This window comes from Streptomyces sp. WM6386 (assembly GCF_000972385.1).
GTDB lineage: Bacteria > Actinomycetota > Actinomycetes > Streptomycetales > Streptomycetaceae > Streptomyces.
Map to the genome: position 1 here is coordinate 68,789 of NZ_JXTE01000023.1, position 57,671 is coordinate 126,459.

General features: G+C 70.7%; 45 protein-coding genes and 1 pseudogene (2 of these 46 running past the window's edge). 17 read left to right on the plus strand and 29 right to left on the minus strand.

Annotated features, from left to right (window positions below; genetic code table 11):
* Nucleotides 1–471: the 5' end (the start) of a hypothetical protein gene (locus tag TN53_RS16690; protein WP_046259289.1), read on the minus strand. It extends 999 nt beyond the left edge of the window; only the first 471 of its 1,470 coding nucleotides appear in the window; it begins with the start codon at nucleotides 469–471; its stop codon lies off the left edge, out of view.
* A gap of 258 nt (nucleotides 472–729) precedes the next feature.
* Here TN53_RS16690 and TN53_RS16695 point away from each other — a divergent pair, with 258 nt between their 5' ends.
* A complete protein-coding gene (locus tag TN53_RS16695; protein ID WP_046259290.1) occupies nucleotides 730–999 on the plus strand; it encodes a GlsB/YeaQ/YmgE family stress response membrane protein in 270 nt (89 codons plus the stop codon).
* A 196-nt stretch (nucleotides 1,000–1,195) separates the two neighbouring features.
* Nucleotides 1,196–2,068 carry a GNAT family N-acetyltransferase gene (locus TN53_RS16700; RefSeq protein ID WP_046259291.1) on the plus strand — a complete coding sequence of 291 codons (873 nt, stop codon included), beginning with the start codon at nucleotides 1,196–1,198 and terminating at the stop codon, nucleotides 2,066–2,068.
* Here TN53_RS16700 and TN53_RS16705 read toward each other — a convergent pair.
* Together TN53_RS16705 and TN53_RS16710 are read right to left on the minus strand one after the other, a co-directional pair.
* Nucleotides 2,057–2,965: an NAD(P)-dependent oxidoreductase gene (locus tag TN53_RS16705; RefSeq protein WP_324609615.1), complete on the minus strand. Its 909-nt coding sequence runs from the start codon at nucleotides 2,963–2,965 to the stop codon at nucleotides 2,057–2,059. The genes TN53_RS16700 and TN53_RS16705 overlap by 12 nt on opposite strands.
* 64 nt (nucleotides 2,966–3,029) lie before the next feature.
* Nucleotides 3,030–3,806: a GNAT family N-acetyltransferase gene (locus TN53_RS16710; protein ID WP_046259293.1), complete on the minus strand. Its 777-nt coding sequence runs from the start codon at nucleotides 3,804–3,806 to the stop codon at nucleotides 3,030–3,032.
* A gap of 145 nt (nucleotides 3,807–3,951) precedes the next feature.
* Between TN53_RS16710 and TN53_RS16715 the strand changes: the two genes are divergently transcribed.
* Nucleotides 3,952–4,431: a nucleoside deaminase gene (locus TN53_RS16715; RefSeq protein WP_046259294.1), complete on the plus strand. Its 480-nt coding sequence runs from the start codon at nucleotides 3,952–3,954 to the stop codon at nucleotides 4,429–4,431.
* Nucleotides 4,432–4,618: 187 nt separating this feature from the next.
* Here TN53_RS16715 and TN53_RS49320 read toward each other — a convergent pair whose 3' ends face one another.
* A complete protein-coding gene (locus TN53_RS49320) occupies nucleotides 4,619–5,269 on the minus strand; it encodes a chaplin family protein (protein ID WP_046259295.1) in 651 nt (216 codons plus the stop codon).
* Between the two features lie 273 nt (nucleotides 5,270–5,542).
* Between TN53_RS49320 and TN53_RS16725 the strand changes: the two genes are divergently transcribed.
* The gene (locus TN53_RS16725) at nucleotides 5,543–7,099 is read left to right on the plus strand and encodes an alpha/beta hydrolase (protein WP_046259296.1); all 1,557 of its coding nucleotides are present in this window, start codon (nucleotides 5,543–5,545) and stop codon (nucleotides 7,097–7,099) included.
* 141 nt (nucleotides 7,100–7,240) lie between these two features.
* Here TN53_RS16725 and TN53_RS16730 read toward each other — a convergent pair whose 3' ends face one another.
* A complete protein-coding gene (locus tag TN53_RS16730; RefSeq protein ID WP_046259297.1) occupies nucleotides 7,241–7,666 on the minus strand; it encodes a MarR family winged helix-turn-helix transcriptional regulator in 426 nt (141 codons plus the stop codon).
* A gap of 80 nt (nucleotides 7,667–7,746) precedes the next feature.
* Here TN53_RS16730 and TN53_RS16735 point away from each other — a divergent pair, with 80 nt between their 5' ends.
* Entirely contained in the window at nucleotides 7,747–8,160 is a 414-nt protein-coding gene (locus tag TN53_RS16735) for a PaaI family thioesterase (protein ID WP_046259298.1), read from the plus strand.
* Nucleotide 8,161: 1 nt separating this feature from the next.
* On the opposite strand, the pseudogene TN53_RS16740 reads toward TN53_RS16735, so the two are convergent.
* Nucleotides 8,162–8,359: pseudogene (locus TN53_RS16740) on the minus strand (arginine deiminase family protein); the annotation flags it as partial.
* A gap of 134 nt (nucleotides 8,360–8,493) precedes the next feature.
* Between TN53_RS16740 and TN53_RS16745 the strand changes: the two are divergent.
* Nucleotides 8,494–9,591 carry a chemotaxis protein gene (locus TN53_RS16745; RefSeq protein ID WP_046259300.1) on the plus strand — a complete coding sequence of 366 codons (1,098 nt, stop codon included), beginning with the start codon at nucleotides 8,494–8,496 and terminating at the stop codon, nucleotides 9,589–9,591.
* Nucleotides 9,592–9,604: 13 nt separating this feature from the next.
* Here TN53_RS16745 and TN53_RS16750 read toward each other — a convergent pair whose 3' ends face one another.
* Complete coding sequence (locus tag TN53_RS16750) at nucleotides 9,605–10,018, minus strand: SsgA family sporulation/cell division regulator (protein ID WP_046259301.1); 414 nt, start codon at nucleotides 10,016–10,018, stop codon at nucleotides 9,605–9,607.
* A gap of 480 nt (nucleotides 10,019–10,498) precedes the next feature.
* Here TN53_RS16750 and TN53_RS16755 point away from each other — a divergent pair, with 480 nt between their 5' ends.
* Nucleotides 10,499–11,923 (plus strand): PP2C family protein-serine/threonine phosphatase, encoded by a 1,425-nt coding sequence (locus TN53_RS16755; RefSeq protein ID WP_046259302.1) that lies wholly within the window; start codon nucleotides 10,499–10,501, stop codon nucleotides 11,921–11,923.
* Nucleotides 11,924–11,968: 45 nt separating this feature from the next.
* On the opposite strand, the gene TN53_RS16760 is transcribed toward TN53_RS16755, so the two are convergent.
* Nucleotides 11,969–13,459 carry a hypothetical protein gene (locus tag TN53_RS16760; protein ID WP_046259303.1) on the minus strand — a complete coding sequence of 497 codons (1,491 nt, stop codon included), beginning with the start codon at nucleotides 13,457–13,459 and terminating at the stop codon, nucleotides 11,969–11,971.
* Between the two features lie 252 nt (nucleotides 13,460–13,711).
* Between TN53_RS16760 and TN53_RS16765 the strand changes: the two genes are divergently transcribed.
* Together TN53_RS16765 and TN53_RS16770 are read left to right on the plus strand one after the other, a co-directional pair.
* A complete protein-coding gene (locus TN53_RS16765; RefSeq protein ID WP_046259304.1) occupies nucleotides 13,712–14,851 on the plus strand; it encodes an aminoglycoside phosphotransferase family protein in 1,140 nt (379 codons plus the stop codon).
* A gap of 274 nt (nucleotides 14,852–15,125) precedes the next feature.
* Entirely contained in the window at nucleotides 15,126–17,081 is a 1,956-nt protein-coding gene (locus tag TN53_RS16770; RefSeq protein WP_046259305.1) for an N-acetylmuramoyl-L-alanine amidase, read from the plus strand.
* A gap of 91 nt (nucleotides 17,082–17,172) precedes the next feature.
* On the opposite strand, the gene TN53_RS16775 is transcribed toward TN53_RS16770, so the two are convergent.
* The 10 genes from TN53_RS16775 to TN53_RS16820 all read right to left on the minus strand — a co-directional run bounded on the left by TN53_RS16775 (nucleotide 17,173) and on the right by TN53_RS16820 (nucleotide 29,412).
* Nucleotides 17,173–19,416 (minus strand): glycosyl hydrolase family 95 catalytic domain-containing protein, encoded by a 2,244-nt coding sequence (locus tag TN53_RS16775; RefSeq protein WP_420719104.1) that lies wholly within the window; start codon nucleotides 19,414–19,416, stop codon nucleotides 17,173–17,175.
* Nucleotides 19,417–19,612: 196 nt separating this feature from the next.
* Nucleotides 19,613–20,110: a hypothetical protein gene (locus TN53_RS16780; RefSeq protein ID WP_046259307.1), complete on the minus strand. Its 498-nt coding sequence runs from the start codon at nucleotides 20,108–20,110 to the stop codon at nucleotides 19,613–19,615.
* Between the two features lie 152 nt (nucleotides 20,111–20,262).
* Complete coding sequence (locus TN53_RS16785; RefSeq protein WP_046259308.1) at nucleotides 20,263–23,145, minus strand: helix-turn-helix transcriptional regulator; 2,883 nt, start codon at nucleotides 23,143–23,145, stop codon at nucleotides 20,263–20,265.
* A 173-nt stretch (nucleotides 23,146–23,318) separates the two neighbouring features.
* Nucleotides 23,319–23,918 (minus strand): CGNR zinc finger domain-containing protein, encoded by a 600-nt coding sequence (locus TN53_RS16790; RefSeq protein ID WP_046259309.1) that lies wholly within the window; start codon nucleotides 23,916–23,918, stop codon nucleotides 23,319–23,321.
* A gap of 30 nt (nucleotides 23,919–23,948) precedes the next feature.
* Nucleotides 23,949–24,851, minus strand: coding sequence for a universal stress protein (locus TN53_RS16795; RefSeq protein WP_046259310.1), 903 nt, complete (start codon nucleotides 24,849–24,851; stop codon nucleotides 23,949–23,951).
* A gap of 128 nt (nucleotides 24,852–24,979) precedes the next feature.
* Nucleotides 24,980–25,222, minus strand: coding sequence for a DUF397 domain-containing protein (locus TN53_RS16800; protein ID WP_046259371.1), 243 nt, complete (start codon nucleotides 25,220–25,222; stop codon nucleotides 24,980–24,982).
* 106 nt (nucleotides 25,223–25,328) lie between these two features.
* Complete coding sequence (locus TN53_RS16805; RefSeq protein WP_046259311.1) at nucleotides 25,329–26,495, minus strand: thiolase domain-containing protein; 1,167 nt, start codon at nucleotides 26,493–26,495, stop codon at nucleotides 25,329–25,331.
* Nucleotides 26,492–27,535, minus strand: coding sequence for a thiolase domain-containing protein (locus tag TN53_RS16810; RefSeq protein WP_046259312.1), 1,044 nt, complete (start codon nucleotides 27,533–27,535; stop codon nucleotides 26,492–26,494). Before TN53_RS16810 ends, TN53_RS16805 begins: the two co-directional genes overlap by 4 nt.
* A complete protein-coding gene (locus TN53_RS16815; RefSeq protein ID WP_046259313.1) occupies nucleotides 27,532–28,473 on the minus strand; it encodes a Zn-ribbon domain-containing OB-fold protein in 942 nt (313 codons plus the stop codon). The genes TN53_RS16810 and TN53_RS16815 overlap by 4 nt, the downstream gene beginning before the upstream one ends.
* A 138-nt stretch (nucleotides 28,474–28,611) precedes the next feature.
* Nucleotides 28,612–29,412: a crotonase/enoyl-CoA hydratase family protein gene (locus TN53_RS16820; RefSeq protein WP_046259314.1), complete on the minus strand. Its 801-nt coding sequence runs from the start codon at nucleotides 29,410–29,412 to the stop codon at nucleotides 28,612–28,614.
* Between the two features lie 165 nt (nucleotides 29,413–29,577).
* On the opposite strand from TN53_RS16820, the gene TN53_RS16825 reads away from it, so the two are divergent.
* Both TN53_RS16825 and TN53_RS16830 read left to right on the plus strand, forming a co-directional pair.
* Nucleotides 29,578–31,188: an acyl-CoA synthetase gene (locus TN53_RS16825; protein WP_046259315.1), complete on the plus strand. Its 1,611-nt coding sequence runs from the start codon at nucleotides 29,578–29,580 to the stop codon at nucleotides 31,186–31,188.
* Between the two features lie 135 nt (nucleotides 31,189–31,323).
* On the plus strand, nucleotides 31,324–33,078 hold the full coding sequence (locus TN53_RS16830) for a sulfatase (protein WP_046259316.1): 1,755 nt from the start codon (nucleotides 31,324–31,326) through the stop codon (nucleotides 33,076–33,078).
* Here the strand turns inward: TN53_RS16830 and TN53_RS16835 are convergent.
* Nucleotides 33,056–33,925 carry an alpha/beta fold hydrolase gene (locus TN53_RS16835; RefSeq protein ID WP_046259317.1) on the minus strand — a complete coding sequence of 290 codons (870 nt, stop codon included), beginning with the start codon at nucleotides 33,923–33,925 and terminating at the stop codon, nucleotides 33,056–33,058. The two genes, TN53_RS16830 and TN53_RS16835, sit on opposite strands and share 23 nt — an antisense overlap.
* A 196-nt stretch (nucleotides 33,926–34,121) precedes the next feature.
* Between TN53_RS16835 and paaK the strand changes: the two genes are divergently transcribed.
* On the plus strand, nucleotides 34,122–35,417 hold the full coding sequence (gene paaK / locus TN53_RS16840; protein ID WP_046259318.1) for a phenylacetate--CoA ligase PaaK: 1,296 nt from the start codon (nucleotides 34,122–34,124) through the stop codon (nucleotides 35,415–35,417).
* Nucleotides 35,418–35,562: 145 nt separating this feature from the next.
* Here paaK and TN53_RS16845 read toward each other — a convergent pair whose 3' ends face one another.
* Nucleotides 35,563–37,056 (minus strand): acyl-CoA synthetase, encoded by a 1,494-nt coding sequence (locus TN53_RS16845; protein WP_046259319.1) that lies wholly within the window; start codon nucleotides 37,054–37,056, stop codon nucleotides 35,563–35,565.
* 107 nt (nucleotides 37,057–37,163) lie between these two features.
* Here TN53_RS16845 and TN53_RS16850 point away from each other — a divergent pair, with 107 nt between their 5' ends.
* On the plus strand, nucleotides 37,164–39,557 hold the full coding sequence (locus tag TN53_RS16850; protein ID WP_046259320.1) for a penicillin acylase family protein: 2,394 nt from the start codon (nucleotides 37,164–37,166) through the stop codon (nucleotides 39,555–39,557).
* 3 nt (nucleotides 39,558–39,560) lie between these two features.
* On the opposite strand, the gene TN53_RS16855 is transcribed toward TN53_RS16850, so the two are convergent.
* From TN53_RS16855 to TN53_RS16875, 5 genes are all read right to left on the minus strand, one after another.
* On the minus strand, nucleotides 39,561–40,511 hold the full coding sequence (locus tag TN53_RS16855) for a hypothetical protein (protein WP_046259321.1): 951 nt from the start codon (nucleotides 40,509–40,511) through the stop codon (nucleotides 39,561–39,563).
* 23 nt (nucleotides 40,512–40,534) lie between these two features.
* Nucleotides 40,535–40,891 carry a hypothetical protein gene (locus TN53_RS16860; protein WP_046259322.1) on the minus strand — a complete coding sequence of 119 codons (357 nt, stop codon included), beginning with the start codon at nucleotides 40,889–40,891 and terminating at the stop codon, nucleotides 40,535–40,537.
* Nucleotides 40,888–42,627, minus strand: a complete 1,740-nt coding sequence (locus TN53_RS16865; RefSeq protein WP_046259372.1) for a hypothetical protein — start codon at nucleotides 42,625–42,627, stop codon at nucleotides 40,888–40,890. Before TN53_RS16865 ends, TN53_RS16860 begins: the two co-directional genes overlap by 4 nt.
* Nucleotides 42,628–42,792: 165 nt before the next feature.
* On the minus strand, nucleotides 42,793–44,346 hold the full coding sequence (locus TN53_RS16870; RefSeq protein WP_046259323.1) for an acyl-CoA synthetase: 1,554 nt from the start codon (nucleotides 44,344–44,346) through the stop codon (nucleotides 42,793–42,795).
* Nucleotides 44,343–45,452 (minus strand): NAD(P)H-dependent flavin oxidoreductase, encoded by a 1,110-nt coding sequence (locus TN53_RS16875; RefSeq protein ID WP_046259324.1) that lies wholly within the window; start codon nucleotides 45,450–45,452, stop codon nucleotides 44,343–44,345. Before TN53_RS16875 ends, TN53_RS16870 begins: the two co-directional genes overlap by 4 nt.
* An 85-nt stretch (nucleotides 45,453–45,537) precedes the next feature.
* Between TN53_RS16875 and TN53_RS16880 the strand changes: the two genes are divergently transcribed.
* A complete protein-coding gene (locus TN53_RS16880) occupies nucleotides 45,538–47,301 on the plus strand; it encodes a serine hydrolase domain-containing protein (protein ID WP_046259325.1) in 1,764 nt (587 codons plus the stop codon).
* Nucleotides 47,302–47,332: 31 nt separating this feature from the next.
* On the opposite strand, the gene TN53_RS16885 is transcribed toward TN53_RS16880, so the two are convergent.
* A complete protein-coding gene (locus tag TN53_RS16885; RefSeq protein ID WP_046259326.1) occupies nucleotides 47,333–48,670 on the minus strand; it encodes a PLP-dependent aminotransferase family protein in 1,338 nt (445 codons plus the stop codon).
* 94 nt (nucleotides 48,671–48,764) lie between these two features.
* On the opposite strand from TN53_RS16885, the gene TN53_RS16890 reads away from it, so the two are divergent.
* The 3 genes from TN53_RS16890 (at nucleotide 48,765) to TN53_RS16900 (ending at nucleotide 53,728) form a co-directional block, all read left to right on the plus strand.
* Nucleotides 48,765–49,382, plus strand: coding sequence for a DJ-1/PfpI family protein (locus TN53_RS16890; protein ID WP_046259327.1), 618 nt, complete (start codon nucleotides 48,765–48,767; stop codon nucleotides 49,380–49,382).
* Nucleotides 49,383–49,478: 96 nt separating this feature from the next.
* Nucleotides 49,479–49,862 (plus strand): toll/interleukin-1 receptor domain-containing protein, encoded by a 384-nt coding sequence (locus TN53_RS16895; protein ID WP_046259328.1) that lies wholly within the window; start codon nucleotides 49,479–49,481, stop codon nucleotides 49,860–49,862.
* Between the two features lie 17 nt (nucleotides 49,863–49,879).
* On the plus strand, nucleotides 49,880–53,728 hold the full coding sequence (locus TN53_RS16900) for a HEAT repeat domain-containing protein (protein ID WP_046259329.1): 3,849 nt from the start codon (nucleotides 49,880–49,882) through the stop codon (nucleotides 53,726–53,728).
* Here TN53_RS16900 and TN53_RS16905 read toward each other — a convergent pair.
* The 3 genes from TN53_RS16905 to TN53_RS16915 all read right to left on the minus strand — a co-directional run.
* Nucleotides 53,712–55,292 (minus strand): phytoene desaturase family protein, encoded by a 1,581-nt coding sequence (locus TN53_RS16905; RefSeq protein ID WP_046259330.1) that lies wholly within the window; start codon nucleotides 55,290–55,292, stop codon nucleotides 53,712–53,714. The genes TN53_RS16900 and TN53_RS16905 overlap by 17 nt on opposite strands.
* Before the next feature lie 62 nt (nucleotides 55,293–55,354).
* Nucleotides 55,355–57,592: a serine/threonine-protein kinase gene (locus tag TN53_RS16910; protein ID WP_046259331.1), complete on the minus strand. Its 2,238-nt coding sequence runs from the start codon at nucleotides 57,590–57,592 to the stop codon at nucleotides 55,355–55,357.
* 57 nt (nucleotides 57,593–57,649) lie between these two features.
* Nucleotides 57,650–57,671 carry the final stretch of an oxygenase MpaB family protein gene (locus tag TN53_RS16915; protein WP_199924589.1) on the minus strand. The gene runs 821 nt beyond the window's last position, so 22 of the gene's 843 nt are visible here — the last part of the coding sequence; its start codon lies off the right edge, out of view; the stop codon is at nucleotides 57,650–57,652.

Genomic DNA, 57,671 nt, shown 5'->3' on the forward strand with positions numbered 1-57,671 from the left:
GTCGGAGATCATGAACAGGCCGCCGCCGTTCTTCACGAAGTTCATGATCGCCGTCTTCTCGGCGGTCGTGAACAGCGTGTTGGGCTCCGGCAGGACCAGTGTGTCGAAGTTCGCGAGATCCTGAGCGCCGGATCCGCCGTAAGTGAGACTGCTGCCCGACGGGAGCGTCTTCAGGCTGTAGTCGCCGGTCTTCTGCAGGGCGACGCCCCAGGAGGAGATGGCGCCGGTCCAGTCGGTCTCCGCGGAGGGCGAGGAGTCCTGGCCCAACGGGTCGGGCTGGCTGGTGGAGATGATCCAGTCGGCGTTGCCGGCCGTCTCGGCGTGGGCGTTGTCGAAGAGGATGCGGTGCGGGGTGGCCGCCTCGGCGGGCGTGGCGGTGGCCGCGGTGTGGACGGCGGCGCCCGTGACGAGCAGGCCGAGTACGGCGAGTGAGGTGGTGAGTCGGTGGCGGGGTCTGGTGGGTCCGGGCATCCGGCGTACCTCCGTGAAGGGTCGGGGGCTACGCGCGTAGAAAAAGGAGATCGCTCTGCGCGCGCAGAACTTCGGTTGTACGAGTGCCGGGCGACGGTGAGTTGAACGGTACATGGCAAGCCGGGAACTGAACAGGCATCACTTCGACACCGGGCCAGAGCTTGGCGCCGTGTTGGCCAGTGGTGGAAAGCGGACGGACTGTACCCGCCGCCCGGGGGCATCCGAACTACTGCGGGGGTCTTGAGAAGAGGGGCGGAGATGGAGATCTCGGGCATCATCAGCGCGATCGTGATCGGCATCGTCATCGGTGTGCTGGGCCGACTCGTGATCCCGGGCCGGCAGCGCATCGGGATCCTGCTGACCATCCTCGTCGGCATCGTGGCCGCACTGCTCGGCTCGGCGATCGCCGCGGGGTTCGACGTAGGCGACACCAAGGGCATCGACTGGCTCGAGTGGCTCATCCAGATCGGTCTCGCCGCGCTCGGCGTCGCCGCGCTGGACCGGTCGAGGCCGAGGGCGCGCCGCTGACTGTGGGCGAAGGGTTCGACGAGTAGACGGACGCGGCGAACAGGGCGGGCGCGACAGTGCGGTAAGTACGGGTGACGCGACGAGTCCGACCGGTGCGGCGGGTGCGATCTGCGGCATCGAAATCCCGTTGCGGGCGTGGTCCGGCGGTGGTTTGCTTCTGCGGCCCACCGCCCGACCCGACCCTGACGGAGCCCCGTTGACCCTGCGCATCATCCCGCTGGCCGACCCCGCACCCGGCGCTTCCAGCCGCCGTCTGGCCTGGCTGGCCTCGGCGGCCGACGGAGCACCGGCCGGGTCAGCCTTCCTCCGGCTGTTCACGAAGGCCGGGCAGGAGCATCTCGCGGAACTGGAGATCGCCGTGCACGGCGCCGAGCGGCGGCGGGGCGTCGGCACCCTCCTGCTGGAGGCCGCCGTGGCCGCGGCGCGGGCCGAGGGGCGGCGGACCGTCCTCGCGCAGGCCGAACAGGGCTCCCCCACCGACCGGTTCCTGGCGGCCCGGGGCTTCCGCCCGGTGCTCTCCCTGACGTACGCCAGACTCGCGCTGGCCGAAGCGGATGTCACCGCGGTGCGGGAACAGCCCTGCCCCGGCTACGAGTTGACCGAGTGGGACGGCATCGTGCCGGACGAACTCGCCCAGTCCTACGCCGACTCACGGCGGGCCATGGACGACATGCCGATGGAGGGCACCGACTACGGCACGGCCGTCTGGGACGTGGAGCGGGTGGTCGCCGCGGCCGAGGCGGTGGCGGGGCGCGGTGAACTGCTGCACACCGTCGCCGCGGTGGACACGGCGAACGGATCGGTCGTCGGCTTCTCCGAACTCGTCGTGCCGGGCGACGGCCGGGGCGACGGACAGCACTACGGTACGGCGGTGCTGCCGGAGCACCGCGGCCGTGGCCTCGCCCGCTGGATGAAGGCGGCGTCGATCCGCCGGGCCCGTGAACGGCACCCGGAACTCGCCGGGTTGCTCACCGACACCGCGAACAGCAACGCGCCCATGCTCGCCGTCAACGAGGCCCTCGGCTACGTGCCCACCCACAAGGCGCTGGAGTACCAGCTAGACCTGTGAGGCACGCAGCGCGGCCACGCCCTCGCGGCAGGACGGGTACACCGGCGTCCAGCCCAGTTCCCGCTCGGCCTTCGCGATGGATACCCGCAGCGTCGCCGCCACCACCACCTGCGCGTAGGACATCGGCCGCATCAGCCACATCGGTACGGTCATCGGCTTCGGCAGGCCGAACTCCTCGGACACGCACTCGAGGTAGCCCCGGAACCCCATGGGGGTGCGGTCCGCGATGTTGTACGCCTGTCCCGGGCGGCCCTTGTCGACGGCGGCGGCCATGGCGCGGCCCGCGTCGGCGAGTTCGATCCACGGCAGGACCCGGCCGTGGTCGGCGGGGGCGGGCAGTTGCCGCTTGCGCAGCATGGGCACCAGGTTCTCGGTGCCGCCGGGGCCGTAGAAGGCGCCGTAGCGCAGTGCGATGCCCTCCAGCCCCTCGGCCTCGAAGGTCAGCCGTTCCTTGGTGCGCATGCCGTCGAGGTGCCGCTCCAGCTCCGGGTCGTTGCCGCGCGGGCCGAAGGTGTCGTCCTCGGTGAGTTCCCGGTCGCCGTGGTCGCCGTAGCCGTAGCCGAAGACCATCGACTCCGACACGAAGCGGCGGGCCCCCGCGGCCTGGGCGGCCTCGATCAGGTGGGCGGTGCCCTCGATGCGCAGTGCGTCGGTGGCGTACATGTCGCGGTGCCGCATGGGCGGCTTGCTCAGGGCGGTCGCCGCGTGGATCACAGTGTCGAAGCGGTGGCCGTCGACGCCGCGCAACACGGCGTCGCGGTCCAGGAGGTCGGCCCGGATGTCGCTGCCCTGCCTGCGGCCGAGCCCGGTGACCTTGTGGCCCGCCTCGGTGAGGGCTCGGCTGATCTGGCGGCCGAGGGCCCCGCCGGCGCCTGCGAGAAGGATGCTCTGGTTCATCGTCATGCCCTTGCGACGGATCGGGTGGCCGCGGATGTGACATCCCCCCGGAGTGTGGTCCGCGTCACGGTGTGTACAGGTACGGAGTGGTCGTTGTCAGCGGCTCGAAGCCGAGCCGCTCCAGGATGGGGCGGCTGGCCGGCATGGCATCCACCTGAAGATAGCGGTAGCCGCGCTCCACCGCCTCGCGGGCGCGCACGGCGACCAGGGCTCGGTAGATGCCACGGCCGCGCCAGGCCTCGACGGTGCCGCCGCCCCACAGGCCCGCGAACCGGGTGCCGGGCACGAGCTCCATCCGGGCCGCGCTGACCGGGGTGTCCCCGGCCACGGCGACGACGGCGACCACGGTGTCCGGGTCGGCGGTGAGCTGGGCGAGCAGTTGGTGGCGCAGCCGGGTGCTGTCGGTGCCGAAGGCCGCCTCGTGCACGTCCGCCACGAGATCGACGCCCGCCCGGTCGGTGACGGGCAGGATCCGGACACCCTCGGGCGGCTCGGCGTCGAGGGTCAGGTCGGCGACCTCGCCGATCATCAGGGTCTCCTCGGGCTGCGCGGTGAACCGTGCCGTCCTGAGCCGCTGTCCGAGGTCGACCGGCAGGTCGTGCCCGTAGAGCTTCCACTCGAACTCGCGACCGAGCCCGGAGAAGTACGAGATCTGCTCGGCGATCGCCGCGTCCGCGCCGCCGGCGTCCAGGTCGGACCAGACCACACCGTTCCAGCCCCGCTCGGAGGAGACCTGGCGGACCACCTTGCCGACCCGCTCGATCCGGGACTCGGGGCTGTCCGGCTGTGCGCCTTCACGCATGTCCCGGTCGTACAGGGCGAGTACCGCGGCGTGATCCATGGACTCACTCCAACATCAGGGAGCCCGTGCGGCAACACGTTTACGGGCCATCACCAGGAGGTGCGGGCGCCGCGCCTTCCCGCCCGCGCGCGGGCGGACATAGAGTGCCTGATCCAAGATCACACCGCCGGAAGGGTCGTACGTCATGGTCGTGAAGGACGCCGAGCTGCCATATCTGCGCCGCTGTGTGGAGCTGGCCGCCGAGGCCCTGGAGGCGGGGGACGAGCCGTTCGGTTCGGTGCTGGTGGGGGCGGCCGGCGAGGTGCTCGCCGAGGACCACAACCGGGTGGCCTCCGGGGACCGCACCCGCCATCCCGAGTTCGAGCTGGCGCGCTGGTCCGCGGCCCACATGTCGCCCGAGGCGCGGGCGGCGGCGACCGTGTACACCGCCGGCGAGCACTGTCCGATGTGCGCGGCCGCCCACGCCTGGGTGGGCCTCGGCCGCATCGTCTACGTCGCCTCCTCGGAACAACTGGCCCATTGGTTGAGCCAGTTGGGGGTTCCGGCGCCACCGGTACGGACCCTGCCGGTGCACGAGGTGGCACCCGGGGTGACCGTGGAGGGCCCGGTGCCTGCGCTCGCCGAGGAGGTGCACGCGCTCCACCGGCGCTTCCACCAGGGGTGACGCCCGCGATCTCGGTCTTCTCCCGGCGTATGGCACCGGACGGGGATGGTGCCGCTCGCCGCGGCGTCCGAAGGGGGGACCCGGCGTGCTGACGAGAAGGACCCGCGTGCGCTCGGCCGGTGTCGGCGGAGGCCCCACCGGTCATCATCGATCGCCCGGTGGGGCCTTCCATCTCCGCGGGGAGCGGTCAGCGCTCCGACTGCGGGCGGAAGCGGCGGTACAGGGCGACTCCGCCCAGCATCAGCGCGGCGCTGCCCGCCACGGCGGGGAGGGTCTGGTCCGCTCCCGTGCGGGCGAGCGAGCCCACGGGCCGCCCCGGCCCGGGCCCGTCGGCCCTCGGACCCGGGTGCGGCTTCGGAGGGGCGGCTTCCGGCTCGGGTGCCGGCTTCACCGGGGTCTCGGGGGGCCGGCCACCGGAGGTGTTGACGGACTCGTTGCCGGCGGCCGCGTTGCCGACCCCGACCACGCTCACACCGTTCCCGCTGACGTTCACCGGGAGGTGGACCGGAAGCTGGACACCATTGCCGGAGACCACCCCCGGCGAATCCTTTCCGCTGCTCTGCGCGGCGGCGCCCGCGGGCGCCGGGCCGTCCTCGTCGCCCTCGTTCACACAGGTGTTTCCCGCGGCGGGGTTGAGAAGCCCCACCACGTTCACGGTGTTGCCGCAGACGTTCACCGGGACATGCACCGGGAGCTGGAGCGTGTTGCCGGAGACGACCCCGGGCGAGCCGGCCGTCTCACCGTCCGCCGCGGAGTCGGCGTAAGCGGGCATCGCCACAGCCATCGCGCCGGACACGGCGGCGACGGCGATCACACCGTTTCGGGTAACCCGTTTCATAGGTTCCCTGCCTTCCAGAACATGGTTCGCGGGCACTCACCCGCATGGCATAAAACGCAGACGAACCATCCGAGTTATGGCTTATCGGCCTTTCACCCCATCGAGCGTCACGGTTGTCGAACTAGTCGTAAAACCGTCGAATGCCTGTGGAGGGGCGCAGGATAAGGCACTCCGCACCGGCCCGCCCGTGCGGAGGCGGCGCTTCCGGGGGCCGCTTATCGTGATCGAGGGCGCTGTTCTCGCGGTCCGCAGCGTGCGCCCCTGGAGGCATCGATGCTGGCCAAGCTGTCCACGCGGCGCTGCGTGATGACCGGAGCGGTCGGCCTCGCCCTACTGGGCGCGGGTCTGTCGACGGCGACCACCCACCGCGACGGGCCCGACCTCTCACGGTTCTACGACCAGAAGGTCATGTGGTCGAAGTGCGAGGGCATGGAGGCGCCCAAGGATCTCCAGTGCGGCAAGGTCACGGTCCCCCTCGACTACGCCGAGCCCGCGTCCGGAACGCTCCAACTGGCCCTGGCCCGCTATCGGGCGACCGGGAAGTCGAGAGGTTCGGTGCTGCTGAACTTCGGCGGCCCCGGTGGCGCCGGCGTGAGTGAACTCGCCTCGAGCGGCAACGAGTTCATGGGGCTGGCCAAGGGATACGACGTCGTGTCCTTCGATCCGCGCGGCGTCGGCCGGTCCTCGCCGGTCAGCTGCGGAGACGGCACCGACGAGGCGCTCGCGGCGGCCGAGGACGGCGACGACCCGCGGGCGCTGCTGCGGCAGTTGAAGCGCGTCGCCGCCGCCTGCGCCGAGCACTCCGGCCCCGTCCTCCCGCACATCGGCACGGTCAACGCCTCCCGCGACATGGACGTGATGCGCGCGGCCCTCGGCGACAAGAAGCTCAACTACCTGGGCTTCTCCTACGGAACCCGGCTCGGTGCGGTCTACGCCGCTCAATTCCCCAAGAAGGTCGGCCGGTTGGTGCTCGACGGTGTGGACACCCTGACGGAGCCGCTCACCGAGCAGAGCAGGGTGGGCGCGGAGGGCCAGCAGACCGCGCTGGAGGACTTCATCGACTGGTGCACCGAGGACATCGCCTGCCCCTTCGGCCAGGATCCGCGCAAGGCCCGGGAGCAGGTCGTCCGGCTCGTCGACTCGCTCGACCAGGATCCGCTGCCGTCCGACTGGGGCTACGACTTCACCGGCCAGGACCTCGTGGGCGCCATCAGCCAGGCCCTCTACAGCAGGGAACTGTGGCCCCTGCTGGAGCGGGCCCTCGCCCAGCTCGTCGAGGACGGGGACACCCGGGGCATCGAGGCGTTCGCGTCGGGCGGGAGCGCGCTCCCCGTCCGCGCGAGGAACGACGGCGATCTGGCCGACGAGGACGAGGTCCCGCTGGACAACCTGCCGGCGGCGCTGATGGCGATCAACTGCGCGGACGACCCCGACCGGCCCACCGCCGACGAGATCACCCGCGACCTGGGCCGACTGCGCGCCGAGTACGAGGACGCCTCCCCCGTCTTCGGCCGCTACCGTCTCACCGAGGTGCTGACGTGCTACGGCCGGCCCAAGGGCACCGACTTCATCCGCGACGAGGTCCGGGACGTCCACACCCCGAAGATGCTCCTCGTGGGCACCCGCGGCGACCCGGCGACGCCGTACCGCTGGACCGTGGAGACGGCGAAGCGGCTCGGCGGCTCGGCGGTCGTGCTCGACAACAAGGGCGACGGCCACACCGGGTACGGCTCCTCCAAGTGCGTCCAGCGCAAGGTCGACAGCTTCCTCCTGTACGGGACCCTGCCGCCCAGCGGCAGCTCCTGCGGTTCGGAGGAGGACGACCGGTGAAATCCGTCGCCGCCGACCCGTCCCACCGGGGCCGCGCCTTCACTGCGGCCGAGCTCGGGGCGGGTGAGGCGATCCAGGAACCGCCGGAGGCCTGGGAGGGCCGACGTGTGGACGGCCGATCCGGCCTCCTTCGTCCGGGACTCACTCTCCCCAGTGCGCGAGGCGGTTCATGGCGGCCGCGGTCTGCCCGAAGCCGTCGTCGCCGAGCAGGGCGCGCACTTCGGTGTTGAAGCGGTCGATCTCGGGCCGGGCCGCCTTCAGTGCCGCCTCCCCGGCTTCCGTCAACTCCAGCACCACGGCCCGGTGCTGCCTCGGGTGCGCCTGCCGCGAGAGCAGCCCCGCCGTGGTGAGGCGTCCGACGAGTCCGGTGACGGCGGACTCGCGCAGACCGAGGGTGTGTGCGAGCCCCTGCTGGGTGATGCCCGGCTCTTCCTGTACGGCGAACAGCGCGCCGAGCTGTGCGGTGGTGACGCCGGCGACGGCGAGGCAGCGCCGGTCCAGCGTGGTGCGCAGACGGTGTGCCGCCCGCTGCAGCAGGTAGTACAGACGCTGATCCGGCTCGACCATGGGCCGATCTTGACAGACGACACCGAGCCGCGCCACCCTCACTTCACTAGTGAAGTGATATCGAGAGGTAGGGCCTGACCATGGATCTGGACCTCGCACGGAAGGTCCTCGCGGAGCAGCCGTTCAGCAGACTGCTGGGCGCCCGCGTGACGGCGTTCGGGGACGGCGAGGCGACCCTCGAACTGGACATCCGGCAGGAGCTGCTCCAGCAGTACGGCTTCGTCCACGGCGGAGTGGTCTCCTATGCGGCCGACAACACGCTGACGCTCGCCGCGGCCACCGTGGTGGGGCCGGGCCTGATCACCTCCGGCTTCACCATCGACTACCTGCGCCCGGCGACGGGCGAGACCCTGCGCGCGCACGCCCAGGTGGTGCGGGCCGGCCGCACCCGTGTCGTGAGCCGCTGCGACGTGAGCACGGTCGACGCCGACGGAAAGCAGACGCTGTGCGCGGTGGCCCAGGGGAACATCGCGGTGATCGACTCGAAGAGCTAGGTCAGAACTCCACGGGATCCCGCACGATCGGACACGTCATGCAGTGCCCGCCGCCGCGCCCGCGCCCCAACTCGGCGCCGACGATGGTGATGACCTCGATGCCCGCCTTGCGCAGCAGGGTGTTGGTCTGCGTGTTGCGGTCGTAGGTGAACACCACGCCGGGCTCGAGCGCGACCGCGTTGTTGCCGCTGTCCCACTGCGGCACAGGGCCGTCCCTCGGTGATGCGGCGAACGTCATCCGGCGACTCAAGCGACGCTAACAGCGAATTACCCTGAATGCCCGACTTGGTTGCCCCTAATGCCCTATCCGGCAATCAGTCCTATCGTGCTGATATGGAGCACGCACTCAGTCCCACGACCCTCACAGAGCTGCGGCGCCCGCGCCCCTATCCGGCCGTGTCCGTGCTGACGCCGACACATCGCCGGGAGCCCGAGAACACCCAGGACCCGGTCCGGCTGCGCAATGTCGTGGCCGAGGCCAAGAAGCAGTTGGAGGCCGATCCCGCCGTCAGCCGGGAGCGGCGCGCTGACGTCGAACGACAGCTCGACCAGGCCCTCTCCGAGGTCGACCTGGCTCATGCCGAGGACGGTCTGGTGATCTTCGCGGCTCCGGGTGAGCACCAGGTGTGGTCGCTGGCCCGCGCCGTACCCGAACGGGTGGTCCTCTCGGACACCTTCCTGACCCGCAATCTCGTCTCCGCGCAGGCCTCCGAGCGCCCGTTCTGGGTGCTCTCGGTCTCCGCCGACCAGGTCACGCTGTGGAACGGCGGCACGGACCGGGTCACGGAGCACCGTGTCGGCGGCTTCCCGCTGACCAGGAGCCGGGAGAACTTCGACGCCGAGCGCCAGGAGCGGATCGGCGATCTGCCGAGCACCTTCCGCGACGAGGGCACCCGTCACTTCCTGCGGGATGCCGACACCGCGATGGGCAGACTCCTGCGGGAGGACCCGCGGCCGCTCTACATCACGGGTGAGACCGCGGCGCTGTCCGCGCTGGACGGGGTCGGAAGCGCCACCAAGGACGCCGTGCACGTCCCGCACGGCGGCCTCGCGCACGGCACCCCGGACGCGGTGTGGCAGACCGTACGACCTCTGCAGGAGGCCGAGACCCGCAAGAACACCGCCGCCGTGGCCCGCGAGCTGGAGACGGCGCGCGGTCGCCGGGCGTTCGCGTCCGGCGTCGACGAGGTGTGGCAGAGCGCCCGGGACGGCCGCGTACGCCTGCTGGCCGTCGAGGAGAACTACCGGGTGACCGTCCGCGACGAGGGCGGCGACCACCTGGTCCCCGCCATCAGCGGCGATCTCGACGCCCGCGAGGACATCGTGGACGAGATCGTCGAGCAGTGCCTGGAGACCGGCGCCGACGTCCGCTTCGTACCGGACGGCACGCTGGGCGACGCGAGCGGGATCGCGGGAGTTCTGCGGTACTGACACCGCAGCACCCTCAGACACTTCCGAAGAGGGCGCTGAGACCGCGGTCCACCTCCGCGCTCACGTCCTCCTGACCGGCCGCGACCACCGCGTACGTCCGCAGCAGGAAGCGGCGCAGCGCCGAGGTGTCGAACTGCAGCAGGGCCAGCCCGTACGGCGAGTGGAGCTCCACGACCGTACGGGCGCGGCCGCACGGCCACAGGTGCACGTCCCCGCCGCCCGCCGGGGCGCGCAGCCCTGCCTCCAGGAGGGAGCGGGCGAAGGTCCAGCTGACCACCTCACCGTCGAGCGCGACCTCGGGCGGGAAGTCGAGGTGCACCGCGAGCGGGTCCGCGGAGGTGTAGCGGAGCGTCGTGGGGACGGGCAGTTCCTGCTCGTCGGCGGTGATCAGGCGTCCGTGGGCGGGCTGCTCGAGGTCGATGTCCATGGTCGGTCTCCACTGCGGGTCGGAGGTCGGCCGAATGTGCCGATGTCTTTACGACCTCGCAGGTGCCGTTTGCATTACGCCGAAGCCCGAATCAATTGATGTGACCTGCATCACACACCAAAGGTCCGAGTGATTCCCCGCCCTCCGAAGCCACCGTCGACCCCCTGCGTGGCGAGCCCTGGCGCGGCCCGATCCACGACTGCCGCCACCCCATAGAACACGGAGCCGTCGAACACATAGATGAATGCCGACCCGGAGGCCCGGACGATCCGTCAACTCACGTATTCTGACTACGACTTGCCCCATCGGGTGACGTACGCCAATCACACGGGGAAACCCCTCCGTGAAGACTGTGGCATATGCCAGAAGCACCACCGTATCGTGTGTTGCCGAATCCCTTACAGGGCGTCGCGGGCTGTGCCACAGTCGTAACGGTCCCTCCGTCAGCCTTGGTCGTATCTCCCCGCATCGGAGCGCGTCATGCCGTCCCATCTCTCTGCGGACCGCCCAGCCGCCCAGCCGCCAGGTGGCGGCTCGGTCGACGCGCTCATATCGCAGACGCGACGGCTCAAGGGCGACGTGGACGCCGTACGACGGGACGCCCAGGACGACGGATCGGACCCCCAGGGACGCTGGCAGCGCGCGCTGTACGACCTGGCGCTGCACCAACTCAACGACCTCGACGAGCACTTGGCACAGCTGCGGGAGGGCCCACCCGCACCCGCAGCGGTCGAGCCGGCACCCGCCCCGGCCGCGCCGACCACTCCCCGGCGCGACTCCCTGCTCAGCAGGGTCGGCAGCGCGGAGTGGAACCTGCTGACGGACGAGGCCAGTTGGTCCGGCGAGCTCTACCAGATCCTGGGCCGCGACCCGGCCGCTCCCCCGCTCACCCTCGACGAACTGCCGTCCCTGGTGCTCGACGAGGACCGGCCGAAGCTGACGTCGATGGTCACGGACTGCCTCGTCGACGCCAAGCCCATCGACGGGGAGTTCCGCATCCTGCGCCCGGACGGTGCCGTGCGCACCGTGCACATGATGGGCGAGCCCGTACTCGACGCCGACGGCAGTACCGCGTCCATGTGGGCCGTGCTGCGGGACGTCAGCGAACTGCGCCGCAGCCAACGGGTGGTGAGCGAGACCCGTGACTCGCTGCAGCACCACCAGCACCGCGCGCAGACCGAGCACCGGCTCGCGGTCGAGCTGCAGGAGGCTGTGCTGCCGCCGTGGCGCGGCTCCCTGCGGCTCCCGCAACGCAGCCCCGAGACCCTTGATCTGGCGGCGCACTATCTGCCGTCCTCGACGAGCGCGTTGATCGGCGGCGACTGGTACGACGCACTCGAACTCGCCGACGGCGACACGCTGCTCAGCGTCGGCGACCTCACCGGCCACGGCGTCGCCGTGACCTCGGGCATGGCGACCCTGCTGGGTGCCGTGCGCGGCATGGCCATGGCGGGCACCCAGCCGGGACAACTGCTGTCCTGGCTCAACCAGTTACTCGACGCCACCGTGCAACCCGCGCTCGGCAGCGCCATCTGCTGCCGCTACCGGCCCGAGACCCGCACACTCGCCTGGGCGCAGGCCGGGCACCCCGCCCCGCTGCTGTTCCGCGACGGGACGGGGCGCAGGCTGAACGCACCGGACGGCGTGCTGCTCGGCGCGACCTCGGGTGCCTCCTACGAGCAGGCCGAAGAGCCCCTCGAAGCCGGCGACCTGCTCCTGCTGCACACCGACGGGCTGGCGCCCGGGCACGACAGCATGGCGGCCGTGAACCTTCTCCTCGGTCTGGCCCCGCGCTTCGACGAGGCGCGCACCGCACAGGACTGTGTACGGATGGTCGTGGAGGAGTTCGGCGAGACCGCGCGCGAGGACGACGCCTGCGTGCTCATCGCCAAGGTGACTGGCTGAGATTCGACAGCCTGAGAATTCTCGGGGTGTCAGCGCACAAACCTTCTATGCCCGTGCGCTGCCGCCGCCCTTGGCCGGCCTCGGCAGGGCCAGCTTGATCTCCTCCCTCAGCTCGTAGATCTTCGGGTAGCTGGAGTACTCGGCGGTGAGCCGGTACATCTGGCGCAGCCGGTCCCAGGTGCGGTGCGAGGAGTTGGATCCCATCGACACCAGGGCCAGCCGAGCGTAGCGGTCCGCCTGTTCCGGGTCGTCCGCGATGAAGCAGGCCGAGGCCATCGACAGGAAGTCGAAGATCTTCGACCGCTGCCGCCCGTCGACCCGCAGGGCCAGGGCCTTCTCCGCGTAGTGCTGGGCGTGCACGGCCGCGGTGGGCTCGTGCTCCGCCAGCGTGCGGTAGGCCAGGGCCTGCATGCCGTACAGATCCTCCTCCTTGAAGGTCTGCATCCAGCTCGGCGGTGGCACGTCGCCCTGGTCCGAGACGAAGAGGTCCTCCGCCTGTCCGAGGGTGCGGCGCATCGCCTGCCCCTTGCCCATCGACGCCTGTGCCCAGGCCTCGATGGTGTAGAGCATCGCCCTGGTGCGCGGCAGCACCTGTTCTCCGGAGCCGGACTGGGCGAGCTTCATCAGGTCGAGTGCGTCGTCGGGCCGGCCCAGGTGCACCATCTGGCGAGCCGCTCGGGAGAGCGCCTCCCCGGCGCGGGGCCGGTCGCCGCCCTCACGGGCCGCATGGGCGGCGATGACGAAGTACTTCTGGGCCGTGGGCTCCAGGCCGACGTCATGCGACATCCAGCCCGCGAGGACGGCGAGGTTGGCGGCGACGCCCCACAGGCGCCGCTGCAGATGTTCGGGGTGTCGGTAGGCGAGCATCCCGCCCACCTCGTTGAGTTGGCCTACGACCGCCTTGCGCTGCAGCCCGCCGCCGCGAGCCGCGTCCCACGCCCTGAACACCTCGACGGAACGCTCCAGTTCCTCGATCTCCTGCGATCCGATGGGGGCGGCCTCGTAGCGGTCGAACCCAGCGGGGTCGGCGTGCAGGGGATCTTCGAACCTGGGAGCGTCGGCCGTCAGGGCCGGATCGGAGTGCAGCCAGTCGTGCATGGCGCTGCTGAGTGCGGATCCTGCGGTGAGCGCGACGCCCGCGCCCACCAAGCCGCGTCGGTTGAGCATGAGGTCCATTCCCGTGAATTCGGTGAGGACCGCCGCGGTCCGCTCGGGCGCCCACGGCACACCGTCGGGATGTTCCACACTCCCGGCGTCCTGCCGTTTCCCCGTACGCCCGTGCCGGACCAGACCGAGGTCCTCGATGGTCACGACACGGCCGAGACGCTCGGTGAACAGGGCAGCCAACACACGGGGCACCGGATCGCGCGGGATCTCTCCCATGTCGATCCAACGCCGCACCCGTGAGGTGTCGGTCGACAGCTGGGGGTGGCCCATGGCCGCCGCCTGCCGGTTGACCAGCCTCGCGAGTTCACCCTTGGACCAGCCGGCCAGGCCGAACAGGTCCGAAAGTCGGGTGTTGGGTTGTCCGCTCACGTCAAGCCCCCAGGTTCTCGGCTGAGTTGACAGTAGCCCGGTGGGAGTTGCCGAGCGACTATTCGCCAGGGTTCGCCAGGGTGCGCCAGATGGTGTGCCACTGGGCGATGGGTGTCAGGTAGGAACGCGCCACCCCGACCCGGCCGCTGCCATATGACGGGAGCATTCCCCAGGGTGCACCTCGGGCGGTCGGGCCGGGTAGCGCACTGCGCAGACATGCACTGCAGGCACACGAAGGGATCTGTTTCGCCCATGTACGCAGCATCGTCCTCCGTGTCCGCCCCGCCCCGGCCGCTGCACCCCCGCCCGGCGGGCAGCGGCCCCTACCTCGACCCCGCTCGCCCGGCGGCCCCCGTGCTCGGTGCCGGCAGGACGCGGCGCGCTCCGGGGCTCGGCACCCAACCGCTCAGCGGGAGACTCGACTTGTCCGGCCCCCAGGGCGCACAGCTGCGTACGGCGATCGCGTCGGTGCACCGGATCTGTCCGGAGTTCGCTCCGGTCCAGGTGCTGCGCCGCAGCGGCCGCTCCGTCCTCCTGGTGGGGACGACCGGGCGCAGCACGGCCGTCGCGAAGTGTTTACTGGACCACTCCCCCGCATGGGCCGAGCGGATCCGCCACGAAATAGCGGCATACCGCTCGTTCGTCCGGCATCGCCCGCCCGTGCGGGTGCCCCGGTTGATCGCGGCGGACCCGGACAACTGCACCCTGGTGATCGAGCGGATGCCGGGACGGGTGGCGGCTCTGCACCGGCACCCGGCGGAGGCCCCGCCGCGGGCGGACATCCGGGCGGCGCTCGGTGCGATCTGCCGGCTGAACGCCTGGCGGCCGCCGGCGGGCACCTTCGACGCTCCGCTGGACTACGCGGCCCGTATCTCCCGGTACCACGAGCTGGGGCTGCTCACCGACCGGGACATGGGCGACCTGCAGAAGCTGCTGCACGGCATCGCGGCGACCGCGGGCCGGCACGGCATGGGACAGTTCTGCCACGGCGATGCACTGCTCTCGAACATCCTTCTGTCACCGGCCGGTCCAGTGCTGGTGGACTGGGAGCACGCGGGCTGGTATCTGCCGGGGTACGACCTGGCGACGCTGTGGTCGGTGCTCGGGGACGCACCGGTGGCCCGGCGTCAGATCAGCCAGATCGCGCAGTCGGCGGGCCCGGCCTCGCGCGACGCGTTCCTGGTGAACCTGATGCTCGTACTGACCCGTGAGATCCGTACCTATGAAACCGCCGTGCAGCGCTCGATGCACGACACGACCCCGGCGGCACCGGGAGCGGCCCACCCAGGTGCTGCGCCGTCCGGCGAGGAGCAGCGCCTACTGCTGAGGCGGCTGCACGACGACTGCCAGTTGGCCCGACGGGCCGTACGCGCGGCGGTCGGCACTCGCTGACGGGGACGAAGGTCCGCGGTGCGCCTGGGACAGCGGCGCACCGCGGACCTTCGTATGTCCGCCCTCGCACGGTCCCTCGCAAACGGCCCATTGGTGTAAGCCACTGAAGCCCCGCAGGCCCGAAAGGTGCCGCCACGAAACTCCCGGGACCCCCGGTTGACAAGGGAATTCTCCTTGCCCTGGGCATGATTGACGGATCGTCGGCCAGCCGGTACCACTGACGCACGTCCGGCCCCGCACGGCTCATCGCGACCGACCGTCCCAGGAGGCTGCAATGCGAGGATCCGACCCGACCAGCGCCTGCGGGCACAGACATACACGAACCGCTGTCGGCGCGGTCGCCACCGCGGCGCTGCTGCTGCCCCTGCTCGGCGCGGCCCCCTCCGGCGCACAGACCTCGGCGAACAGCCTCCAGCTGGCGTTCGCCTCGGCGGCCGCCAGATACGAGGTCCCGCAGAGCGTCCTCCTCGGCGTCTCCTACCTGCAGTCCCGCTGGGACACGCACGCCGGGGCTCCGAGTGTGACCGGCGGCTACGGCCCGATGCACCTCACCGACGCCCGGACCGCCCTCGCCGAGGCCCCGCACCACAGCGAGGGCACGGAGGACGCGCGCGGCGACAGCGCCCGGGCGCCCCTGCTGCCCGAGACAGAGGTACCGGCGCCGACGGAGTTCCCGGCCCGGCTCACGACATTGCCGAAAGCGGCGGAACTGACCGGACTGAGCGCCGAGGAGCTGCGGACCGATCCCGCGGCGAACATCGCCGGCGGCGCCGCACTCCTGGCGAACACGCAGCAGGACCTGGGCGAACCGCTCAGCGAGGACCCGGCGGACTGGTACGCGGCGGTGGCCCGCTTCGCGGGAGCCGACGACACCGCGACGGCGGCGGCGTACGCCGACGACGTGTACGACGTGATCCGCACCGGCGAGGAACGCGCCACGGACGCCGGCCAACTGGTCGCCCTGGCGCCCCAGCCGGACGTCACCCCCGACACCTCCGGCATGAAGCGCACGGGTCTCCGGACGCTCGGTACCGGGGACACGCAGTGCCCGAAGTCCGTGTCCTGCGAGTGGATCCCGGCGCCGTACGAGGAGTTCGGCGACAACGACTACGGCAACCACGACCTGGGCGACCGGCCGAAGTCACAGAGCATCAAGTACATCGTCATCCACGACACCGAAGGCACCTGGGAAGGCGTCCTCAACCTCGTCCAGGACCCCACCTACGTCTCCTGGCAGTACACACTGCGCTCCACCGACGGCCATGTCGCCCAGCATGTGAAGGCCAAGGACGTCGCCTGGCACGCGGGCAACTGGTACGTCAACGCCAAGTCGATCGGTCTGGAGCACGAGGGCTTCCTGGCCGATCCGGACGCCTGGTACACGGAGGCGATGTACCGCTCCTCGGCGCGGCTGGTGAAGTACCTCGCCAAGAAGTACGGCATCCCGCTGGACCGGCAGCACATCCTCGGCCACGACAATGTGCCGGGCCCGACCACCGCCACCGTCGGCGGCATGCACACCGACCCCGGGCCGTACTGGGACTGGCGGCACTACTTCGAGCTGCTCGGCCACCCCTTCAAGGCCACCGGCGGTCAGGAGGCCGGGATGGTGACGATCCGGCCCGACTACGCGACCAACCAGCCGCAGTACACGGGCTGCGTCACCAAGGGCGAGCCGTGCGCGGCACACGGCTCCAGCGAGGTGCGGCTGTACTCCGGGCCGGGCAGGACCTACCCGCTGATCAAGGACATCGGTCTGGGTACGGTGCCGGGCACCGGGGTGAACGACATCTCCTCGCGGGCCTCCACCGGTCAGCAGTACGCGGTCGCCGGGCGCGACGGCGACTGGACGGCGATCTGGTACCTGGGGCAGAAGGCCTGGTTCGAGAACCCGACGAAGGACCCGACCGCAGTGAGCGCGAAGGGCCTGGTGGTGACTCCCAGGGCCGACGTGGAGAGCGTCCCGGTGTACGGGCGCGCGTACCCCGAGGCCTCCGCGTACCCGACGGGAGTGCCCGCGCAGGCGGTGTCGCCGCTGCCGTACAAACTGCTCAAGGACCAGAAGTACGTGGCCGGTGACGAGGTGCCGGGTGAGTACTACTACGCGGTCACGTTCACCACGGACTCGCACAAGGTCGTGGTCGGCAAGGACCTGTACTACGAGATCCAGTACGGCCACCGGGTGGCGTTCGTGCGGGCGGCGGACGTCGACGTGCAGGTCTCCCGGTAGGGGACGTCCGGCAGTTGGCGGTGCCACTCCTCGGGTGAGAGGCCGTCGCGGACCCGTCGGCAGACGGTGTCGGCGGCGGCCTCCGGTGTGATCAGGCCTCCCAGGTGTAGCGACGCCCTGCGACCGCCTTGAAGGTCAGCTCCCCGCTTCTGAACAGGTCACTGCGTACGGTCAGTTCACGTGTCCGTGACGCCGTCAGCGTGATCCGGGTCCCCTGGCCGCCGGCCCACTCGACGTCGACGGTGGCACCGCCGCGGGCGCGCAGTCCCCGGACCGAGCCGTCGGGCCACATGGCGGGCAGGGCGGGCAGTATCTCGATCACGTCGTGCTGGCTCTGCAGGAGCATCTCCACGATCCCGGACGTGGCACCGAAGTTGCCGTCGATCTGGAACGGCGGGTGGGTGTCCCAGAGGTTGGGCAGGGTGGAGAGCTTGAGTTGTTCGCCGAGCATGAGGTGTGCGTGGTCGCCGTCGCGCAGCCGGGCCCAGAAGTTGACCTTCCACGCCTTGGACCAGCCGGTGCCGCCGTCGCCGCGCGCGGTGAGGGAGACCTTGGCCGCCTCGGCCCACCGGCTGCCGGGCTCGATCTGGCGTCCCGGGTGGAGGGCGAACAGATGGGAGACATGCCGGTGTTCGTCGGTGGGGTCGTCCAGGTCGGCCTTCCACTCCTGGAGTTGACCCCAGGACCCGATGCGCAGGCCGGGGTCGAGTCGCCCGAGCGTCTCTTCCAGACGGCGGCGGAAGTCGGGCGAGTCACCGAGGATCCGGGCCGCTTCGAAGGTGTTGGTGAACAGGTCGTGGACGATCTGCTGCGACATGGCCGCACCGGCCGTGAAGTCCCCGTGCTCCGGCGAGTAGCTGGGCGTGACGACGAGGGTGCCGTCACGCGGGTCGGTGCGCAGGTTGTCCAGCCAGAACTCGGTGGCCTCCTTCAGCACCGGGTACGCGGTGGTGCGGAGATAGGCCGTGGAGCCGCTGAACCGGTAGTGCTCGTACAGCTGTTGGGTGAGCCAGGCCGCCGCCTCGGGGAACCAGAACGCGGTCGCCCAGTCGTGCACACCGGTGAAGCCGTACGGGTTGGTCTCGTTGTGCACGACCCAGCCGCGCGAGCCGAACATCTCCTGTGCGCTGACGCGTCCCGGAGCGCGCAGCGCCTCGACGAAACGGTCGTAGGGCTCCGTCGTCTCGGCGAGGTTCGCGGCTTCGGCGAGCCAGTAGTTCATCTGCAGGTTGATGTTGACGTGGTAGTCGGCGGACCACGGGGGCGAGGTGCTCCGGTTCCAGACGCCCTGGAGGTTGGCGGGCAGGGAGCCGGGGCGTGAGGAGGCGATGAGGAGGTAGCGGCCGTACTGGAAGAAGAGGGCTTCCAGGGCACGTTCGGCCGCGGTCGGGCCGGCGGTGTAGGCGGACAGCAGCCGGTCCGTGGGGACGTCCGCGGGCGGTTCCTGGCCGATGTCGAGGGCGACCCTGCGGAACAGGGCGCGGTGGTCGCGGAGATGGCGGCGCAGGAGCGCCTGGTGGTCCGTGCCCGCCTGCTCGACGGTCCGGGTGACGACGGCGTGCGGGTCCGCGCCTCGGTAGCCGGGGTAGGTGTCGGCGTAGTCGGTGCCCGCGGCCAGGACGAACCAGGCGCTGTCGGCGCCGGTCACGGTGATGGTGCCGTCGGTGTGGGAGCTGAGGGTGCCGTCCTTGCTGTGGACCCGGATCTGCGCCTCGAAGCGCAGCCCGTTGTCGGCGAGCGTGCCCCGCACCGTCAGGGTTCCGTCCGCGGCGGCCGTGGTGGTGAAGTCGGCGCGCGGTGAGGTGTACCGGAGGGTGAAGGTGACGCTCCCGGGCCGGTCCGCGGTCAGCCGCCCCACGATCGCACCGTCGGGCTGGGAGGCGAAGAACTCCCTTCGGTGGCGCACTCCTTGATGGGTGTACGTGACGGACGCGACGGCCTTGTCGAGGTCGAGTTCGCGGCGGTAGTCGTCCGGGATGGTGGCCGGTGCGCCGGGGACGTCGAGGTGGAGGTCGCCGAAGGTCTGGTGGGCTCCGTAGCCGACGCGGCGCTGACCGAGGCGGGCGGCGACCTCGTCGGGGGCGAGGGTGGTCCGGGCGTCGACATCGTCCTGGACGGCGGTGAGGGCGCCGGGGCGGGCGTCGCGCCAGTTGCCGTGGTCGTATCCCTGGGCCGAACCGGGGCCGCCGGTCCACAGGGTCTTCTCGTTGAACTGGAGCCGTTCGGAGGCGAGGGTCCCGAAGATCATGGCGCCGAGTGCGCCGTTGCCGATGGGGAGGGCCTCGCGTTCCCAGTCGGCGGCGGGGGTGGCGTACCAGAGCGCCAAGGGTTGCACCGATACATCGGAGGAATCGGTAGCCGCCTCGCTGACACCGGCCCCTGTCGCGAGCACACCGGCACCGCTTGCCGCAGCCTTTAACGTCGTTCTTCGAGTGATCCCATACGACATGACCTTGACGCTAGAGGTCCGATGACTTGGCGACAAGGGTCATGACAAGGCGGGCGGAATCCCGAACAGGGACGGGTCGGGGTCAGCCCTGCTGGAAGAGCTCCGCCGGCAGCGGCTTCAGGAGGGCGTACAGGTCGTCGGTGATCGGGCGGTCCCACGCGGCGATGGTCACCAGGACATTGTCGCTGCGGTCGAACTGCACGCAGGAGATCCGGCCCTCGGAGAGCTTCAGGCGCCGCACGATCAGAAGGTTGTCGCCCTGCATCACCGGCATGTCCTCGGCGCCGACGACGGTCACCTCCTCCTCGTTCTCCAGCGCGATCAGCAGCTGGGCCACCTCGAAGGGCACCTCGCCCTCGGCGAGGTCCCGAGCCGGGGAGCCCTCGGGGAGGTTGCCGATGATCATCGCGGGGCCGCGGCCGCCGAACAGGTCGTAGCGCAGGAAGACACCCTGGCAGGTGCCGTCGGGGGCGGGCAGCAGACCGGCGCCGAGGTTGCCGGGCCAGTCGCCCGGGTCCATGGCCAGGACATCGAAGTCGGGGCCGGCGGGAGTTGCGCTGCGGCGGCGGAGGAACGACATGCGCCAATGGTACGGGGTGCCGTTCGGCGATGGGCACGTGCGGTCCTGGGGTGCTTCGGCCGATATCCGGGTGCGGGTGGGTGGGGGCTGGTCGCGCCCACGCGGCGGAGCCGCACATCGACACGACCGCGCGCCCCCTGGTGGGTGGGGCGCTACGTTGGCTCGAGAGCCGCTGCCAGTCCACGGTGGTCGGTGCCCATCTTCCTGTAGACCGCCGAGAGCAGGCGGGTGACCGTCGGCTCGTCGATGCCCAGCCCGTCGGCGATCTCACGCTTGGTGAGACCCTCGGCCGCCATGGTGGCTGCCGTACGTTCGCGAGTCGTCAGCGTGTCCGTGTCCGTGCTGTGGAGGCGACGCGGGCGCAGACCCGCCGCCGCCAGTTCGTCGCGGGCCGCCTCCACCAAGCCGTCCGCGCCGCACTGCACCGCCGTGTCCAGGCCCCGGTAGAGGTGCTCCGCCGCTTCCGTGGGGCGCCCCGTGCGCCGCAGCTCCGTCCCCAGTGCCACCAGCGCACATGCCAGCTCGTACGCGGCCGGGGAGCACTCCAGGTGGGCGACCGACTCCTCCAGGTACTTCACCCGGACCGTGCCCGAGGACACCTCGGCGGCCGTGCGCAGGGCCTGGCCGATGGCGGAGGGGGCACCGAACTGGCGGGCGCGGGCCACCGCTTCGAGGGCGGTGGTGACCGCGCGTTCGGGGGCGTCGTGGCTCTCGGCGCGGGCGAGGTGGAGCTGCCAGGGGCACCAGGCGGGGTTGCGGATGCCTCGGGGGTCGAGACGGCGGCCCGCTGCCGCCAGCTCGGCGGCCGCGTCCTTGGTGAGGCCGCGGGCGAGCAGCAGTTCGCCGTAGACGGTCTGGACGTCGGGGAAGACCACGGCGGCCGGGAAGGGTTCGTTGAAGGAGTAGTCCTCGGCGGTCTGCGCGGCCTCCGTGACGCGCCCGCGGGCCAGCAGGACCTCGATGAGGATGCCGACGGCGTACCAGTGGGCGGGTGTGCCGGGACCGACGCGTTCGGCGAGCCTGAGTCCCGCGCGCACGAAGTCCTCGGCTTCGGCGAGGCGGCCGCGGCGGAAGCGGAGGTAGGCGAGGAGCGTGTAGCCGAAGGAGAGGTGGGCGCCGCGCCAGCCCTGCCGTTCGAAGTCGGCGATCCCCGCGGCGAAGAGCTCTTCCGTACGGCCGGGGCGGTCCGCGTACATGAAGGCCATCGCCACCAGCACGGGCACCTCGAAACCACGGTCGGGTTCGGCCCAGCCGAGACCGCCGGCCAGGGCGCGTTCGGCGTGGTGGAGGGCGACATGGGCGGGTTCGCCGCGCAGGGTCGCGTCCCAGGCGCGCAGGCCGATGATGTACCGCTCGGTGAGGTCGCGGCCCTTGAGGCGGTCGGCGAGTCTGGTGAGACGGCGGGAGCGGGAGGGGTGGTCGGGCTCGTCGGCACGGAAGGCGTCCCACATGAACTGCTCGGCGACCATGCGCAGCTTGACGCGGGCGTCCTCGGTGACGCGGATCTCCCGGGCGAGGGTGTCGGAGGCCTCGGCGAGCCGGTCACTGTGGGCGAGGACCTGGGAGAGCCGGTAGACGATGTGGTGCCGCAGCTGCCGGTCGGCGATGGGCTCCTCCAGCGCGGCGCGCAGGTGGTTCACCGTGGTGGCCGGTTCGGTGAGCAGGGAGGCGCTGCCCAGTTCGTACAGCACTGCTGCCCGGTCCTCGAAGGGCGGGGGTTCGCGCAGGGCACGGGCGAGGTAGCTGCGGGCGGCGTCGGGGGCTCCGGAACGGACCGTCTCGCCGGCGGCGGCACGCAGTTGCTGTACGACCCAGGTGTCGCCGTCGGGGTGGGTCTCCAGGAGGTGGCGGGCAGCCACCGAGGGGCCCTGTCCGTCGTTGACGACGCACCATGCGGCCTGGCCGTGCAGGGCGACGCGCACCCCCGAGGGGATGGCCCGGTAGACGGCGGTGGCGATGAGCGGGTGGACGAACTCCAGGGTGTCGGCACCGGTGAGGACACGGGCGCCGCGCAGGGCGTCCGCGGCGTCCGCGGCCTCCTCCTGACCGAGCCCCGCGACGGCGGCGGCCAGCAACGGGTGGATCTCGGTGCCGAGGACGGCGCAGGCCCAGGCGAAGCGGACGGTGGAGGTGCCGAGCCGTTCGAGCCGGGCGATCAGTCCGCTGCCCTTGACCGCGGCGGCGAGGTCGCGCAGCAGATGGGCACCGGCCTCGGTGGGGGTCAGGCCGCGGTCGCGCACCTTGGCCGTGAGCTCGACGGTCTCGAAGGGGTTGCCTGCGGTGACGGCCCAGCACTCGCGGCAGAACGCGTCGTCGGCGTAGGTGCCGAGTGCTTCGCGGACGAGACCGGCGACGGCGACCGCGCTGAGCGGCTCCAGGTCGATGGGCCGGCCACCGGCCCGCCCGGGCAGTCCCCGGAACGACTCGGCGTGATCGGGGAGTTCGTCGGGCCGGTACCCGACGACGAGCAGCAGCGGGAGTTCCTCGGCACGCGGTGCGAACGCGGCCAGCCAGCGCAGCGATTCAGGATCCGCCCAGTGGGCGTCGTCGAGGACGAGGACCATCGGGGCACGCCGCACGGCGAGATGGGTGAGTACCCAGTCCAGTCCGTCCCGCAGGCCCTGCTGATCGGGTGGGGCACCGTCGGTGGGCGCGCACAGCCCGAGGGCCGGGCCGACGATGTCGTACCAACTGCCCAACCGGGCAAGGAGATCAGCCTCCGCCGCACCGGCGAACTGGGGTTGCAGAAGTTGCCGGGCCACGTGGAAGGCGACGCGCTGCTCCTGGTCACCGCCGCGCGCGGAGAGCACCGTGCAGCCCCGTGCGGCGGCGCGCCGACGGACCTCGGCCAGCAGGGTCGTCTTGCCGATCCCGGCCCTTCCGGCGAAGGCGAGCAGAGCGCCGCGAGGCCGACCGGCCGACTCGGACCCGTCCGCGCGCAAACCGGTGAGCTCGCCCAACGCCTCGTCCACGGCGGCGAGTTCACTTTCACGCTCGAAAAGCGTCCTGCTGCTCCTGATGCCGCGCCGGCCCATGGTGCACCCCCCGCCACGGTGGTACACCCGCGCGGGGAGCGAGCGCGCACCGTGACCTACAGGCACCTCAGCGTACGCTTCCGGCGGGCGGTGCGGGCCCGTGTCGGCGGGGCTCTGTTCCCTTCGCCTCGAACGCGGCGACCTTGAACGGTCCGACTCGGCACAGAGCGCGGCTAAGCGCTCCCTTTGTGCCGCTCATGATGCCGAGCCACCCGAGCCCGGTTCCCGCAAGACGGCTTGCACCACTCCTGCCGCGGATGCTCCTTGAGGAAGTACCGCACACAGCGCGGCGCATGGCATGCGCGCAACCGCTCCCGGTCCGGGCCGGCGAGGAAGCCGATCGCGGCCTGGGCGAGAACGGACGTCAGTTCCTCCTCACCGTGCGGCGCACGCCGCTCCACGGCGGGTTCGGCACCGCCGGCCCATCGCAGGACGGGGACGGTGGGGGTGCGAGCGGCAGCCGTGTTGAGCAGTTCGACGGCTTGCGGTACGGGCAGCAGCCGCGCGGCATCGGCTGGGCTCGGCTCGCCGGGTCGTACCGCGCGGGCGAACAGGGACCGGACGGCGGCGCGCAGCTCCCGTACGGCGGTCAGCTCCGCGTCGCCGGCCACGTACCCGGCGGCATTCGGCACGACGTCGGGGTGGGCCCGCACCCATGCGGTGAGCCCGGCGGGTTCGCCCAGGTCGTCGGCCACGCCCCCGTGTCCGTCATGGCGGATGGTGAGGGCGAGGTCGAGCGCGAGGTAGGTGTCCCTGTGGGTCGTGTCCTGCATGGCCCTAATGATAGGCGGCACTCTTACCCATTAGGCAGTCCCGGGTTCCGGCGGCACCACCGCCACCGGGCTCGCCGCATGCAGCAGCACCGCCTGAGTCACGGACCCCATCATGCGGGCAGGTGCCAGCAGCCGACGCCGGTGCCGCCCGACGACGACCAGCTCCGCGTCCTCGGACGCCCCGACGAGGTGGCCGGCCGCGTCACCCGGGGCCACCTGAAGATCGAGCCGTACATCGGTATGCCGCTTGCGGTGCGGGGCGAGGAAGCCCTCGGCCAGCGTGCGGGCCTCTCTCTCGACGGCCTCCTGGTCGATCATCACGGGGACGAGCTCGCCCGGCATCGCCCACGTCTGGAGCGGCCACTGGTAGGCGGTGACGACCTGGAGGCGGGCGCCCCGCAGGGCGGCCTCGGTGAAGCCGAAGGCGAGCGTGGTCTCGTCGGGGCTGTCGGCCTGGAGGCCCACGACCACGCGCGGTCCCGGTTCGGCGGGCGTCTGCGACCCCACCTCACGACCCGGCCGCGGCACCACGACCACCGGGCACTCCGCATCGCGCGCGGCGGCCATGCCGTTGGAGCCGAGCAGCAGGCTCGCGAAGCCACCACGCCCCCGGGAGCCCAGCACCAACAGCTGCGCGGTCGAGCCCAGTTCGGGCAGCAGGGCGGGCGGTGCGCCCTCCAGTACGAGATATTCCGTCGCCGGCCGGTCGGCGATCTCCGCCACCCGGGCGCGCACCTGGTCCAGCACCGAGTCCTGGTCCGACTCCGGCGGCCCGGCGGTCAGGACGTCGGGCCCGGCCCACGCGGCGTACTGCCGTACATGGACCACCCGCAACGGTGCCCGCCGCCTGCGGGCGGCGTCGAGGGCCCAGTCCAGGGCGCGCAGGCTGTCGTCCGAACCGTCGACCGCCGCGATGACCGGCAGGGTGCTCATGGGTTCCTCACCTCCGGAGTACGACCTTCCCCCGGGGGCCAGCGTCACTCGGACGCCGGCCCCGGCAGGCTGCTCAAGGTCGCGTGTCCGGAAAAACAGGTGAAACACCGCCGGATCGGCCCGTCACGTCACGTGAGGTCGAACTCCCCTTCCCGCGCGCCCGACACGAACGCGCCCCACTCGGCAGGTGTGAAGATCAGGGAAGGGCTCTCCGGGCGGCCGCTGTTGCGCATCGCGATGAAACCCTCGACAAAGGCGATCTGGACATCCCCCAGGCCACGGCTGCTGGAGTGCCAGTCGGCGCTGCTGAGGTCCAGCTCGGGCTTGTCCCAGCCCATGAGCGGCTGCTGCTGGATGGTGGTCTCGGCCACGTCCGTGCTCCTCCCGATTGCGTCGTCCGCGGTCAGCCTAGCGATCGACTCCGAGTGCCGACAGGCCACGTGAGGGGGACCTTTCGGTGACCTTCAAGGAGGCAATTCACGCATCTGGGGGTTCGGACCCCACGAGCCACATCGAGAAGAACTGGGATCCGCCGCCGTAGGCGTGCCCGAGCACCCGGCGGGCCCCGTCCACCTGGTGTTCCCCGGCCTGCCCTCGCACCTGCAGGGCTGCCTCGGCGAAGCGGATCATGCCGGAGGCGCCGATGGGGTTGGTGGACAGGACACCGCCCGACATGTTGACGGGCAGATCGCCGTCCAGTTCCGTCACCCCTGCCTCGGTGAGCTTCCAGCCCTCGCCCTCGTCCGCGAAGCCGAGGTTCTCCAGCCACATGGGCTCGTACCAGGAGAACGGGACGTACATCTCCACGGCGTCGATGTCCCGGCGCGGATCGGCGATGCCCGCCTGCCGGTACACGTCGGCCGCGCAGTCCTTCCCGGCCTGCGGCGAGACGGCGTCCTTGCCCGCGAAGAGGGTCGGCTCGCTGCGCATGGCGCCGCCGAGCATCCAGGCGGGCGGGCGCGGCGCGCGGGCCGCCCCCGCCCGGTCGGTGAGCACCATCGCGCAGGCCCCGTCGGAGGAGGGGCAGGTCTCGGAGTAGCGGATCGGGTCCCAGAGCATGGGCGAGGCCTGGACCTTCTCCAGGGTGATGTCGTGCTCGTGGAGATGCGCGTAGGGGTTCTTGAGCGCGTTGCGGCGGTCCTTGTACGCCACCAGCGAGCCGACCGTGTCGGGTGCGCCGCTGCGCCGCATGTACGCGCGTACGTGCGGGGCGAAGAAGCCGCCCGCCCCGGCCAGCAGAGGCTGTTGGAAGGGGATCGGCAGGGAGAGACCCCACATGGCGTTGGACTCGGACTGCTTCTCGAAGGCCAGCGTCAGGACGGTGCCGTGCACGCGGGCCGCGACGAGCCCCGCGGCGACCAGTGCCGTCGAACCGCCCACCGAGCCCGCGGTGTGCACCCGCAGCATCGGCTTGCCCACCGCGCCGAGCGCGTCCGCGAGATACAGCTCCGGCATCATGACGCCCTCGAAGAAGTCGGGCGCCTTGCCGATGACGACGGCGTCGATGTCGGCCCAGCCCAACTCGGCGTCGTCGAGGGCCCGTCGCGCCGCCTCCCGTACGAGCCCGGCGATCGACACGTCCCGCCGGGCCGCGACATGCTTGGTCTGACCGACGCCTATGACGGCCACGGGCTCCTTGCTCATCGCGGATCCCCTTCCAGTACGGCGACCAGGTTCTGTTGCAGACAGGGACCGGAGGTGGCGTGCGCGAGGGCCCGGTCGGACTCGCCGCGATGGATACGGGCGGCGGCCTCACCGATACGGATCAGTCCGGCGGCCATCATCGGGTTGGCGGCGAGTGCCCCGCCGGACGGGTTGACCCGAACGCCGTCGTCCAGTTTCAGCGCCCTGCGCAGCACGATCTCCTGGGAGCTGAACGGGGCGTGCAACTCTACGGTGTCGACGGGCCGTTGGAAGGCGCCCGCCTTCTCGGCGGCGAGGCGGGTGGAGGGCGAGTCGGTCAGGTCGCGGACGCCGAGGGCGTGTGCCTCGATGCGGTGGTCGATGCCGCGGATCCAGGCGGGGCGCGTGCACAGTTCGCGGGCCCGCTCCCCTGCCGCGAGCACCACCGCGGCCGCCCCGTCGCCGATCGGCGGGCAGTCACCGGCGCGCAACGGCCGTACGACGTAGTCCCCTTGCGGGACGGGTCCCGTGAGTTGGGCACGCGGATTGTCGACCGCACGGCTGCGGGCGCCGATCGCGGCGAGCGCCGGTTCGTCGGTGGCGCCCTCGTCGATGAGTGCCTGCGCCTGGAGGGCGGCGAGGGCGACCGAGTCGGGCCACAGGGGCGCGACGTAGTACGGGTCGAGCTGCCGGGTCAGCACATCGCGCAGCGACCCGGGTGAGGACTTGCCGTAGGAGTAGACGAGCGCGGTGTCCGCGTCCCCGGTGAGCAGTTTGGTCCAGGCCTCGTACAGCGCCCACGCGCCGTCCGTCTCGACGTGCGACTCGGAGATCGGCGGCCAGGCTCCGACGCCGTCGAGGGCGAGGGTGAAGGAGAAGGCGCGCCCTGCGAGGTAGTCGCTGGAGCCGGAGCAGGTGAAGCCGATGTCCGCGGTCTTCAGGCCGGTCCGGTCCAGGACGTCGTGCAGGACCGGCATGAGCATCTCCACCTCGGACTGTTCCTCGGTGGTGCGCAGGACGTCGGACTGTGCGAAGGCGACGACGGCGATGTCCCTGGTCACAGCAGCTCCTTGTACGTCTCGTAGTCCGCGTCGGGTTCTCCCGTGGGCCGGTAGTGGTCGGGGTAGCGGCCCCCTTCCGTCCAGACCGGTTCGACGCGCAGGCCCATCCGCACCTGGTCGTACGGGATACCGCCGATGCGTCCGTGCAGCGCGAGCCCGGCTCCGTCGAGGGCGATGTGGCCGTAGACGTAGGGGACTTCGATGTCGAGGTTCTTCGCCTTGATGTTGACGATGCAGAACGTGGTGACCGTGCCGGCCGGCCCCACCTCCACCTGTTCCGAGGTGGCGAGGCCGCAGGTGGGGCACGCGCCTCTCGGCGGCACGTACACCTTGCGGCAGGACGGGCAGCGTTCGCCGACGTTGCGGCGTTCCGAGAGGGCGTTGATGTAGGCGGTCTGGGCGCGGCCGGGCGAGTAGACGTAGTCGAGGCGGGCGGCCGCGACGATGCCGGTGATCGGGTCCTCGAACTCGCCGCTGTGGCCGGTCGGTTCGGCCGGGTCGCCGTCGTACGGCTCGAAGCAGGCGATGTCGGTGATCGCGCCGACGCGGTCCTCGGCCCAGCGGACGCGCACGCGCATGCCGGTGTGGACGGCGTCGGGGCGGGGTGCGTCGAGGGCGTGGAGGAGGGCTGTGTCGGCGCCGTCGAGGCGGACCAGGACCCAGGCGAAGGGCGAGGAGAGGGGCTGGCCGCGGCGGGGTTCGTGGTTCCAGGCCCAGGTGGTGACCGTGCCGGTGGGGGCGACCTCGACGAGGTCGCGGATCTCCTCGGCGGTGACGGGGTCGTACTCGACGGGGGGTACGAGGGTGCGGCCGTCGCCGGTCTTCACACCGAGGACGACGCGGTCGCGCAGGCCGGTGAGGAACGCGCTCTGGACGGGACCGAGGGAGCGGGTGAACGGGAATTCGACGATCAGAGGAGCTTTGAGGACTGCGGGCATCGGGGTTGCCTCCTTCGGAGCAAGGTGGGTGGATCGCGCCCGCAAGGGCGCGAGGCCGTGACATCTGCGGCTCCGCCGCGTGCGCGCGACCAGCCGCTGACGGCCCGCGGTGTCCGAACCGCCGCACCCGGCGGAGCACTACGCTCGCTTGTAGGTGGGCGGTCGTTTCTCCGCGAAGGCGCGGGCTCCCTCCTTGGCGTCGGCGGTGTCGAAGACGGGCCAGCCGCGCTTGAGTTCGGCGGCGAGGCCGTCGGTCTCGGTCATCTCGGCGCTCTCGTACACCGAGGCCTTGACGGCCTCGACCGCCAACGGGGCGCAGGCATTGATCTGTTCGGCGATCTCCAGGGCCTTGGTCAGTGCCGTGCCGTCGGGGACGACGTGTCCGATCAGGCCGATGTCCAGGGCCTCGCGGGCGCTGTACGGGCGGCCCGTGAGCAGCATCTCCAGGGCGTGGGTGCGCGGGATCTGGCGCTGGAGGCGGACCGTGGAGCCGCCGATCGGGAACAGGCCGCGTCTGACCTCGAACAGGCCGAAGGTCGCCGACTCGCCCGCGACCCTGATGTCGGTGCCCTGGAGCATCTCCGTGCCGCCTGCGACGCAGTGGCCCTCCACGGCGGCGATCACCGGCTTGCGGGGGCGATGGTGGCGCAGCATCGCCTTCCAGTGCAGGTCGGGGTCGGCTTTGAGCCGGTCCCGGTACTGCTCTCCCTCCATGCCCTGGCCGGCCAGGGCCTTGAGGTCCATGCCGGCACAGAACGAGCCGCCCTCGCCGGTGAACACGATCGAGCGGACCGAGTCGTCGGCGTCGGCCTCGACCCAGCCGTCGTACAGGCCGACGAGCATCGCCAGCGAGAGCGCGTTCTTGGCCTCCGGCCTGTTGAGTGTGAGCACCAGTGTGGCGCCTTCGCGCCGCACAGTGAGGTGTTCCGTCCCACCCATCGCCCATCTCCCCTCTGAAAGAACGAGAACAGGTTGCAGGAGCGGCCCGGGCTCTTCAAGAGTTTTCTGACAGTCAGTCAGATTTCTTCGCGCGGAGCCTTCACAGTTGGGTCGCCCTTTGCTCTGATGACCGGCAACCGGTGCGGAGCGAGGTCAGGAGGAGCGGTGGAGTACAACCTTGCCGACCTGTTCGAGTCGGTCGTCGACGTGGTCCCGGACCGCGAGGCGCTGGTGTACATCGACGTCCCCGGCACAGGTGCGGAGCGCCGGCTGACCTACGCGGAGCTGGACGCGGCGGCCAACCGCATCGGTCACCATCTGATCGACAGCGGGATACGGCCGGGTGAGCACGTCGGGCTGCACATGTACAACGGCATCGAGTACCTGCAGGTCGCGCTCGGCTGCCTGAAGGCCCGGGCCGTGCCGGTGAACGTCAACTACCGCTACGTCGAGGACGAGTTGGTCCATCTCTACCGGGACGCCGATCTGGTGGGCCTGGTCTTCGACGCGGAGCTCACCGACCGGGTGGCCGCCGCGCTGCCGCTGACGCAGAAGCTGCGCCACCTGGTGCGGGTGGGCGAATCCGTGCCCGGCGTGGACGCCGTGGCCTTCACGGACGCCGAGGCCGCCGGGTCCCCCGAGCGCGGGTTCCCGCAGCGCTCCGGCGACGACCAGTTCATCATCTACACCGGCGGCACCACCGGAATGCCCAAGGGTGTGATGTGGCGTCAGGAGGACCTGTTCTTCTCGGGAATGGGGGGCGGGGCGCCGACCGGCGAGCCGGTGAAGAAGCCCGAGGAGCTCGCCGAGCGGGTCGCGGCCGGCGGTTCGGGGATCACCTTCTTCCCCACGCCCCCGCTGATGCACGGCACCTCCACGCTCACCGCGTTCATCGGCTTCAACTTCGGCCAACGGATCGTGCTGCACCGCAAGTTCTCACCCGAGGACGTGTTGCGGACGATCGAGCGGGAGAAGGTCACCAGCATGTCCCTGGTCGGGGACGCGATGCTGCGCCCGCTGATCGACGCCCTCAAGGGCCCCATGAAGGGCACGGACACCTCGTCGATGTTCAGTGTGTCCTCGTCGGGGGCGATCATGTCGGACACCGTGCGCCGGCAGTTCCTGGAGCTCGTCCCGAACGTGATGCTGCTCAACAACTTCGGTTCCTCGGAGTCCGGCTTCAACGGCACGGCCACCGATGACGCCGGCCCGGAGCGCGGCTTCCGGGTGCGGGTCAACTCCCGTACACAGGTGGTCGATCCGGCCACGCACGAGCCGATCGCGGTGGGCGAGGTGGGCCGCGTCGCGCAGTGCGGCCATGTGCCGCTGGGCTACTACAACGACCCGCGCAAAACCGCGGAGACGTTCTTCGAGAAGGACGGCGAGCGCTGGGTGCTGCTCGGCGACATGGCGACCGTGGACGAGGAGGGCGTCGTCATCGTCCTCGGCCGGGGCTCCCAGTGCATCAACACGGGCGGCGAGAAGGTGTACCCGGAGGAGGTCGAGCAGGCGCTCAAGTCGCATCCGGACGTGTACGACGCGCTGGTGGCCGGGGTGCCGGACACCAGGTGGGGCCACCATGTGGCAGCCGTCGTACAGCTGCGGGAGGGTGCGCCCCGGCCGTCCCTCGACGACATCCGGACGCACTGCCGCAGCCGGCTCGCGGGTTACAAGATCCCGCGTCAGCTGGTGATCGAGGACTCCATCCAGCGGTCCCCCAGCGGGAAGGCCGACTACCGGTGGGCACGGGAGGTGGCGGTGCGGGCGGACGGGTGACGCCCCGGCCCTTTTCCTCGGTTTCGGTCCCGCCGGATTGAACCGAAGGTGACGTGCGGACGTACTGGTGGTGGCAGGCTCGGTCACAGGGCTCTGTTGGCATGCCATCGCAAGACCGTACGGAAGGACCGCCGGGTGTCGCTCTTCACACCTCGCTCTCGTCAGCTGCCGGAAGCCACCGAGGGCGGTGCGGAGGCGGATGATCAGGAGACGGGGCAGGAGACGGTCGAGGAGGTCAGGGGAAAGTCCGGCTGGTTCGGCTGGCGCGGCCGCTTCCCCCGTACCGCACGCGGCGTGAGCATCGGCACGACCGTCCTCGCCGCCGCCCTGGTGCTCGGCGCGCTGCTCATGCCCAACCGTCTCGACCGGATGAACGTCCAGGCGTTCCTGCGCCTGCCCGTGGAGGCGATCCTCCTCGCGGGCCTGCTCCTCGCGCTGCCGAGGCGGGCCCGGCGCATCACGGCCGTCGTCTCGGGCGTGCTCATCGGGCTGTTCACCATCGTCAAGTTCCTCGACATGGGCTTCCGCCAGACCCTGGCCCGCCCCTTCGATCTGGTCTTCGACTGGATCCTGCTGGACGACGCGACCGATTTCGTCAGGGAGTCGTTCGGCCGCTCGGGACAGGTGCTCGCGGTGACCGGGGCCATCGTGCTGGCCGTCGCCGTCCTCGCCCTGTGCACGCTCGCGGTGGTGCGGCTGACGAACCTCCTGGTACGGCACCGTCCCGTGGCGCTGCGCAGCACGCTCGTCCTCGGCATCGTGTGGATCGTCTGCTTCACGCTGGGTGTGCAGTTCGGCGGGGTCCCCTTCGCCACCAAGGGCAACACGCAGTTCGTCGCCAACCGGGTGCAGCAGGTGCGCGACGGCATCTTCGACGCCCAGGAGTTCGAGAAGAAGGCCGCCGTCGACGCCTTCGCCAAGACCCCGCCCGACCAGCTGCTGACCGGGCTGCGCGGCAAGGACGTCCTGTTCACCTTCATCGAGAGCTACGGCCGGGTCGCCATCGACGACCCGGCGATGGCCCCGCAGATCGACGCGGCCCTCCAGCAGGGCGACAGCAGGCTCAAAGCCGCCGGCTTCGCCTCGCGCAGCGGCTGGCTCCGCTCGCCCGTGACGGGCGCCGGCAGCTGGCTCGCCCACTCGACGTTCCTGTCCGGCCTGTGGGTCAAGAACCAGCAGCGCTACCGGAGCCTGACCGGTGGCGACCGCGCGACCCTGACCAGCTATTTCCAGAAGACCGGCGCCTGGCGCACGGTCGGTATCGTGCCGGGGGTGCGCAAGGCCTGGCCCGAGGGCAAGTACTTCGGCCTCGACCACATCTACGACTCCACGCACCTCGGCTACAACGGCCCCTACTTCAGCTGGACGCCGGTGCCCGACCAGTTCAGCCTGGAGGCCTTCGAGCGCCTGGAGCACGGCAAGGAGAACCGCGACCCGATCATGGCGGAGATCATCCTGGCCTCCAGCCACAACCCCTGGTCCCCCATCGCCCGCATGGTCGACTGGGACCAGCTCGGTGACGGCTCGGTCTTCGAGCAGATCAAGAAGGAAGGCACGGACCCCAAGGAGGTCTGGAAAAGCTCCAAGTCCGTGCGCACGGAGTACCGCAAGGCGATCGAGTACTCGCTGCAGAGCCTGACCGAGTGGGTCGAGCGCTACGGCGACGACGACACGGTCCTCGTCTTCCTCGGCGACCACCAGCCCGTCCCGACGGTCACCGGGGGCGACACCAACAAGGACGTGCCGATCACCATCGTGGCCCGCGATCCGAAGGTCCTCGACCGGATCGCCGACTGGGGCTGGACGGACGGGCTCAAGCCCGCCGGGAACGCGCCCGTGTGGGGCATGGACACGTTCCGCGACCGGTTCATGACGGCGTACGGGAAGTGAGGTACCGAACAGGCGCCCCGAGGAACGTGCCGATCCGTCGTACGAACCATTCCGGGTCGTCCAGCCACGGATAGTGCCCGGCACCGGGCTGCACCACGAGCTCGGCGTGCGGGAACACGTCGGCGGCGCGGCGGGCGAGCGCGGGCCGGGGGGCGTTGTCGACCTCCCCCGCGAGCACGAGCACCGGACGATCCAGCCGCCCGAGCGCCTCCCGGGTCGCGGGCGGGTCATAGGCGCCCGCCGATCCGTACGCGGCCCCCGCCGCGTCGTTGAACTCCTCGTCCCCGCGCGCGTCGTGTGCCGCGGCGGTCTCGTCCCAGCGACCGTAGAAGAAGGGCGCGAACACGGGGTCGTAACCGCCGGTCCCGTCGAGCGAGGCCGCGAACGCGGGGAACGCCTCCTCGAACCACGGCTCGTCCTTCCGCAGCACAGCCGCCGCCAACCGGTCCTCGTCCGTCACCGGCATGCCCAGCGCCCATGGAATGGCCGTGACCAGCGCCAGCCGCCGTATCCGTGCCGGATACCGGGCGGCGTACAGCATGGCGAGACTGCCGCCGGCCGAGTGCGCGAGCAGATCCATCTCCGCCGGCCCCAGGTGAACCCGCAGCGCCTCCACGTCGTCCACGAGCCGGTCGCAGCGGTACGTTGCCGGATCAGCGGGGGTCGCGGAAGCCCCCGTGCCCCGCAGATCGAGCAGGACGAGTCGCCGGTGGGTACTGAGCCCGCCCAGGTCCCCGAGGTAGGCAGACGCGCGCATGGGTCCGCCGGGCAGGACGACGAGCGGCGGGCCCTCACCCTTCAGGTGGTAGGCGAGTTCGGTCCCGTCGTACGAAGTGAAGGTCGGCATGGCGCCGATCCTCAACCGTCCTGTGCCCCCGTCGCAACGCAGTTCCTCCCAGGGCCCGGCCGATGCGGAACGACGCGTCGAGAAAGTGCGGGACGACCCCTTGCTTGATCGCCGGTGGCCTGGATTACTGATCCTCAGCACCTCGACCGAATGATCGGTCGCCCGTATTGCTGTGGTTGGTGAAGGAGACGTTCCGGTGGCGGACGCGACGGAGCTGTGGGACGCGGGGGAACGGCTCGACGAGGAGGGACTGAGGGCGCTCCAGCTGGAGCGGCTGCGGAAGTCCCTGCGACACGCCTACGACCATGTGCCGTTCTACCGGGAGTCCTTCGACAAGGCGGGGGTCGGTCCGGACGACTGCCGGTCCCTCGGCGATCTCGCCCGCTTCCCCTTCACCACCAAGGCGGACCTGCGCGAGAACTATCCGTACGGGATGTTCGCCGTGCCGCAGGACCGCATCCGCCGTATCCACGCGTCGAGCGGCACCACCGGACGCCCCACGGTCGTCGGCTACACGGACGGCGACCTCTCCCTGTGGTCCGACATGGTGGCCCGCTCTCTCCGGGCGGCGGGCGGCCGGCCGGGCGACATCGTCCATGTCGCCTACGGCTACGGCCTGTTCACCGGCGGCCTCGGCGCCCACTACGGCGCCGAACGGCTCGGCTGTACGGTCATCCCCGCGTCCGGCGGCATGACGGCCCGTCAAGTCCAGCTGATCCAGGACCTGAAGCCCGGCATCATCATGGTGACCCCGTCGTACATGCTGACGATCCTGGACGAGTTCGAGCGCCAGGGCATCGACCCGCGCGGCACCTCGCTCCGTGTCGGCGTCTTCGGTGCCGAGCCCTGGACGGAGCAGATGCGCCGGGAGATCGAGGAGCGGTTCGCGATCGACGCGGTCGACATATACGGGCTGTCCGAGGTGATCGGTCCGGGTGTGGCGCAGGAGTGCGTGGAGACCAAGGACGGGCTGCACATCTGGGAGGACCACTTCTTCCCGGAGGTCGTCGACCCGTTCACCGGCGAGGTGCTGCCGGACGGCGAGAAGGGCGAGCTGGTCTTCACCTCGCTCACCAAGGAGGCGATGCCCGTCATCCGGTACCGGACCCGGGACCTGACGCGGCTGCTGCCGGGCACGGCACGCGTGTTCCGCCGCATGGAGAAGGTCACCGGCCGCAGCGACGACATGGTGATCCTGCGCGGTGTGAACCTCTTCCCCACCCAGATCGAGGAGATCGTCCTGCGGACGCCCGGTGTGGCGCCGCACTTCCAGCTCCGCCTCACCCGCGAAGGCCGCCTCGACGCCCTCACCGTACGTGCCGAGGCCCGCCCCGGCGCCACCCCCGAGGCGAGGGAAGCGGCCGCGTCGGCGATCACCGCCGCCGTCAAGGACGGCATCGGCGTCTCCGTCACCGTCGAGATCGTCGAACCCGAGTCGCTGGAACGGTCGGTGGGCAAGATCCGACGGATCGTGGACCTGCGCCCCCGCTGAGCGCTCCGCGGGAAGTGCCGCGATGTGCCGTCGGCCGTCCGCGGCCCCGTCGTGGCTGGTCGCGCCCCGCGGCGGAGCCGCAGATCGATACGGCCCCGCGCCCCTTCAAGGCGCTGCCGAACCGTAGAGGACTTCACCCGGCCGCCTAGGCGAACCGGTCCCTGAGCTCCCGCTTGAGGATCTTCCCGCTCGCGTTCCGAGGCAGCTCGTCCACGAACAGCACCCGCTTCGGGGCCTTGAAGTGGGCGAGCTTCTCGCGTGCGTGCGCGATGAGTTCGGCCTCCTCCACCTCCTCGCGGGGGACGACGACTGCCGTCACGGCCTCGATCCAGCGCTCGTCCGGCAGGCCGATCACCGCCACCTCGGCGACGGCGTCGTGGGTGTAGAGCGCGTCCTCGACCTGGCGTGAGGCGACCAGTACGCCCCCGGAGTTGATGACGTCCTTCACGCGGTCGACGATCGTGAAGTAGCCGTGGGCGTCACGGACCGCGAGGTCGCCGGAGTGGAACCAGCCGTCGCGGAAGGCGTCGGCGGTCTCCTCGGGCTTGTCCCAGTAGCCCTCGCACAGCTGGGGTGAGCGGTAGACGATCTCGCCCGGTGTGCCGTCGGGGACCTCCTTGCCGTCCTCGTCGACCACGCGGGCGTCGACGAAGAGGACCGGGCGGCCGCAGGAGTCCATCCGGCCCTTGTGCTCGTCGGGGGCCAGGACCGTGGCCAGCGGGCCGATCTCGCTCTGCCCGAAGCAGTTGTAGAAGGCGAGCTTCGGGAGCCGTTCGCGCAGTCGCTCCAGCACGGGCACCGGCATGATCGACGCGCCGTAGTACGCCTTGCGCAGTCCGTCGAGATTGCGGGTGGTGAAGTCGGGGCGGTTCGACAGGCCGATCCACACCGTCGGCGGCGCGAAGAGGCTGTCCGCGCGGCCCGCCTCGATCAGGTCGAGGATCCGGTCGCCGTCGGGCGCGTCGAGGATGATGTTGGTCGCCCCGGCCGCCAGATACGGCAGCAGGAACACATGCATCTGCGCCGAGTGGTAGAGCGGGAGGGCGTGCACGGGGCGGTCGCCCGCGCTCAGGTCCAGTGCCGTGATGGCGCTCAGATACTCGTGCACCAGGGCGCGGTGCGTCATCATCGCGCCCTTCGGGAGCGCCGTGGTGCCCGAGGTGTAGAGCAGCTGGACCAGGTCCTCGCTGCGCGGTTCGGGCCCGTCGTACACGGGCGCCGACTCCAGCCGGGCCGGCAGCGCGTCGTCCGTGTCACGCAAGGACAAGGTGCGTACGGACTCCGGGAGGCGGTCTGCCAGCTCCGGGTCCGCGAGGACGAGTGAGCTGCCCGACTGGCCGACGATGTACGCCAGGTCCTCGCCGGTCAGGTTCTGGTTCACCGGGACGTGCACCAGGCCCGCGCGGGCGCAGGCGAGGAAGGCGATGAGGTAGGCGTCGGAGTTGCGGCCGTAGGCGCCGACCCGGTCGCCCGGCGTCAGGCCTTCGGCGAGCAGGACGCTCGCCGCGCGCGAGACGGCCTCGTCGAGTTCCCCGTACGTCCATGAGCGATCGCCGTACTCCACCGCGACCCGTGCCGGGGTGCGCCGGGCGCTGCGCCGCAGCAACCCGTCAACCGTGCTGCCGTGTCCAGGCGTCATGACACATGATCCTCGGTCCCTCACACCGGGAGGTCAAGCACGGGTCCAGGACACATACCCGTTGGTACCCTCAACCGCTCCTTCCCTCAATGACGTTGGGAGGCACGATGCGCACCCGCCTCAGACGCATACTCGTCGCGGCAGTCGCCCTGCTCACCGCCACGTCCGCGCTGCCGGCAGCCGCGGCCGAAGGCCAGAACCGTCAGCAGCACCCCTCGCACGGCGGCCTGTCCGCCACGATCCGCTACACCGAGTACGGCATCCCGCACATCCTGGCGAAGAACTACACGGACCTCGGCTTCGGAACCGGCTGGGCCCAGGCCGCCGACCAGGTGTGCACGCTCGCCGACGGCTTCGCGACCGTGCGCGGGGAACGCTCCCGGTACTTCGGGCCCGACGCCGCGCCCGACTTCTCGCTCTCCTCGGCCGCCAGGAACCTCTCCAGCGACCTCTACTTCCAGGGCGTGCGGGAGGCGCGCACGGTCGAGAAACTGCTCGCCGAACCGGCGCCGCGGGGACCCAGCCGACAGGCGAAGGACCTGATGCGGGGCTTCGCGGCCGGCTACAACGCCTGGCTCGAGCAGAACCGCGTCACCGACCCCGCCTGCAAGGGCGCCGCCTGGGTCCGCCCGGTGACGGCCCTCGACGTGGCCGCGCGCGGCTTCGCGCTCGCCGTCCTCGGCGGACAGGGACGCGGCGTGGACGGCATCACCGCCGCCCAGCCGCCCACGACGACCTCCACGGCGGCGCCCGACGCCCAGGACACCGCCCGTGCGGCCCGGGAACTACTGGCCGCCGACACCGCCGACATGGGCTCCAACGCCGTCGCCTTCAGCGGCACGACCACCGCCGACGGCCGCGGGCTGCTGCTCGGCAACCCCCACTACCCCTGGCAGGGCGGCCGTCGCTTCTGGCAGTCGCAGCAGACGATCCCCGGTGAACTCAACGTCTCCGGCGGCTCCTTGCTCGGCTCCGCGACGGTCTCCATCGGCCACAACGCGAAGGTGGCCTGGAGCCACACCGTCGCGACCGGCGTCCCCCTCAACCTCCATCAACTGACGCTGGATCCGGCCGACCCGACGGCCTACCTCGTGGACGGCAGGCCGGAGAAGATGACCGAGCGCACGGTGAGCGTCCGGGTGAAGGACGGCGCCCCGGTGACACGGACGCAGTGGTGGACCCGGTACGGCCCTGTGGTCACCTCGTTCGGCGCCTCGCTGCCCCTGCCCTGGTCCAGCACCACGGCGTACGCCCTCAACGATCCCAACTCCGCCAACCTGCGCGCCTCCGACACCGCCCTCGGCTTCAGCAGGGCCCGCTCCACGGCGGAGGTCCTCGGCTCGCTCAAGCGCACACAGGGCCTGCCGTGGGTGAACACGGTCGCCGCCGACTCGGGCGGCCACACGCTGTTCACCCAGTCCCAGGTTGTCCCCCGCATCACCGACGAGCTGGCCCAGCGCTGCTCCACGCCCCTGGGCAAGGTCACCTATCCCTCCGCCGGGCTGGCGATCCTCGACGGCTCGCGTGGCGACTGCGCGCTCGGCTCCGATCCCGACGCCGTGCAGCCGGGCGTCTTCGGTCCGGCGAGGATGCCGACCCTCACGGACGCCGCGTACGCGGAGAACTCCAACGACAGCGCCTGGCTGGCCAACGCCGACCGGCCGCTGACCGGGTACGAGCGGGTCTTCGGCACCATCGGCACACAGCGGTCGCTGCGGACCCGGGGTGCGATCGAGGACGTGTCGGCGATGGCACAGCGCGGTCGGCTGACCGTGCGGGATCTGCAGGCGCAGCAGTTCGCCAACCGGGTGCCCGCGGGCGGCCTGGCCGCGGCCGACGCGGCGAAGGCGTGCGCGGTGCTGCCGGGAGGTACGGCAACGGGCAGTGACGGCAAGGCCGTTGATGTCAGCGAGGCCTGTGGGGTGCTCGCCGCATGGGACCGTACGGTGAACACCGACAGCCGGGGCGCGCTGCTCTTCGACCGGCTGTGGCGCAAGATCCCGGCGGCCCAGCTCTGGAGGGTGCCGTTCTCGGCCGCCGACCCGGTGCACACACCGCACACCCTCGACACGGCGGCGCCCGCCTTCGCCACGGCCCTCGCGGACGCGGTCACCGAGTTGCGGGCGGCGGGCATCGCACTGAACTCCCCGCTCGGACAGCACCAGTTCGTCGTACGCAACAATCAGCGCATCGCGGTCTCGGGCGGCACCGAGTCGCTGGGCATCTGGAACAAGGTCGAGCCGGTGTGGGACCCGGCCCACGGGGGCTACACAGAGGTGACCACCGGCTCCAGCTACATCCAGGCCGTCGGCTGGGACGGCAGCCACTGCCCGGTGGCCCGCACCCTCCTGTCGTACTCCCAGTCCTCGAACCCGAACTCGTCGCACTACAGCGATCAGACCCGGCTGTACTCCCAGGAGAAGTGGGTGACGTCCCGATTCTGCGAGAGGGACATCCTGACGTCGCCCGGGCTCAGGATCGTCCATGTGCGGGAGCGCTGAGTCTCACGTCGGCTCGTCACAGAAGGTGTCCGGCGGGCAGAACCAGTTGGACGCCGTGCCGAGAAGCTCCAGTTCGTCGGCGCCACCGTCGGCGTCGGGGCCGTAGGAAATCAGCGCGTAGACCTCGTCGTCCTGGGCCACGAAGCGCAGGTCGTAGACGTGCCATGGGCCGAGGTCGGGTTCGTCTCCCAAGGAGTCCGCGAGGTACTCCAGCAGGGCGGCGGACCCGGTCCCGTCCCGGCTCTCGAGCGAGAGCTGGACGAAGCCGTCGGGTTTGGAGTACTCCGGGGACAGGAGCACCTCGAACGACTCGTCGGGCGAGGACTCCTCCACCTGGAACACCTGGAGTCTGCGGTCCCCGTCGGGGCTGCGGTAGTCGACCACGTCCATGCCGTACTGCGAGGGCGAAGCGGTGCGCAGCCACTCTTCGGGCACGGCGATCCGGAAGCCCTCCGGGTCGTCGTACGCCACATAGCCGGCGGGAAGTCCCTCGGCGGTCGGGAACTCCGTGTCGAACGTGGTCGCCGGATCGGGCGTGGACGGCTCGGGGGCGGACGTCGGCGGCGTGGGCTCGGGGCTCGCGGTCGTGCTGGTCGCGATCACCGGGCCGTCGCCGTCGTCGTCCGTCAGGGTCACCGCGAGGCTCACGCCGGTTCCGACGACGGCGACCGCGATCAGCACGGCCGCCCACACGGTCCGGCGGCCGGTCCTCTGAGGGGGCCGGGCGAAGGGGTGTGGCTCCGCCTCGGGCGGCTGCTGTCCCAGGATCACGGTCGGTCCCGGGGGCGGTGTGGGGTCCGGCCAGGGCGGAACCGGTCCCGCGTCCGGCTGGGGCGGGAGCGGTGTCTCGTCCGGTCTGCGCGGCGGGGGTGGGGTCACGGGGGCCGGGCCCGCGGGCCCCTGCTCCCAGCGTTGGGTCTCCTCGTTCCAGTGGCGTTGGCGCCCGTCGGTCATCTTCCCTCTCCCCCGTTCATCACTCACATCCCCAGCAGCCCGGCCACCGCTCCGGCCGACGTGAACAGGGCGAGCACCGCCTGGGCGTCCTCCAGCAGTCCGCGCAGCCGTTGCCGCCTGCCCTCGCCGGCGGCGCCGGTGCGGGTGATCTCGTCCTCGGTCTCGGCCAGTACGTCGTCCAGGCGCCGGATCCGGTCGTCCTGCTGGACACGCAGGAGGTCGGCGCGCAGGCCGCGGACCGCGGCCAGCAGTTCCTCGTCGGCCTCGCCACCCCCCGGCGTCGTGGCCTGATGGCTCTCGGCGCGGGCGTGACTGCCCACGGCGAAGGTGCTGTGCGTGACGTCGCCGATCCTGACGTGCGGCTCGTTCGCCGAGGTCATGGCTGCCGGGTCCCTTCTGGCGGCACGGTGCCGCCGGTCTGAGCGGAGGAGGCGCGCGCATGCTTGCCGACCGCGAAGGTGCTGTGCGCGACGGAGTCGATGTGCACACCGCCCTGACTGATGTTGATGACCTTCTGCACGAACTCGCCGGTCTGGTAGCCGTGTGCGGCCAGTGCCATGCGGACGCCGTGCGTGATGCGGTCCTGGACACTCCTGAGGTACCGGTCGACATCCATCCGCTGGAAGAGCGACCCCGACCGGGCCGCGCCCAACTCGCGCACGGACACGGCGGGTCCGTCGGGAAGCGCGTTGTTGTAGCCGCCGGTGAGCAACTCCCAGCCCCACGCGATCGCCTGACACACGGTGATGAAGGAGCGCACCGCGGAGGCGGGCACCTGGGCCGCGGCCCAGCCCACCTTGCCCAGCACGTTGTTGTTGCGGAACTGGTGGGCCGCGCGGTCGGCGTCCTTGAAGTCCTCGCGGATCGGCATCAGCACATGCGGCGCGATCTCCAGCATGAGCATGCGGCCCTGTGTATGGGTGCGGACGAAGACCGTGACGACCAGTTCCTCCTCCCAGCCGCCGACGCGCACGCGCAGGAAGTGCCGCCGTTTCTCGGCGCCCTCCTCGATCGCGCGTGCCCGGTGCTCCTCGAAGGCCTGCGGGTGGTACGGCGCCTCCTCGCGCTGTTCGAGGCCCTCGACGGGCAGGAACACGCACTCGTCGATCTCCAGCCAGCGCAGCCGGTCGCGCACCGTGTGGCCGGCGTACTCCGAGGGGAGCCGCAGCCCTTCGAGGAGCGGGCGGACGGTCTCCAGGACCGCCCGGTTGCTGAGCGGCTGCGGGGTGCCGGAGTCGTCGGGCCGCATCTCGACGGCGAGCACCCAGGTGTCGTAGGCGGCGCCGGCCCCGCAGAACGGGCGGGCCTCGTGGTACATGATCAGCGGCTGGTGCTGTTCGCGCCGGATGCGGTCCTTCACGTACTGGAACCGCTCGCCCTCGGCCCCTTCGGCGGGGTCGGACACGGCGTCCGGGAACCGTGAGGGGGACAGTTCCCCGCTCAGGGCGCGCGCGAACTGGCTGCGCTGTGCGCCGACGCACAGGGCTACGGCCACGAACAGGAGCAGCCCGAGCCATGCCTGGAGCGGGCTGACGGTGCCGTCGCCGCCGGCCAGCGCCGACGCCAGCGGGAGCAGGGACTTGAGTGTGCCCTTCATGCCCGGCTCGTCGTCGTAGGGGTCGGCCAGGTCGTCGGTACCGGAGAACGCGGCGAGCAAGGTCGCGACGAGGAGGGCCGCGAAGACGAGACGGCCCAGCCAGCGAAAGACCAGCGAGGCGAACCGCCGGGCGAACGCCGGGCGTTCCTCCTTGCCGCGGATACTCACCCCGACCGCGAGCAGCGCGCTGGGCATCAGATATCCGGCCAACTCCCGGTCGGTCAGCGGAAGTCCCACCACCCACAGGCCCACGATCCCCGAGGCCCAGGCCACTTCGACCCGCCGCGCCCGCAGGGCGTGCGCGACGACACGGGCCGCGTCGAAGCCCAGCGAGGGCGCCACGAGGCGCTGTTTGTTGAGATGCAGTTCCTCGATGACCCGGTCGCGGTAGACGGTGTCGAGGTAGGTGCCCGCGCACAGCAGCCTGGTGGCCTCGCTGGCGTGGGGCAGGGTGGAAGGCCCGGGCGGTGCGGGCGCAGGCCTCCATGAAGGTTGATGCGGTACGGCGCTCAAAACGATCCCCCGATGCACCGAAAGCAACCCAGATTCAAGCCATCTGAGAGTCCATCAGCCTAGGGAGGACCACGACACGCGTGGAGACAGAGCGCGTGAATACGCTCCGTAATGCCGCCGATGAGGGGACGGACACCCCTGCTTCCGGCGTAGACGTCCTGCTACCGGGGTTCACACCGGGCGGCTGCGGCCCTCCCAGTACGGGTCCCGCAGCCGTCGCTTGTAGAGCTTGCCGTTGGGGTCGCGAGGCATCTCGGTGATGAAGTCGACGGTCTTGGGGCACTTGTAGCCGGCGAGTTGTCCAGCGCAGTGGGCGAGGACGTCGGCGGCCAGGTCAGGACCGGGTTCGTGGCCCGGGGCCGGTTCCACGACGGCCTTGACCTCCTCGCCCCAGTCGTCGTGCGGGATGCCGAAGGCGGCGGCGTCGGCGACCGCGGGGTGCTGGAGCAGGACGGACTCGATCTCGGCGGGATAGATGTTGACCCCACCCGAGATGATCATGTCGATCTTGCGGTCGCGGAGGAAGAGATAGCCGTCCTCGTCGAGGAGGCCGAGATCACCCACAGTGAAGAAGTCGCCGATGCGGTTCTTCTTCGTCTTGCTCTCGTCCTTGTGGTAAGAGAATCCGCCCGTGTTCATCTTGAGGTACACGGTGCCGAGTTCACCGGGCGGCAGTCGGTTGCCGTCGTCGTCGAAGACGGCCAACTCGCTGATGGGCCACGCCTTTCCGACCGTGCCCGGCTTCTTGAGCCAGTCCTCGGCGGTGGCGAAGGCTCCGCCGCCTTCGCTGGCCGCGTAGTACTCCTCCACGCAGGGGCCCCACCAGTCGAGCATGGCCCGCTTCACATGGTCGGGGCAGGGCGCGGCGCCGTGGATGGCGTGGCGCATGGCCGAGACGTCGTAGCGCGCCTTGATGCCCTCCGGCAGCGCGAGCAGGCGGTGGAACTGGGTCGGGACCATGTGCGTGTGGGTGCACTTCTCCCGGTCCATCAGCCGGAGCATCTCCTCGGGCGTCCACTTGTCCATCAGCACCAGACGGTGGCCGATATGAAGGGAAGCGCTCGCGAACTGGAGGACCGCCGTGTGGTACAGCGGCGAGCAGACGAGGTGCACGTTGTCGTCGTACGGCCTGATGCCGAAGATGCCGAGGAAGCCGCCGAGGTAGGCCTCCTCGGGGAGCTTGCCGGTCAGCGGGCGGCGGATGCCGCGGGGGCGCCCTGTGGTGCCCGAGGTGTAGTTCATGACCCAGCCGAGGGTGCGGTCCTCGGGCGCCGACTCCGGCTGTCCTTCGAGGAGTTCGGCGTACGGGCGGAAGCCGTCGACCTCGCCGATCGCGTACCGGTGGGTGGCGGGGAGGCCGGCCTCGTCGGCGGCCTGGCGGGCGGGACCCGCGAAGCGCTCGTGGGCGAGGAGCACCTTGGCGCCGGAGTCGGCGACGATCCAGGCGATCTCCGGGCCGACGAAGTGGTGGTTGATCGGGACGAGGTAGAACCCGGCCTGGGTGGCGGCGAGATGGGCGGTGAAGAACTCGACGCCGTTGGGCAGGACGACCGCGAAGGCGTCACCGCGCTCCATGCCGGCGGCGCGCAGGCCGTGCACGAGACGGTTGGCGGCGGCGTGCAGCCGGCCGGCGGTCCACTTCTCGCCGTCGGGGGCGACGAGGACGGTGCGGTCGGGGTCGGCGGTGGCCTGGGCCCAGAAGCCCGCGGGGGGTGTGCTCGTCACTGGCCGCTCCTTCCGGCGATGCGGTTGACTCGGTCGACGGCCTGCTCGAAACCGCGCGTGAGGTCGTCGAAGACGGCCTGGACGCTGCGTTCGCTGTTCATCCGGCCGACGATCTGTCCGACGGGGGTGCCGAGCAGGGGCTCGACCTCGTACTTCTGGATGCGCGTGAGGGCATCGGCGACGAGCAGACCCTGGAGGGGCATGGGCAGGGTGCCGGGGCCGTTCGGGTCGTCCCAGGCGTCCGTCCACTCGGTCCGCAGCTGGCGTGCGGGTTTCCCGGTCAGAGCACGCGAGCGGACCGTGTCGCCGGAGCCGGCCTCCAGCAGCTTCCGCGTCACCGCGGGCGAGGACATCTCGGCCTCGGTGCAGGTGAGCCACAGCGAGCCCAGCCACACACCCTGGGCGCCGAGCGCCAGCGCGGCCGCCACCTGCCGTCCGCTGCCGATGCCGCCCGCGGCCAGTACCGGCAGCGGGTCGACGGCGTCCACGGCCTCGGGGGTCAGCACCATCGAGGCGATCTCGCCGGTGTGCCCGCCGGCCTCGTAGCCCTGGGCGACGACGATGTCGATGCCGCCTTCCTTGTGCTTGACGGCGTGCCGGGCGCTGCCCGCGAGCGCGGCGACGAGCACGCCCCGGTCGTGGGCGCGTTCCACGACATCCGCGGGCGGCGAGCCGAGGGCGTTGGCGAGCAGCTTGATCGGGTAGTCGAAGGCGACGTCGAGCTGGGTGCGGGCGACCTGCTCCATCCACCCGGTGATCCGCCAGCCGGACACCTCCCCCTCGGCCAGTTCGGGTACGCCGTACTTGGCGAGGGTGTCCTTGACGTACTGCCGGTGCCCCTCGGGGATCATGGCCTCGACCTCGGCCTCGGTCACCCCCTCGACCTTCTTGGCCGGCATGACGACGTCCAACCCGTAGGGCCTGCCCTCGACATGGGCCTCGATCCAGTCGAGGTCGCGCTTGAGGTCGTCGGGGGCGGTGTAGCGGACCGCGCCGAGCACGCCGAAGCCGCCGGCCCGGCTGATGGCCGCAGCGACGGCGGGGAACGGCGTGAAGCCGAAGATGGCGTACTCGACTCCCAGTTTCTTGCTCAGCTCCGTCTGCATGGGCGCAGGATGCCGCAGTCCTCCGGAGGACGGAAGGGGTTTTCTGATGCTCCGTCAGATTCGATCGCGGGGTTAGAGTTCCACGATGACTGATGAGGTGTCCAACGGACTGACCCGCCGTCACATCATCCGAAGAGCGCTCGCTCTGGGAGGCGCACTCTCCATCGCCCCGTTCCCCGCCGGACCCGCCTCAGCGGCACCCCGCGCCGGGGCGCCCACCCTCCGCCACGGCTCCCCCGAACGCGCCGGGCTCTTGGAGGGTCACCTCCGCCAACTGGTCACCGACGCCGAGACGTTCCTCGCCCCCTCCCCCAAGCACCCCTGGTACGCGGGCGCCGTGCTGCTCGCCGGACGCGGCGGCACCGTGGCCCTGCACCGGCCGATCGGCATGGCGGTGCGCTACTCGGCGTACGACGAGAAGACCGACACCGGCGTCGAGTTCGCACCCGAGGACCAGATCCCCATGGCCGAGGACACCGTCTTCGACCTGGCCTCGGTGTCCAAGCTGTTCACCTCGATCCTGGCGGTGCAGCAGATCGAGCGGGGCGCGCTGGAGCTGGAGGGCACGGTCGCCGGGTATCTCCCGGAGTTCGCCGGCGCGGGCAAGCAGGACATCACGATCCGTCAGCTCCTCACGCACACCTCGGGGTTCCGCGCCTGGATCCCGCTGTACAACGCGCCGACGTACGAGGAGAAGCTCCGACTCATCTGGAACGAGGCACCCCTCAACCCCCCGGGCACCAGGTACCTCTACTCAGACCTGAACCTGATCTCCCTCCAACTGGTCCTGGAGAAGATCACCGGCCGCACCCTGGACACACTCCTCCACGAGGAGATCACCGCCCCGCTCGGCATGCGCCGCACCCGCTACAACCCACCCGCCGCCTGGAGACCGAGGGTCGCGGCGACCGAGGACGCCCGAAAGCCCTGGTCCGGCCTCGACCGAGGGCTGGTATGGGGTGAGGTGCACGACGAGAACGCGTTCAGCCTGGGCGGAGTCGCGGGTCATGCGGGTGTCTTCTCCTGCGCCTGGGACCTGGCCGTGCTCGGCCGGACGCTGCTCAACGGAGGTTCCTACGGCCGGGTCCGCATCCTGCGTCGCGAGTCGGTGGAGTTGATGTTCACCGACTTCAACACCGCGTTCCCGGGGGATGAACACGGGCTCGGCTTCGAGCTCTACCAGCACTGGTACATGGGCGCGATGGCGACTCCGCGCACGGCCGGGCACACGGGCTTCACCGGTACGTCGCTGGTTCTCGACCCCACGACGGACTCGTTCCTGATCGTGCTCGGCAACTCGGTGCACCCGGTGCGGAGTTGGCGGTCCGGCTCCGCACCTCGGGTGGCCGCCGCGAACAACATGGCGCGCGCTGTGCCGGTACGGCCGCGATACGGCCGCAGCGCCTGGTTCTCCGGCATGGCGAGCGCCACGACGGCCACGCTCACGTTGCCGGTGCTCGACACGTCGTCCGGCGGCGCACGGCTGCGGTGCGCGCTGTGGTGGGACACCGAACCCCAGGCGGACGCCCTCGCGCTGGAAGCGACGACGGATGGCGGGGCGACATGGCAGCCGGTCCCCTTCACCACCACACGCCCCGACGAGGCGCATCCCACGGGCACGGTCACCGGCTGGTCGGGCCGTGCGTGGCACCGGCTCACGGCGGATCTACCGGCGCACCCTCAACTGGCCCTGCGCTGGCGGTACACGACCGATCGGCTGTACGTGGGCCGTGGAGCATACGTCGACGGGCTGCGCGTGGGGAGTGCCGGCGGCGCCCTCTTCGACGAGGCGCGGGCGGGCGACGCGGCGCGGATCGCCGCTGTGGGATGGGTGCCGGCCGCCGACTGAAGGAGCTGTTCCCGCGCCGGCCCCGGGAGGTTCAGGCGTAGGCGTCCTCGACAGCGACGCGTCGCACGGTGCGCAGCGTCGACCGGAGACGGTCCGTATCGGTGGAGCCCAGGGCGAGACGGAGCGCCTGTGGTGTGTGCGTGGTGGTGGTGAAGGGCTCCGCCGTGCTCACCGAGATGTGCTGACGCGCGAGGGTGGCGGTCAGTCGATCGGCGCGTGCGTCGTCGGGCAGCGGCAGCCATGTGAAGTAGGACGAGGGGTGACCGATGAGCGGCAGACCCGCCAGCTCCTGCACGGCGAGTGCCTGACGGGCCGTGGCGTCGTCGCGTTTCCGCGCTTCCAACCGGTCCACCGTGCCGTCCTCCAGCCAGCGGCAGGCGAGGGCGGTGGTGAGGGCCGGAGTGTTCCAGGTGGTCGCCCGAATCGCGCGTTCGAGCGACGGCACCCTGGACGGCGGAGCGGCGACGAAGCCGACCCTGAGGCCCGTCGCGACGCTCTTGGAAAGTCCCGAGACATAGACGGTGATGTCCGGCGCGGTGGCAGCCAGCGGCGGTGGCGGGTTCTCGACGAGGAAGGCGTACGAGGCGTCCTCGATGATGAGCACGCCGTACCGACGGGCGACCTCGATCAGACGGGTGCGCCCGGTCGTGGGCATGACCCAGCCCAGAGGGTTGTGCAAGGTGGGCATGGTGTAGACAGCGCGCACGGGGCGGGTCGCGCACAGCCTCTCGAATGCATCGAGATCCGGTCCGTCGGCAGAGGTGGGCAGGGGTTGTAGATCCAGACGAAGGGCATGCGCGAGCACCTTGAACCCCGGGTACGTGAGCGCGTCGGCCGCGACGACCTCGCCGGCATTGAGCGTGGCCATGACGGTGACGGCAAGGCCGTGCTGCGCGCCGTTGACGACGAGGATCTGGTCCGCGTCAGGGGCGATGCCGCGACGCCTCAGGTGCCGCGCGATCGTGGCTCTGTCCTGTGCACGCCCTCGATGTGGCTGGTAGGACAGCAGCGAGTCGAGATCGCCGGAGCCGGCCATCTCGCGCAGGGCCTGCCGTAGGAGGTCGGCCTGGCCGGGCAGCGAGGGATAGTTGAAGTTGAGGTCGACCGCGTCGGTGGCGACGAATTGGAGATCGATCCCCTGACCGGCGGGCACCGCGATGTCACGCACGAACGTGCCGCGGCCCTGTTCTCGGCTGACCAGGCCCATCGCTTCCAACTCGGCGTACACGCGAGTCGCGGTGACCACGGCGATTCCCTCACGGTCGGCGAGCCCACGATGGGTCGGAAGGCGCGTGCCGGCTGCGAGCCGCCCGTTCCGGATGTCGGATGCGAGCGCGTCGACCAGCTTCTTGTACCGAGCGGCTGCCATGCGGTGAATTGTATTCATGACAATTCTTTGACTGTCCTGCCCGCCGGCTCCTACCGTCGAGCCCAAGCCGCCACCGCCTGGAAGGACAGCCGCCGTGCACATCGCCATCCTCACCTTCGAGGGCTACAACGAGCTCGACTCCCTGATCGCGCTCGGTGTGCTCAACCGCGTCAGGACCGATGGCTGGCGCGTCACCCTCGCCACGCCCAGCCCCAAGGTGACATCGATGAACGGGGTCGTCGTCGAGCAGATGTCCACGCTCGAGGAGGCGTGCGCCGCCGACGCCGTCATCGTCGGCAGCGGCATCGCCACCCGCGAGGTCGTCGAGGACCAGACGATCATGAGCGTCCTGCGGGGCCTGGACCCCTCGCGCCAGCTCATCGCGGCCCAGTGCTCCGGCGCGCTCGTGCTGGCCAGGCTAGGCCTGCTCGACGGCATCCCCGCCTGCACCGACCTGACCACGAAGCCCTGGGTCGTCGCCGCCGGCGTCGAGGTGCTCAACCAGCCCTTCTACGCCGAGGACAACATCGCCACCGCCGGCGGCTGCCTGGCCTCGCACTACCTGGCCGCCTGGATCATCGCCCGTCTCCAGGGTGACGCCGCCGCCGAGAGTGCCCTGCACTATGTCGCCCCGGTCGGCGAGAAGGAGGAGTACATCGAGCGCGCCCTGCGCAACATCACCGCGTACCTGCCCGCACGGGCATTCACCTGAGCCGCCGATGGGTAGCATATGTTCGCGTCACACGAGCCTTGTGAAGCAAGGCAGTTCGCGGCATTCCTTGCGCGCGACCGTCGATCCGGGGTGGGCATGGCGAACGTCTTCATCAGTCATCGCAAGGTGGATGTGCCGGATGCCAAGCGGCTCGCCGAGGCCGTCTCCGCTGCCGGGCACGTCGTGTGGTTCGACGAGTGGGAGATCGGAATCGGGGACTCCGTCGTGGAGCGCATCGATACCGGCCTGGAAGGCACGTCTTATCTGGTGCTGTGCTATTCGGCCGCTGGTGTCATGAGCCCGTGGGTCACGCGAGAATGGATGTCCACCCTCCATCGCCAGCTGGAGGGGTGTGATGTGCGCATCCTCCCGGCGAAGTTCAGCGGTTCCGCGCCGGCGATCCTTGCCGACATCCGGTACGCGGATCTCTCCCAGGACTGGGATCAGGGATTCGAGCAACTCTTGAAGGCGATTCGCTGAACACTTCGGGGGGCTCGATGGCGCAGATCCTGATCGCGCATGCCGACGGCGACGAGGCCCTGGCCGCCGAGATCGCACGGCCGTTGGAGGACGCCGGGTACCAAGTGGTGCACCACGGCAGCCTGTTCGTCGGCGACTCGCTCATGCAGAAGGCGTCACAGGCGATCTCGCGGGGCAGCCCGGTCGTCCTGTGCGGGACGGTCAGGGCGATCGGGACCGGCTGGGCCCACTTCCTCGTCAATGCCGCGCGCCGGTACGGGGAGGCCCGGATCTTCGCGCTCCAGATGGAAGAGAACGTCTATCTCGACTCCCTGATCCTGGACGGCCGGATCGCCCGGTACTGGCAGGATCCTGCTGGGGCGATCACGGAGCTTGTGGCGGCGTTGGCGGAGTACTACCCGGTTCGCAGACCAGCGGGTGCGGAGCAGCGGCTGGATCGACTTGAGCAGCGGTACCGGGAGCTTGCGCTGGAGACGTGTGACATCGTCGATCTGGCCAACTTTCCCATCGGGGACCGCGATCTCATCACGCGAAATCTGCAACTGCGTACCCTGTATGTGTCGTTGCGTGTCGCCGTGGACATTCCGTCGGGGACACAGGAGTACGAACTGGAGAAGAAGCTCCAGAGCCTCGAAGCACGGCGCAAGGAGCATGACGCGCAGGACACCCGATCCCGGTTCTCCGTCGGGGAGCGGCTCTCGCAGTCGAATCGGCTGGTGGTGCTGGGCGACCCGGGCGCGGGGAAGAGCACTCTGCTCCGCTGGATCGCCACCGCGTATCTCCTGCGTCTCAAGGAGGATCCGGACTGGAGCCAGCTGCCGGACGTCGACACCCTGCCCGACGCCAACTGGCTGCCGCTCTTCATCCGCTGCCGTGATCTGGACCGGAGGAGGCTGACGGGGTCACTGGAGGACATGATCCGGCACCATCTGTGCGACATGGAGTTCTCCAGCGACGAGGCCGCCGAGCTGACTCCGCTCCTGTTGGGCCGTCTTCGTGAGGGGCGGGTGCTGCTACTGATCGACGGTCTGGACGAGATCTCGGATCCCGCGCTGCGGGCCCGGTTCTGCCGCAAGGTCGAGAAGATACATGTGGCCTATCCCAAGGCTTCGATCATCGTGACCTCCAGGATCGTCGGCTACCGGGAGATGGGGCTGCGGATCACCCGGGGGTTCGAGCACCTCACGGTGCAGGATCTGACCCCCGGCGACAAGGACGACTTCGCCCGCCGCTGGTGCGAGGTGACCGAGCCGGTGGGCCGTCGCGAACTCGCGGCCGAGCACCTGGTCGGCGACATCCACAGCACCGACCGCATCGAGCGTCTGACCGGCAGTCCGATGTTGCTGACCACGATGGCTCTGGTCAAGAAGAAGGTCGGCAAGCTGCCGAGCCGGAGGGCGGATCTCTATCGGGAGGCCGTCGATGTGCTGCTGCACTGGCGCAGTGACGTGGACGAGAGAATGGATCCGCACGAGGCGCTGCCGCAGTTGCAGTACCTCGCGTATTCCATGTGCGCTTCGGGGGACCAGCAGATTCGGCGGGACCGGATTCTCGACATTCTGGAGCGCATGCGCAGGGAGTTCCCCGCCGTGCGTGCGGTCCGACAGCGTTCGGCGGTCGAATTCCTGCGCCGGCTGGAACGCCAGACCGGGATTCTCGTCGAGTCCGGCCATGTCGGCCATGACGGCGAGCTGGTCCCCGTCTACGAATTTCGGCACCTCACGTTCCAGGAGTATCTGGCGGGACTGGCTCTTGTCGCCGGCCGCTACCCGGGGCGTAACAGGCGGACGACCCTCGCGGAGCAGATCGGTGTGCTGGCCGCGGAGACCGCACCTTTTCCCGGCTATCCGAATCAGCACGAAGTCGTGGTCGCGGAGAAGTGGCGGGAGGCCATCCGGCTGAGCGTGATGACATGCAACGACGACGATGTGGACGGCGTCCTCCGGGCCATCGCCACACCGCTGACCGGGGAGGAGTCGGCCCTGACGGCGAGGGCGCGGGCGGCACTCGCCTGTGCCTGCCTGGCCGATGAACCCAATGTCAGCGAGGAGGCCGCGACCCAGATCCTCGCGCAGTTCGTCGCGACACTGACCGCGACGGACGGCAACGGTCCCGCCCTGACTGTGGCCGACACCGTGCTCGCGGAGGTGGGAGGTTCCCAATGGGCCGCTCTGCTCAGCCGGATGATGGTCACCGACTGGGTGCGAGACCCCTCCGAGTACCCAAGACTCGCCGGCTCGGCCCGTGTGGTCCTCGGCCAGACGGCGCCCTCCGGGGACGAGGCCATGCAGACCTGGGTCCGGAACCAGGTCGCCCTCCTCAAGGAGCCCGAACCGGAGGTAGCGACCGAAGCTGCGCTCGCGTTGCTGGACGTCGCCTACCAGGAGAAGCTCATGATGGTCCCCGGACTGGTGCCGGGACTCATGTCCCTGTTCTCCCGCGGTACCTGCGAAGCCACGGCTGCGGCATGGGCTCTCGGGTGGGCCAAGATGGCCGGCGACAAGGCACCTTGGAAGCCCTCGTCCGGCGAACTCGAGGAACTGGCGGCCGTCATCGTCATGGAGGGTCTCCGCCCTGAGACCGTGATGCATCTGCTGTGGTGCTTCGACGAAGTCCCGCTGTCGCGACGTCGCGACATGGCCGAGGCGGCGATGACCGCCTTCGGGTCAGCCGACGCCCAGAGACGGCAGGAGATCTTCAACCGGTACCAGGACCTGTTTCCCGAGGTGGTGGATCCCGTCGTGGCGGCGACTCGCCACCACCGTCGCGAAGTTCGCCGCGACGCCGCTTTCCTGCTGACGAAACTGGGCCACCCGCTGGCGCTTGAGCCGCTGTCAAAGATCCTCATCGAGGAGGACGGCACGGCGGACCCCGATGTCGTCGAGGCACTCGCCGAGATGGGCGATGCCCGCGCTGTGGAGCCCCTGCTCGGGGTGCTCAGAACCCCTCCGCACGGCGACGCCGACACCTTGGTCGTCGAAGCCCTCGGCTCGCTCGGTGACCCCCGAGCGGTGGAACCCCTTCTCGAGATACTCACCACCATCCGTGGCGACGTCGACCCGGACGTGGTGCGTGCACTCGGCCGAATTCGCGACCCGCGAGCGGTGCGACACCTGCTTGAATTCCTCCCCACGGCTGATGAGGGCGCGCGTCAGGCGGTCGTCGACGCCCTCGGCTGCCTCCGTGACCCCATCGCGGTGGAGCCCTTGCTCGACCAGCTGATCGACGCTGATGGCGTGCCGGACCTCACCGTCGCCATGAACCTGGGTCTCCTCGGTGACGTGCGCGCGGTGGACCCCCTGCTCGGTGCCCTCACCGACGCGGACGGCTGTGCGTACCCGGCCGTCGTCCGGGCCCTGGGCCATCTTCGTGACAGGCGAGCCGTCGACCCCCTGCTGACCGCGCTCGCGGATGTCGGCGACGATCCCGAACCGTACGACGACGATCCCCGTCTGGAGATCGTCGAGGCTCTCGCGCGCATCGGCGATCCGCGAGCGGCACCGGCGCTCAAAGACCTGCCCACGGGAGAATCGTGGGAACTCGGTTTCGCTGTGGGCGCCGCGCTGGCTCTGTTCGGAGAGAGCGAAGCCCGCAGGGCACTGCACGAGGCCATGGCTGACAACCAATTGGAGACTCGGCGCGCCGCACTGTGGTCCCTCGCCGCCCTGGAGGTCGACGAGATCGACAGAGCGCTGCTGTCGCGAGACCAGGACGGTGTCGCCCCCGGTCTGGACCCCGGGGAGGAGATCAGGGAAGGGGACCTACGCCGCCGCGCCGTCGCCGTACACCTGCCCGTCCAACAAGTCCGCGCCCGCTACGAGCAGTTGACGGACCGCTACCCCATCCGGCTCAGCTGGCACCCGTGATCGAACCGGCCCCCTCCAACACCACCATCGCCGCATTGTGCCCCGGCACCCCACTGACCCCACCCCCACGCACCGCACCCGCCCCGCACAGGAGCACATTCCCGTGCCGCGTCTCCACGCCCCAACGCCCGGCCCCTTCCTGGACATACGGCCAGGACAGATCCCGATGGAAGATGTTCCCCCCGGGCAGTCGCAGATCGCGTTCCAGATCGAGCGGGGTCTTCGCCTCGATGCAGGGCCGCCCCTCCGCGTCGACGGCCAGACAGTCGGCCAGCGGCTCGGCGAGCTGGGCGTCGAGCTGGGCGAGCGTCGACATCAGGAGCTCCTCGCGGACGGCGTCGTTGTCCCCCTCGAAGAGCCGCGCAGGCGTGTGCAGGCCGAACAACGTCAGCGTCTGGTAGCCCTGCTCCACCAATTCCGGGCCGAGGATCGTCGGATCCGTCAGCGAGTGGCAGTAGATCTCCGACGGCGGGGCCGCGGGCAGCTCACCGGCTGCGGCCTGGGTGTAGGCAGCGGCGAGCTGCTCGTACCCCTCCGCGATGTGGAAGGTGCCGGAAAAGGCGGCGCGCGGGTCGACGGAGCTGTCCCGCAGCCGGGGCAGCCGCTTGAGCAGCATGTTCACCTTGAGCTGGGCACCCTCCGCGGGGGCGGGCGGCTCGTCGCCGGTCAGGTCCGCCAGTGCCTGCGGGGAGGCGTTCACCAGGACGTGCCGGGCGGCCACCGTCCCCTCCCGCTCGGCCGTCCGAAACGCGACCTCCGCCATACGACCGTCCGTGGCGATCCGCACCACCTCGTGCCCGGTGGCGAGGACGGCACCCGCGTCCCGCGCGGCGGCGGCCAGGGCGTCGGTGAGGGCGCCCATGCCGCCGACGGGGACGTCCCAGTCACCGGTGCCACCGCCGATCACGTGGTACAGGAAGCAGCGGTTCTGCTTCAGCGAGGGATCATGCGCATCGGCGAACGTGCCGATCAGCGCGTCGGTGAGGACGACACCCCGGACCAGGTCATCAGCGAAACGGTCCTCCACCGTCACCCCGATCGGCTCCTCGAACAGGGCCCGCCAGGCCTCCTCGTCGTCCACCCGGTGCCGCAGCTCGTCCTGTGTGGGCAGCGGTTCGGTGAGGGTCGGGAAGACCCGTTCGGCGACGCGGCCGGTCATGCCGTAGAAGCGCTGCCAGGCCTCGTACTCGTGCTTCCCGCCCGTCAGGCGCTCGAAGGCCTCGCGGGTGCGTCGCTCACCCCCGCCCACCAGGAGGCCGGTGGGCTGTCCGTCGCGTTCGACGGGGGTGTACGAGGAGATGGTGCGCTTGCGGACCCGGAAGGTCAGGCCCAGATCCCGGACGATCTTCTTCGGGAGCAGGCTGACCAGGTACGAGTAGCGCGACAACCGTGCGTCGACGCCGGCGAAGGGCCGGCTGGAGATCGCGGCGCCCCCGGTGTGCTCGAGGCGTTCCAGGACCAGGACGGAGCGTCCGGCCCGGGCCAGGTAGGCGGCGGCGACCAGGCCGTTGTGCCCCCCGCCGACGATCACGGCGTCGTACGTGTGTCCCTCGAGTGCAGGCATGTCTCTTCGTAACACGCGATGATCGCCGGCGGCCAGGGGTGTACGGCGGTACGGCGACGGGGTCAGGGCCCCTGGGACGCCCGCTGCTGGCGCAACACCGCCACCCTCCGGTACAGCTCCACGGCCTCGGCGCCACGGCCGAGCTGTTCCAGGCAGTGCGCCTCGTCGTTGCGGCTGGCGAGGGTGTCGGGGTGGTCGGCGCCGAGGACGCGTTCGCGGGCGGCGGCGACTCTGCGGTACTCGGTGAGGGCGTCGGCCCAGCGGCCCAGCCAGCCCAGGCCCACGGCGACCTCACGGCGGCTGACCAGGGTGTCGGGGTGTTCCGGACCGAGGACACGCTCGCGGATGGCGCACACGTCGCGGGACTCGGCGAGGGCCTCCTCCCAGCGGCCGAGGCGGCCGAGGTTGACGCCGAGGCCGTGGCGGGCGCGGAGGGTCTCGGGGTGGGCGGGGCCGTGCACACGGGTACGGTCGTCGATCAGGTCGCGGTAGAGCTGGAGCGCCTCCGTGCTGCGACCGAGGCGGCCGAGGCTGATGCCGACCTCGTAGCGGGCGGCGAGGGTGTCGGGGTGGTCGGGGCCGAGGGCTTGGGCGCGGGCCTCGGTGACCTCGTGGTAGGTCTGGAGGGCCTCGGGCCAGCGCCCCAACTGGCCCAGCGCGTAGGCGACTTCGTAGCGGGTGACCAGGGTGTCGGGGTGGTCCGGGCCCAGGACGCGGGCGCGGGCCGCCGCGACGTCGCAGGCCATGCGGTAGGAGTCCTCCAGGCGGCCGAGCCGGCTGAGGTTGAAGGCGAGGTTGTGGCGGCAGCGCAGGGTGTCGGGGTGGTCGGGGCCCATGGTGCGCTCGCGGGCTGCGAGGACGGATATGTAGACCTGGTGGGCGTCGAAGTGGCGGCCCAACTGGCCCAGCACGTACGCCATTTCCTGACGGGCGGCGAGGGTGTCGGGGTGGTCCGGGCCGAGGGAGAGACTGCGGCTGCGGGCGACGTGTTTGTACTCGCGCAGGGCGTCGGCGGCGCGGCCGGTGCGGCTGAGGGTGAAGGCGACCTCGTAGCGGCTGGCGAGGGTGTCCGGGTGGTCGGGGCCGAGCAGGTGCTCGCGCTCGGCGGCCACCGCGCGGTGCACCTCGCCGGCCTCCGACCAGCGGCCCAGCCGGCCCAGGCTGAGCCCGGCGTTGTGGCGTCCGGTCAGGGCGGTGAGGGCCTCCGGGGTGGGGGCGGCCGAGTCGTCGGGGCTGGATTCCTCTGCCTGCCGTCCGGTGGCGGGCCGGGGGATCCACTCGCCGGTGAGCCCCGCTCCGGCGTCCGGTGGCGTGGTGGCGAGGCCGGCGCCGGTGGCCTTGTGGCCGGTGGTCATGCCACGGGTCCAGGACGGCAGCCGGGCCGCGCGGGCGGTGGGCTCGGGCCTGAGCGTCGGCTGGGGTGTCACCACGGTGGGCACGTACGTCGGTGTCGTACGTCCCAGGCTGATGCGGCGGCCCAACTCGCGGGCATCGGGCGGGCGTTGCTCGGGGAGCTTGGCCAGCAGGTCCAGGATGATCTTCTCGAAGTACGCGGGCACCTCCGCGCGGTGGCTGCGCGGCGGGCGGGGCGGGGTGTCGCGGTGGCCGACGAGGATCGCCCAGGCGTCGTCGAGGTCGAACGGCGGTACCCCGGTGGCGATCTCGTACAGCACACACCCCAGCGAGTAGAGGTCGCTGCGCTGGTCGACCTCGGAGCCGCCGATCTGCTCGGGCGACATGTAGTGCGGGGTGCCCATGGCGATGCCGGTGCCGGTGAGCCGGGAGGTGAAGCCGATGTCGTGGCCGAGGCGGGCGATGCCGAAGTCGCAGATCTTCACCGTGCCGTCGGTCAGCCGCATGATGTTCGCGGGCTTCAGGTCGCGGTGCACGATGCCCTGTTGATGGGTGTAGGCGAGGGCGGCCGCCACCTGGTCGGCGATCTCCACGACGTCCGCGACGGGCAGCGGGTGATGCTTGTTGTCCTCCAGGAGCTGGCTGAGGTTGCGGCCCTCCAGCAACTCCATGACGAGGTAGAGGATTCCGTCGGACTCTCCGAAGTCATGGACGACGGTGACCCCGCGGTGCTGGAGGGCGGCGGCCACCCGGGCCTCTCGGCGGAACCGCTCGCGCAGCACCCGGGTGAAGGACTGGTCATGGGACGGGCCCAGCGGCTTGAGGCACTTCACGGCGACCCGCCGGCCCAGCGACTCGTCGCGCGCCCGCCACACCTCGCCCATGCCGCCGCGCCCGATCAGATCGAGCAGCCGGTAGCGGCCCTGGATCAGCTTGCTGTCCCCCATCTGCTGCGATCGCCCCCGATGGTCTCGCCCCGCCCCTGGTCCGTCCAGTATGGCGAGCTATCTACCCACTTTGTACGGG

Coding starts and splice junctions, on each gene's coding strand:
- TN53_RS16695 (WP_046259290.1), top strand. CDS start 730: ATGGAGATCTCGGGCATCATCAGCGCGATCGTGATCGGCATCGTCATC.
- TN53_RS16705 (WP_324609615.1), bottom strand. CDS start 2,965: ATGAACCAGAGCATCCTTCTCGCAGGCGCCGGCGGGGCCCTCGGCCGC.
- TN53_RS16710 (WP_046259293.1), bottom strand. CDS start 3,806: ATGGATCACGCCGCGGTACTCGCCCTGTACGACCGGGACATGCGTGAA.
- TN53_RS16715 (WP_046259294.1), top strand. CDS start 3,952: ATGGTCGTGAAGGACGCCGAGCTGCCATATCTGCGCCGCTGTGTGGAG.
- TN53_RS49320 (WP_046259295.1), bottom strand. CDS start 5,269: ATGAAACGGGTTACCCGAAACGGTGTGATCGCCGTCGCCGCCGTGTCC.
- TN53_RS16725 (WP_046259296.1), top strand. CDS start 5,543: ATGCTGGCCAAGCTGTCCACGCGGCGCTGCGTGATGACCGGAGCGGTC.
- TN53_RS16730 (WP_046259297.1), bottom strand. CDS start 7,666: ATGGTCGAGCCGGATCAGCGTCTGTACTACCTGCTGCAGCGGGCGGCA.
- TN53_RS16735 (WP_046259298.1), top strand. CDS start 7,747: ATGGATCTGGACCTCGCACGGAAGGTCCTCGCGGAGCAGCCGTTCAGC.
- TN53_RS16745 (WP_046259300.1), top strand. CDS start 8,494: ATGGAGCACGCACTCAGTCCCACGACCCTCACAGAGCTGCGGCGCCCG.
- TN53_RS16750 (WP_046259301.1), bottom strand. CDS start 10,018: ATGGACATCGACCTCGAGCAGCCCGCCCACGGACGCCTGATCACCGCC.
- TN53_RS16755 (WP_046259302.1), top strand. CDS start 10,499: ATGCCGTCCCATCTCTCTGCGGACCGCCCAGCCGCCCAGCCGCCAGGT.
- TN53_RS16765 (WP_046259304.1), top strand. CDS start 13,712: ATGTACGCAGCATCGTCCTCCGTGTCCGCCCCGCCCCGGCCGCTGCAC.
- TN53_RS16770 (WP_046259305.1), top strand. CDS start 15,126: ATGCGAGGATCCGACCCGACCAGCGCCTGCGGGCACAGACATACACGA.
- TN53_RS16780 (WP_046259307.1), bottom strand. CDS start 20,110: ATGTCGTTCCTCCGCCGCCGCAGCGCAACTCCCGCCGGCCCCGACTTC.
- TN53_RS16785 (WP_046259308.1), bottom strand. CDS start 23,145: ATGGGCCGGCGCGGCATCAGGAGCAGCAGGACGCTTTTCGAGCGTGAA.
- TN53_RS16790 (WP_046259309.1), bottom strand. CDS start 23,918: ATGCAGGACACGACCCACAGGGACACCTACCTCGCGCTCGACCTCGCC.
- TN53_RS16795 (WP_046259310.1), bottom strand. CDS start 24,851: ATGAGCACCCTGCCGGTCATCGCGGCGGTCGACGGTTCGGACGACAGC.
- TN53_RS16805 (WP_046259311.1), bottom strand. CDS start 26,495: ATGAGCAAGGAGCCCGTGGCCGTCATAGGCGTCGGTCAGACCAAGCAT.
- TN53_RS16815 (WP_046259313.1), bottom strand. CDS start 28,473: ATGCCCGCAGTCCTCAAAGCTCCTCTGATCGTCGAATTCCCGTTCACC.
- TN53_RS16820 (WP_046259314.1), bottom strand. CDS start 29,412: ATGGGTGGGACGGAACACCTCACTGTGCGGCGCGAAGGCGCCACACTG.
- TN53_RS16835 (WP_046259317.1), bottom strand. CDS start 33,925: ATGCCGACCTTCACTTCGTACGACGGGACCGAACTCGCCTACCACCTG.
- TN53_RS16845 (WP_046259319.1), bottom strand. CDS start 37,056: ATGACGCCTGGACACGGCAGCACGGTTGACGGGTTGCTGCGGCGCAGC.
- TN53_RS16850 (WP_046259320.1), top strand. CDS start 37,164: ATGCGCACCCGCCTCAGACGCATACTCGTCGCGGCAGTCGCCCTGCTC.
- TN53_RS16855 (WP_046259321.1), bottom strand. CDS start 40,511: ATGACCGACGGGCGCCAACGCCACTGGAACGAGGAGACCCAACGCTGG.
- TN53_RS16860 (WP_046259322.1), bottom strand. CDS start 40,891: ATGACCTCGGCGAACGAGCCGCACGTCAGGATCGGCGACGTCACGCAC.
- TN53_RS16875 (WP_046259324.1), bottom strand. CDS start 45,452: ATGCAGACGGAGCTGAGCAAGAAACTGGGAGTCGAGTACGCCATCTTC.
- TN53_RS16880 (WP_046259325.1), top strand. CDS start 45,538: ATGACTGATGAGGTGTCCAACGGACTGACCCGCCGTCACATCATCCGA.
- TN53_RS16885 (WP_046259326.1), bottom strand. CDS start 48,670: ATGGCAGCCGCTCGGTACAAGAAGCTGGTCGACGCGCTCGCATCCGAC.
- TN53_RS16895 (WP_046259328.1), top strand. CDS start 49,479: ATGGCGAACGTCTTCATCAGTCATCGCAAGGTGGATGTGCCGGATGCC.
- TN53_RS16900 (WP_046259329.1), top strand. CDS start 49,880: ATGGCGCAGATCCTGATCGCGCATGCCGACGGCGACGAGGCCCTGGCC.
- TN53_RS16905 (WP_046259330.1), bottom strand. CDS start 55,292: ATGCCTGCACTCGAGGGACACACGTACGACGCCGTGATCGTCGGCGGG.
- TN53_RS16910 (WP_046259331.1), bottom strand. CDS start 57,592: ATGGGGGACAGCAAGCTGATCCAGGGCCGCTACCGGCTGCTCGATCTG.